This is a genomic window from Sneathiella sp. D3-11 (assembly GCF_055809395.1).
In genome coordinates this window covers 2649094-2706764 of record NZ_CM147911.1, presented here as the reverse complement: position 1 = coordinate 2706764, position 57671 = coordinate 2649094, and the positions used below count along the sequence as shown (strand labels likewise).

Annotated in this window: 53 protein-coding genes, 1 tRNA gene and 1 pseudogene; 20 read left to right on the top strand and 35 right to left on the bottom strand. The window is 51.2% G+C overall.

Annotation, left to right across the window (positions count from 1 at the left end; translation table 11 throughout):
- Window positions 1-159: 159 nt before the first annotated feature.
- The 9 genes from AC0L73_RS13805 to AC0L73_RS13765 all read right to left on the bottom strand — a co-directional run bounded on the left by AC0L73_RS13805 (window position 160) and on the right by AC0L73_RS13765 (window position 11583).
- Window positions 160-795, bottom strand: a complete 636-nt coding sequence (locus AC0L73_RS13805) for a DUF4167 domain-containing protein (protein ID WP_227947630.1) — start codon at window positions 793-795, stop codon at window positions 160-162.
- A gap of 247 nt (window positions 796-1042) precedes the next feature.
- On the bottom strand, window positions 1043-1897 hold the full coding sequence (prmC, locus tag AC0L73_RS13800) for a peptide chain release factor N(5)-glutamine methyltransferase (RefSeq protein WP_473653997.1): 855 nt from the start codon (window positions 1895-1897) through the stop codon (window positions 1043-1045).
- A gap of 4 nt (window positions 1898-1901) precedes the next feature.
- Entirely contained in the window at window positions 1902-2990 is a 1089-nt protein-coding gene (prfA, locus tag AC0L73_RS13795; protein WP_473653996.1) for a peptide chain release factor 1, read from the bottom strand.
- 9 nt (window positions 2991-2999) lie between these two features.
- Window positions 3000-4244, bottom strand: coding sequence for a histidine--tRNA ligase (hisS, locus tag AC0L73_RS13790; protein WP_473653995.1), 1245 nt, complete (start codon window positions 4242-4244; stop codon window positions 3000-3002).
- A gap of 37 nt (window positions 4245-4281) precedes the next feature.
- Window positions 4282-5427, bottom strand: a complete 1146-nt coding sequence (ispG, locus tag AC0L73_RS13785) for a flavodoxin-dependent (E)-4-hydroxy-3-methylbut-2-enyl-diphosphate synthase (protein ID WP_227947634.1) — start codon at window positions 5425-5427, stop codon at window positions 4282-4284.
- A gap of 124 nt (window positions 5428-5551) precedes the next feature.
- Entirely contained in the window at window positions 5552-6970 is a 1419-nt protein-coding gene (locus AC0L73_RS13780; protein ID WP_473653994.1) for a RodZ domain-containing protein, read from the bottom strand.
- An 82-nt stretch (window positions 6971-7052) separates the two neighbouring features.
- On the bottom strand, window positions 7053-9317 hold the full coding sequence (gene ptsP, locus AC0L73_RS13775; protein WP_227947636.1) for a phosphoenolpyruvate--protein phosphotransferase: 2265 nt from the start codon (window positions 9315-9317) through the stop codon (window positions 7053-7055).
- A complete protein-coding gene (locus tag AC0L73_RS13770) occupies window positions 9318-10361 on the bottom strand; it encodes an NAD(P)H-dependent flavin oxidoreductase (RefSeq protein ID WP_227947637.1) in 1044 nt (347 codons plus the stop codon).
- A 1-nt stretch (window position 10362) separates the two neighbouring features.
- Window positions 10363-11583, bottom strand: a complete 1221-nt coding sequence (locus AC0L73_RS13765; protein ID WP_227947638.1) for an aspartate kinase — start codon at window positions 11581-11583, stop codon at window positions 10363-10365.
- Window positions 11584-11762: 179 nt separating this feature from the next.
- On the opposite strand from AC0L73_RS13765, the gene ubiG reads away from it, so the two are divergent.
- From ubiG to mutT, 3 genes are all read left to right on the top strand, one after another.
- The gene (ubiG, locus tag AC0L73_RS13760) at window positions 11763-12521 is read left to right on the top strand and encodes a bifunctional 2-polyprenyl-6-hydroxyphenol methylase/3-demethylubiquinol 3-O-methyltransferase UbiG (RefSeq protein ID WP_227947639.1); all 759 of its coding nucleotides are present in this window, start codon (window positions 11763-11765) and stop codon (window positions 12519-12521) included.
- Window positions 12522-12599: 78 nt separating this feature from the next.
- Entirely contained in the window at window positions 12600-13832 is a 1233-nt protein-coding gene (argJ, locus tag AC0L73_RS13755) for a bifunctional glutamate N-acetyltransferase/amino-acid acetyltransferase ArgJ (RefSeq protein WP_227947640.1), read from the top strand.
- 4 nt (window positions 13833-13836) lie between these two features.
- Complete coding sequence (gene mutT / locus AC0L73_RS13750) at window positions 13837-14247, top strand: 8-oxo-dGTP diphosphatase MutT (protein ID WP_227947641.1); 411 nt, start codon at window positions 13837-13839, stop codon at window positions 14245-14247.
- Window positions 14248-14460: 213 nt separating this feature from the next.
- Here mutT and AC0L73_RS13745 read toward each other — a convergent pair whose 3' ends face one another.
- Both AC0L73_RS13745 and AC0L73_RS13740 read right to left on the bottom strand, forming a co-directional pair.
- Entirely contained in the window at window positions 14461-14871 is a 411-nt protein-coding gene (locus AC0L73_RS13745; RefSeq protein WP_227947642.1) for a hypothetical protein, read from the bottom strand.
- A gap of 117 nt (window positions 14872-14988) precedes the next feature.
- Window positions 14989-15885 carry a methyltransferase domain-containing protein gene (locus tag AC0L73_RS13740; RefSeq protein WP_227947643.1) on the bottom strand — a complete coding sequence of 299 codons (897 nt, stop codon included), beginning with the start codon at window positions 15883-15885 and terminating at the stop codon, window positions 14989-14991.
- A gap of 112 nt (window positions 15886-15997) precedes the next feature.
- On the opposite strand from AC0L73_RS13740, the gene AC0L73_RS13735 reads away from it, so the two are divergent.
- Genes AC0L73_RS13735 through AC0L73_RS13725 form a run of 3 tightly spaced genes read left to right on the top strand, consistent with a single transcriptional unit; the run spans window position 15998 to window position 17941 of the window.
- Window positions 15998-16762: a double zinc ribbon domain-containing protein gene (locus AC0L73_RS13735; RefSeq protein WP_473653993.1), complete on the top strand. Its 765-nt coding sequence runs from the start codon at window positions 15998-16000 to the stop codon at window positions 16760-16762.
- Window positions 16763-16807: 45 nt separating this feature from the next.
- Window positions 16808-17068, top strand: coding sequence for a glutaredoxin 3 (grxC, locus tag AC0L73_RS13730; protein WP_227947645.1), 261 nt, complete (start codon window positions 16808-16810; stop codon window positions 17066-17068).
- 18 nt (window positions 17069-17086) lie between these two features.
- Window positions 17087-17941: a carbon-nitrogen hydrolase family protein gene (locus AC0L73_RS13725; RefSeq protein ID WP_227947646.1), complete on the top strand. Its 855-nt coding sequence runs from the start codon at window positions 17087-17089 to the stop codon at window positions 17939-17941.
- Between the two features lie 2 nt (window positions 17942-17943).
- Here the strand turns inward: AC0L73_RS13725 and AC0L73_RS13720 are convergent, their stop codons facing one another.
- Window positions 17944-18456 carry a class I SAM-dependent methyltransferase gene (locus AC0L73_RS13720; protein WP_227947647.1) on the bottom strand — a complete coding sequence of 171 codons (513 nt, stop codon included), beginning with the start codon at window positions 18454-18456 and terminating at the stop codon, window positions 17944-17946.
- 98 nt (window positions 18457-18554) lie between these two features.
- Between AC0L73_RS13720 and AC0L73_RS13715 the strand changes: the two genes are divergently transcribed.
- Window positions 18555-19004 carry a DUF1178 family protein gene (locus AC0L73_RS13715; RefSeq protein ID WP_227947648.1) on the top strand — a complete coding sequence of 150 codons (450 nt, stop codon included), beginning with the start codon at window positions 18555-18557 and terminating at the stop codon, window positions 19002-19004.
- Window positions 19005-19080: 76 nt separating this feature from the next.
- Here the strand turns inward: AC0L73_RS13715 and AC0L73_RS13710 are convergent, their stop codons facing one another.
- Window positions 19081-20037 carry a peptidylprolyl isomerase gene (locus AC0L73_RS13710; protein WP_227947649.1) on the bottom strand — a complete coding sequence of 319 codons (957 nt, stop codon included), beginning with the start codon at window positions 20035-20037 and terminating at the stop codon, window positions 19081-19083.
- Between the two features lie 325 nt (window positions 20038-20362).
- Between AC0L73_RS13710 and secA the strand changes: the two genes are divergently transcribed.
- From secA to AC0L73_RS13685, 5 genes are all read left to right on the top strand, one after another.
- Window positions 20363-23044 (top strand): preprotein translocase subunit SecA, encoded by a 2682-nt coding sequence (secA, locus tag AC0L73_RS13705; RefSeq protein ID WP_473653992.1) that lies wholly within the window; start codon window positions 20363-20365, stop codon window positions 23042-23044.
- Window positions 22986-23537, top strand: a complete 552-nt coding sequence (locus AC0L73_RS13700) for a tellurite resistance TerB family protein (protein WP_473653991.1) — start codon at window positions 22986-22988, stop codon at window positions 23535-23537. The genes secA and AC0L73_RS13700 overlap by 59 nt, the downstream gene beginning before the upstream one ends.
- A 117-nt stretch (window positions 23538-23654) precedes the next feature.
- Window positions 23655-23993, top strand: a complete 339-nt coding sequence (gene fdxA / locus AC0L73_RS13695; RefSeq protein WP_227947652.1) for a ferredoxin FdxA — start codon at window positions 23655-23657, stop codon at window positions 23991-23993.
- Between the two features lie 273 nt (window positions 23994-24266).
- Window positions 24267-24764: a CarD family transcriptional regulator gene (locus tag AC0L73_RS13690; RefSeq protein WP_227947653.1), complete on the top strand. Its 498-nt coding sequence runs from the start codon at window positions 24267-24269 to the stop codon at window positions 24762-24764.
- Window positions 24765-24983: 219 nt separating this feature from the next.
- The gene (locus tag AC0L73_RS13685; RefSeq protein WP_227947655.1) at window positions 24984-25703 is read left to right on the top strand and encodes a metallophosphoesterase family protein; all 720 of its coding nucleotides are present in this window, start codon (window positions 24984-24986) and stop codon (window positions 25701-25703) included.
- Window positions 25704-25714: 11 nt separating this feature from the next.
- On the opposite strand, the gene AC0L73_RS13680 is transcribed toward AC0L73_RS13685, so the two are convergent.
- Together AC0L73_RS13680 and AC0L73_RS13675 are read right to left on the bottom strand one after the other, a co-directional pair.
- The gene (locus AC0L73_RS13680; protein WP_473653990.1) at window positions 25715-27172 is read right to left on the bottom strand and encodes a M48 family metalloprotease; all 1458 of its coding nucleotides are present in this window, start codon (window positions 27170-27172) and stop codon (window positions 25715-25717) included.
- Between the two features lie 43 nt (window positions 27173-27215).
- Window positions 27216-27995, bottom strand: coding sequence for a thermonuclease family protein (locus AC0L73_RS13675; protein WP_473653989.1), 780 nt, complete (start codon window positions 27993-27995; stop codon window positions 27216-27218).
- Window positions 27996-28175: 180 nt separating this feature from the next.
- Here AC0L73_RS13675 and AC0L73_RS13670 point away from each other — a divergent pair, with 180 nt between their 5' ends.
- The 4 genes from AC0L73_RS13670 (at window position 28176) to AC0L73_RS13655 (ending at window position 31535) form a co-directional block, all read left to right on the top strand.
- On the top strand, window positions 28176-28928 hold the full coding sequence (locus AC0L73_RS13670; protein WP_473653988.1) for a phosphoadenylyl-sulfate reductase: 753 nt from the start codon (window positions 28176-28178) through the stop codon (window positions 28926-28928).
- Between the two features lie 134 nt (window positions 28929-29062).
- Complete coding sequence (locus AC0L73_RS13665) at window positions 29063-29377, top strand: DUF2849 domain-containing protein (RefSeq protein ID WP_227947659.1); 315 nt, start codon at window positions 29063-29065, stop codon at window positions 29375-29377.
- 15 nt (window positions 29378-29392) lie between these two features.
- Entirely contained in the window at window positions 29393-31048 is a 1656-nt protein-coding gene (locus AC0L73_RS13660) for a nitrite/sulfite reductase (protein WP_473653987.1), read from the top strand.
- Window positions 31041-31535, top strand: coding sequence for a DUF934 domain-containing protein (locus AC0L73_RS13655; protein ID WP_227947661.1), 495 nt, complete (start codon window positions 31041-31043; stop codon window positions 31533-31535). The genes AC0L73_RS13660 and AC0L73_RS13655 overlap by 8 nt, the downstream gene beginning before the upstream one ends.
- Window positions 31536-31616: 81 nt before the next feature.
- On the opposite strand, the gene AC0L73_RS13650 is transcribed toward AC0L73_RS13655, so the two are convergent.
- From AC0L73_RS13650 to AC0L73_RS13610, 9 genes are all read right to left on the bottom strand, one after another.
- Window positions 31617-32093: a YHS domain-containing (seleno)protein gene (locus AC0L73_RS13650; protein WP_227947662.1), complete on the bottom strand. Its 477-nt coding sequence runs from the start codon at window positions 32091-32093 to the stop codon at window positions 31617-31619.
- 105 nt (window positions 32094-32198) lie between these two features.
- Window positions 32199-32861 (bottom strand): rhomboid family intramembrane serine protease, encoded by a 663-nt coding sequence (locus tag AC0L73_RS13645; protein WP_473653986.1) that lies wholly within the window; start codon window positions 32859-32861, stop codon window positions 32199-32201.
- Window positions 32862-32881: 20 nt separating this feature from the next.
- Window positions 32882-33517 carry a glutathione S-transferase family protein gene (locus tag AC0L73_RS13640; RefSeq protein WP_227947664.1) on the bottom strand — a complete coding sequence of 212 codons (636 nt, stop codon included), beginning with the start codon at window positions 33515-33517 and terminating at the stop codon, window positions 32882-32884.
- A gap of 49 nt (window positions 33518-33566) precedes the next feature.
- Window positions 33567-34055: a CoA transferase gene (locus AC0L73_RS13635; protein ID WP_473653985.1), complete on the bottom strand. Its 489-nt coding sequence runs from the start codon at window positions 34053-34055 to the stop codon at window positions 33567-33569.
- A complete protein-coding gene (locus AC0L73_RS13630; RefSeq protein ID WP_473653984.1) occupies window positions 34000-34776 on the bottom strand; it encodes a CaiB/BaiF CoA transferase family protein in 777 nt (258 codons plus the stop codon). Before AC0L73_RS13630 ends, AC0L73_RS13635 begins: the two co-directional genes overlap by 56 nt.
- A complete protein-coding gene (locus tag AC0L73_RS13625) occupies window positions 34773-36869 on the bottom strand; it encodes an acetate--CoA ligase family protein (protein ID WP_473653983.1) in 2097 nt (698 codons plus the stop codon). Before AC0L73_RS13625 ends, AC0L73_RS13630 begins: the two co-directional genes overlap by 4 nt.
- A gap of 34 nt (window positions 36870-36903) precedes the next feature.
- Window positions 36904-38715 (bottom strand): acyclic terpene utilization AtuA family protein, encoded by a 1812-nt coding sequence (locus AC0L73_RS13620; protein ID WP_473653982.1) that lies wholly within the window; start codon window positions 38713-38715, stop codon window positions 36904-36906.
- A gap of 5 nt (window positions 38716-38720) precedes the next feature.
- Window positions 38721-39548: an enoyl-CoA hydratase/isomerase family protein gene (locus tag AC0L73_RS13615; RefSeq protein ID WP_227947668.1), complete on the bottom strand. Its 828-nt coding sequence runs from the start codon at window positions 39546-39548 to the stop codon at window positions 38721-38723.
- A gap of 36 nt (window positions 39549-39584) precedes the next feature.
- Window positions 39585-40241: a TetR/AcrR family transcriptional regulator gene (locus tag AC0L73_RS13610; protein WP_227947669.1), complete on the bottom strand. Its 657-nt coding sequence runs from the start codon at window positions 40239-40241 to the stop codon at window positions 39585-39587.
- Between the two features lie 154 nt (window positions 40242-40395).
- Here AC0L73_RS13610 and AC0L73_RS13605 point away from each other — a divergent pair, with 154 nt between their 5' ends.
- Entirely contained in the window at window positions 40396-41541 is a 1146-nt protein-coding gene (locus AC0L73_RS13605; protein ID WP_227947670.1) for an acyl-CoA dehydrogenase family protein, read from the top strand.
- Here the strand turns inward: AC0L73_RS13605 and AC0L73_RS13600 are convergent.
- The 4 genes and pseudogenes from AC0L73_RS13600 to AC0L73_RS13585 form a co-directional block, all read right to left on the bottom strand.
- On the bottom strand, window positions 41538-43571 hold the full coding sequence (locus tag AC0L73_RS13600; protein WP_227947671.1) for an NADPH-dependent 2,4-dienoyl-CoA reductase: 2034 nt from the start codon (window positions 43569-43571) through the stop codon (window positions 41538-41540). The genes AC0L73_RS13605 and AC0L73_RS13600 overlap by 4 nt on opposite strands.
- Window positions 43572-43595: 24 nt before the next feature.
- Window positions 43596-44390 carry a TIGR03084 family metal-binding protein gene (locus tag AC0L73_RS13595; RefSeq protein WP_227947672.1) on the bottom strand — a complete coding sequence of 265 codons (795 nt, stop codon included), beginning with the start codon at window positions 44388-44390 and terminating at the stop codon, window positions 43596-43598.
- A 28-nt stretch (window positions 44391-44418) separates the two neighbouring features.
- Entirely contained in the window at window positions 44419-46410 is a 1992-nt protein-coding gene (locus tag AC0L73_RS13590; RefSeq protein ID WP_473653981.1) for an acetyl/propionyl/methylcrotonyl-CoA carboxylase subunit alpha, read from the bottom strand.
- Window positions 46411-46463: 53 nt separating this feature from the next.
- A pseudogene (locus tag AC0L73_RS13585) lies at window positions 46464-48086 on the bottom strand (acyl-CoA carboxylase subunit beta).
- Window positions 48087-48311: 225 nt separating this feature from the next.
- On the opposite strand from AC0L73_RS13585, the gene AC0L73_RS13580 reads away from it, so the two are divergent.
- Together AC0L73_RS13580 and AC0L73_RS13575 are read left to right on the top strand one after the other, a co-directional pair.
- Window positions 48312-49781, top strand: a complete 1470-nt coding sequence (locus AC0L73_RS13580) for a hydroxymethylglutaryl-CoA synthase family protein (protein WP_473653980.1) — start codon at window positions 48312-48314, stop codon at window positions 49779-49781.
- A 2-nt stretch (window positions 49782-49783) separates the two neighbouring features.
- On the top strand, window positions 49784-50989 hold the full coding sequence (locus tag AC0L73_RS13575) for an acetyl-CoA acetyltransferase (protein ID WP_227947676.1): 1206 nt from the start codon (window positions 49784-49786) through the stop codon (window positions 50987-50989).
- 69 nt (window positions 50990-51058) lie between these two features.
- Here the strand turns inward: AC0L73_RS13575 and AC0L73_RS13570 are convergent, their stop codons facing one another.
- Entirely contained in the window at window positions 51059-52600 is a 1542-nt protein-coding gene (locus AC0L73_RS13570) for an acyl-CoA synthetase (protein ID WP_473653979.1), read from the bottom strand.
- A 278-nt stretch (window positions 52601-52878) separates the two neighbouring features.
- Here AC0L73_RS13570 and AC0L73_RS13565 point away from each other — a divergent pair, with 278 nt between their 5' ends.
- Window positions 52879-53727, top strand: coding sequence for a crotonase/enoyl-CoA hydratase family protein (locus tag AC0L73_RS13565; RefSeq protein ID WP_227947678.1), 849 nt, complete (start codon window positions 52879-52881; stop codon window positions 53725-53727).
- Between the two features lie 40 nt (window positions 53728-53767).
- Here AC0L73_RS13565 and AC0L73_RS13560 read toward each other — a convergent pair.
- The 6 genes from AC0L73_RS13560 to AC0L73_RS13535 form a co-directional block, all read right to left on the bottom strand.
- Window positions 53768-53844: transfer RNA gene (locus tag AC0L73_RS13560), tRNA-Arg, on the bottom strand.
- Window positions 53845-53931: 87 nt separating this feature from the next.
- A complete protein-coding gene (locus tag AC0L73_RS13555; RefSeq protein ID WP_227947679.1) occupies window positions 53932-54111 on the bottom strand; it encodes a DUF3012 domain-containing protein in 180 nt (59 codons plus the stop codon).
- Between the two features lie 70 nt (window positions 54112-54181).
- A complete protein-coding gene (locus AC0L73_RS13550; protein WP_473653978.1) occupies window positions 54182-54430 on the bottom strand; it encodes an OmpA family protein in 249 nt (82 codons plus the stop codon).
- Window positions 54372-55061, bottom strand: coding sequence for a hypothetical protein (locus AC0L73_RS13545; RefSeq protein ID WP_473653977.1), 690 nt, complete (start codon window positions 55059-55061; stop codon window positions 54372-54374). Before AC0L73_RS13545 ends, AC0L73_RS13550 begins: the two co-directional genes overlap by 59 nt.
- Window positions 55062-55287: 226 nt before the next feature.
- Complete coding sequence (gene arsJ / locus AC0L73_RS13540) at window positions 55288-56541, bottom strand: organoarsenical effux MFS transporter ArsJ (RefSeq protein WP_473653976.1); 1254 nt, start codon at window positions 56539-56541, stop codon at window positions 55288-55290.
- Window positions 56538-57569: an ArsJ-associated glyceraldehyde-3-phosphate dehydrogenase gene (locus AC0L73_RS13535; protein WP_227947682.1), complete on the bottom strand. Its 1032-nt coding sequence runs from the start codon at window positions 57567-57569 to the stop codon at window positions 56538-56540. Before AC0L73_RS13535 ends, arsJ begins: the two co-directional genes overlap by 4 nt.
- Window positions 57570-57671 lie beyond the last annotated feature (102 nt).

Genomic DNA, 57671 nt, shown 5'->3' with positions numbered 1-57671 from the left:
TTCATCACTGATATATATGTGGGCGGATTGAGGGTGATTTCAAGAGAATATTTGAGACTACACACTCCGGGATATTGCATCCAAATGCAAAAGGGAGGTCCGATCCAGACCTCCCCTTTTTATTTATCCAGAAGTTATCTCCAGAAGCCAAAACACTCCTTAATCTGTCGTGTTGGCTTCTTTTGGATCTTCTTCACCAACATTCCTGCTGGATGTTCGACGCCGTAAGGTTCGCGTCCGGCTAACCTTGCGTTTCGGTTTTACCTCGCCGTCTTCTTCGCCATCCGAAGCTTCGGAAGATTTGGGCGCGTCGTTTTCACTCGCAAGTTCAATGACGGGCTGTTCAGTTGTGCCCAGATCAACTACAGGATTGCTTTGAGCTTCATCTTGCTCATTGCTCCCAGAAGCCTGCTCTTCATTATTGCGATTTCTTGCCTTACGCGGCGCCGGTGTTGCGTTTTCATTCTCAGGCGCGACAGGCGTATTTTCGGAACTTTCAACTGGTTGTTTTTCCTTCGGCGGAATCGTATTCGCGGCAATTATCCGGAAATAATGTTCTGCATGCTGGAAATAGTTTTCAGCGGCAACACGATCACCCGAAGTCTGGGCGTCGGTTCCGAGGGCCGTGTATTTATCGTAAACCTGATTTGCTGTTCCCCGGATTTTCCCGTCGGGACCATTGCTGTCATAGTTACGGTTACCGCCATTCTGCCGACGATTGTTTCCTGACCCGGGTCGATTCCCGCCAGAATTCGTTCGTCCGCCACGGGGACGTCTATTACTACTTACTCTCATAACTGCAATGATTCCGCCAATCTAAAGTTCAAAATTTCACTTATTGTAAAATTCTTTCAATTCAGGCACCTGCAAAAAACCCCGCTCGCGCGCTACCAAGATGTCCTTAATCCGGAAGCTCAGGCCTGAATTTTAATTAAATATCGATCATTGACCTTAAGATCAGGTCTTGTTTTTCACATATGATCTCTAGAAAGCCTACAATCTGTTCGCGCAATAATCCAACCTTTTTTTCAAAAAAAATGCGCTAATCACGAAGAAAAGCTGATACGCATCGCTCAATAGCCGCAATATCCCTATGAAATTGCGGCAACGACAGACCTGAATTCTGCATCATTTGCCCAACTTGCTGCGCCTGCTCTATACCGACTTCGAACACTAGTTGCCCATTTGGGCGCAACAAAGTCCGTATATTGGAAAGAATATCACGGTAGCTGCCAAGTCCATCCACACCTCCATCCAGCGCGAGATGCGGCTCAAAATCACGTACTTCCGGCTGAAGCCCCGCCATATCGCGCGTCGGGATGTAGGGAGGATTGCTGATCACAAGATCAAATTTTTCCCCAAGATCGATATCCCAACTGCCGCGATGGAATTCTGTGCGAGCCTCCAAACCTAACCGGCTCGCATTTTTTCGGGCGACGGCAAGGGCGGCATCACTATAATCTATTCCAATACCCGTCGCAGATGGTATCTCGCTCAAAATCGTCAGCAACAAACACCCGCTACCCGTCCCAAGATCCAGTACCCGCCGTGGATTAAATTCTTGGTTTTGCGATGAAAGTACGGCCTCAATCAGGGTTTCACTATCCGGCCGCGGATCCAAAACATCTTTGTTTACCAGAAAATCTAGGCTCCAGAATTCCCGATGTCCCGTCAAATGAGAAAGCGGCTCCCGTGCCGCGCGTCGGGTAATAAGACTATTGAATTTCTTGCGTTCTTCATCTGTGAGGACTCGATCCGGTTCCCGGTAGAGGTAAGTCATTTCTTCACCAAGCACATTTGCTAGAAGCAATGCCGCATCTCGTTTCGCATCGCTTACATCAGATTGCCTCAAAATTTCGCCGGCTTCCAAAACCGCCGATCGAAGAGAAGCTGTCATCTGGTCAACTGCCGCCCTCGATCTCGGCGAGGAGTGCGGCCTGATCCTCAGAGATCAGCGCCTCTATCACTTCGCCAAGAGCTTCGCCTGTCAACACTTTATCAAGCTTATAGAGCGTGAGATTAATCCGATGGTCTGTCACGCGCCCTTGCGGAAAATTATAGGTTCTGATGCGTTCTGATCGATCGCCCGACCCGACCTGCCCTTTTCTCTCTGCGGACCGTTCTGCTGCAAGCGCCGCCCGTTGCGCCTCATAAATGCGGGAGCGCAGCACGCTCATCGCTTTTGCCTTGTTCTTATGCTGGGACTTCTCATCCTGCTGCTGCACAACAATACCGGTCGGAATATGGGTTATGCGCACCGCTGAGTCTGTCGTGTTAACGGACTGCCCACCCGGACCGGACGCGCGAAAAATATCAACCCGGATATCGCTATCGGCAATTTGCACGTCGACCTCTTCCGCCTCTGGCAGCACGGCGACGGTAGCGGCCGATGTATGAATCCGCCCGCCAGTTTCTGTCTCCGGCACACGCTGCACCCGATGTACACCGGACTCAAATTTGAGATTGGCGAAAACATTCCGCCCCGTCACTTTGACGACCACTTCCTTAACCCCGCCAAGATCAGATTCTGAAAAGGACATGGTTTCACATTTCCAGCCCTGACCTTCGGCATAGCGCTGGTACATCCGGTATAGATCGCCTGCAAAAAGCGCCGCCTCTTCCCCGCCAGTACCCGCGCGTATTTCCAGGATCGCGTTTTTCTCGTCCGCGTCATCTTTGGGCAGTAGTTGCAACTTGATGGAATGCTCCAGATCGGGAAGACGGGTTTTAAGCTCCTCAATCTCCAGCTCCGCCATCTCCTTCATTTCCGCGTCTGTGTCTTCGCTGTCGAGCATTTCTTCAAGATCACCGAGTTCACTGCGGGTCGACTGATACTGCTGTATAGCCTCGACCAGAGGCTTTATTTCAGAGTATTCCCGGCTCATGCGGACAAAGTCGTCCGGCGCCACCTCACCCATTTCACCGGACATGGCGGCTTCCAGCTCCTCAGAGCGGGCCTGTATCATTTTGAGCTTATCTTCGGGAAGCATATTTTGACCTTAACTGAGAGCGCCAAGCGCTACGGAAATATCCGACAAAGGGACTTCGCTCTGCTCGCCCTGATCTAGATCGCGAAGCGTGCAGACGTTTCGGGCAAGTTCATCCTCCCCGATCAGTACCGCCGCACGGGCATTTAATTTATTGGCCCGCTTCATGCGTTTCCCGACATTGCCCTTAAAGGCCATTTCAATACAAAGCCCGTCCTGCCGCAGTTGATGCGCTAGCTTCGCCGCAACGGACTCCGCAGCTTCTCCGACAGGCACAATGGCAACGGGACGTATAGATGCCGGTACATTCTCGATCAACATGGCAAGACGTTCTATTCCGCCAGCCCATCCAATGCCAGGAGTTGATTTGCCGCCAAGCGTCTCAATCAGCCCGTCATAGCGACCACCCGCAATCACCGCCCCTTGCGCGCCAAGCGCTGTGGTCACGAATTCAAAAGCAGTATGTGTATAATAATCAAGACCGCGGACCAAGCGCCGATTGAGTTCATACTCGATCCCGAGAAGCGATATTCCTTCCAGCACTTCGGCGAAAAACTCACTCGAATAACTATTGAGATAGTCGTTGAACAGGGGCGCCTTTTCGACAAGGACCCGGTCGCCCTTGTCCTTACTATCAAGAATACGAAGCGGATTCCGCTCCAGCCGTTCCAGACTGTCTTTCGACAAGTTCGATTTATGATCGCTGAAATATTCGACAAGCGCCGTACGATATGCCTGACGGCTTTCCTGATCGCCGAGGGTATTAATCTCTAAGCTACAATGTTCCAGGACGCCCAGCGCTTTAAGGATCGAGGCACCAACGGCGATCACTTCTATGTCCGCCTTGGCCTCCGCCGCGCCTATGCATTCCACATCAATCTGGTGGAACTGCCGTTGCCGTCCTTTCTGCGGACGTTCATAGCGAAACATCGGACCCGCTGCGAACACCTTAAATGGGACATTCTGCTGTAATCCATTACTTATAAAAGCGCGGCAAATTCCGGCGGTGTATTCGGGCCGCAACGTCATACTTTCCCCGCTCCGGCTTTCAAAGGAATACATTTCCTTCGAAACAACATCGGAGCTCTCGCCCATCGTCCGTGCAAAAACTTCTGTGAACTCAAAGATCGGCGTGGCCATTTCCGCATAACCAAAGCGCGCCGCCATTTCCCGCGCCGTTTTCCGCACATGTGCATGGCGCGCAAAATCCTCAGGCAACAGGTCATGGGTGCCGCGGACTGGCTGTGGTAATGACACGTCTTTTCTCCGTCTAGTAAATTCTTCTAAGGTGAGGTCAAGCGATGCGCTTGGCAGTGTGGGATTCAGTCATATCACCGCTATCGTTCAAGGCCTCCAACTCGGCGGCTTTTGCTTCGACCAGTTCGACAATATGATCCACCATATCCCCAGTCGCCACTTTATGATCCGTAACGCCGCTCAAGTAAACCATATGATTATCCTTACCGCCGCCTGTCAGACCGATATCAGTCTCCCGTGCCTCTCCCGGGCCATTCACGACACAGCCAATAATCGAGAGGGTAAGCGGTGTGTGAATATGGGCCAGCCGCTCTTCAAGCAATTCAACTGTCTTGATTACAGGAAAGGCCTGCCGCGCGCAGGACGGACAGGAAATAATCGTGACACCCCGTCGGCGCAGTCCCAGGCTTTTCAGTATTTCATAGCCTGCCTTGATTTCCTCAACCGGATCGGCCGAAAGGGACACTCGGATTGTATCGCCAATCCCCGACCAGAGCAGCATGCCAAGACCGATAGAGGATTTCACCGTACCGGATGACAATCCGCCGGCTTCAGTAATACCTAAGTGGAGCGGATAGTCACATACCTCCGCCAGCCCCTGATAGGCCGCAACAGACAGGAAAACATCGGATGCTTTCACGCTGATCTTGAAATTAAAGAAGTCGTTGTCCTCAAGAATGCGAGCGTGGTTCATTGCCGATTCCACCATCGCTTCCGGGCAGGGTTCGCCATATTTCTCCAACAGCTCACGCTCAAGGCTTCCGGCATTCACCCCAATCCGCATGGAGCAGTTATGATCTACAGCCGCCTTCACCACGTCGCGTACGCGATCGGCCGATCCGATATTACCGGGGTTGATCCGGAGACATGCCGCGCCGGCCTCCGCCGCCTCAATGCCGCGTTTATAATGGAAATGGATATCCGCAATAATGGGAACGCTCGTCTCCCGGACAATTTCTTTCAGCGCTGCCGTGCTCGCCTCATCCGGACAGGAAACCCGGACCATGTCCGCGCCGGCCTCTTCCAGCGCATGAATCTGCCCAATAGTCGCCTTGGCGTCGGACGTCAGAGTATTGGTCATTGACTGTACGGTTATCGGCGCATCTCCGCCAACAGGCACATCGCCGACAAAAATCTGGCGCGATTTCCGGCGGATAATCTCTCGGTAAGGTCTGATGCTCATGGGATCATACTTTTTAAATTAGCGGCAAAAATGCCGCAGTCGCGAATTTCGCCTAAAATGGCTGCAAATCGCAGAAATTACAAGTGATACAATTGTCGCCGATTTTTCAATCCGAAAACTGCGGCTATTGCAAACCGGTATTCACGAGCAAGCTCTCCGCAACCAACGGAACTTCGCGTAAAATTGTTCCCGCCCCACCGAGGGCCTTGATCTCTTTGCCGTCAACCCGGATTTCAAGCCCGCCCGCATTTCCCGTAGTAAGGATAAAACCCGGTGCATTCGGCGCCATATAAACATCGCCAGGCTTAAGCACTCTTGAGAGCACCGGCTTTTCATCCGTTGCCTTCACTTCAACCCAGCTTTCCTCTGTCGCGCGGACAACCACGCGGGCGTCCGTATTTTCAACACCAAATGTCCGAGGTAACGGATTTTCGGGCGTATCTGCTGTCTGAAATTGCGCGGCGGCGGCCGTGTCCAACCTGTCCTGTGGATAGTTCGCTGGAGTTTCCGTTGCGGGTTGAGTCGTTTCCGGGGCAGCGGCCTGTTGTTCCACTGGTTCTGCCACGGTCGCCGTTGGTGTGTTGCTGGTTACGGGATCTTGCTGTAGCTCCGCCACCGGCGTTGTTGTCGTTTCATCTTCTGTCTTAGGGGGATCTATCTCCGCCGTTTCTTCCAGCGATGAAGGCGCAATGTTTATATCCGATGCTATGGCAGTCGCCGTATCTTCCACAATCTCCGTCTCCGGGACTGCCAGCGTATTCGATCCTTCAGGATTTTCTATTGCGACGCCCTCTTCCGCCATCGCTTCATTCTCGCTTAACGCTGCGACACTTTCAGTTTCAGAAGTAGTATTTTCCACGTCTTTGTTTTCAGGGGCTGCTATTGACGCAATAGCGGGAGTTTCGGACGAGTTTTCCGGACCTTTCAATGCCCTATCGCGATCGGGCTCATTTGCTGTATTTTGAGACTGTATATCTTCAAGATCTCGAATTTTGCTCGCCAGATGTTCTGGCAACTCTGCCACTCTCTCGAAATCAAGGCTTTCGCTTTCCTGATATAAAAACCAACCAGCCAGCAGGACCAGTGCGACGACAAATGTCCCCAGCATAATACCTGCTCCCGGAATACGCCCGCCGGAAGAAGGCTCTGGAAAGGCAAGGGATTGCACATGTATTCCTGCACCTTCCTCATTCTTATAGAGCTCGACAATCGCCACCGCATCAAGATCGAGTAAATTCGCATAGGATCGCAAAAACCCTGTGACAAATGTCTGTCCAGGAAGGCTATTGAAGTTACCCTCCTCCAGCGCATGAACCTGACTTGCGCGAAGTCGCAGAATATCCGCGACCTGATGCAGGGAAAGCCCTTTTGCTTCACGCGCATCACGCAGTTGAGAACCAACAGAATGCGGGCCATCCTCCGCTTCTGGCTGGTCGTTATTTTCTTCAGGGGTCTTTAACGACAGCCTTGTTTTCTTGGACGCATTTCTGCCGAACAGGTTAGGCTGGGTTACGACATCTCGTCGGTTGCTGTCTTTCACCATAATGGAACGCCAAATTACCGTTTATTAACTCGTCTCAACAGCTTATTCGCCATTATCGGCGAAAATAAGGAAAGTTCAATCTCTATATTATTATTGAATGATCACGGGCAAAGGCGCGCAATTGATCACGTACTGAATGATCCCGGGATTGACAAAGCCCGCGGACAAAATTCTGCAATTTATTGATATCTGCACTCAACGCCATCTCCTTCACCCGCCCCAGAGTTTCAGACGACATGGAAAAATTCCGATACCCCAAGCCGAGCAAAGCCATCGCTTCCAGAGGGCGACCGGCAATATCTCCGCATATGGAAAATGGCTTTCCCGCCTGCTCGCAATGCTCCGCGATATTACGCAAAAGTAACAAAAGGCTAGGGCTCAGTGTGTCATAGCGATCGCTTATCTTCGGATTACCGCGGTCAACCGCAAAAAAGAACTGCATCAGGTCATTTGATCCAACAGAAATGAAATCTACTTCTTTCAACAGGTGCGGCAGTTGCCAAACAATTGAGGGAACCTCAATCATGGTACCAACATTTACCTTCGTCGGCGGCCCGGCTTTGCGTTGCACAGCGCGCTCTAACTCCTTATTGAGGATTGCCTTAGCCTCAACAAACTCAGCCACTTCCGCAATCATCGGAAACATAAGCGACAGCTCGCGTCCAGCCGCAGCCTGAACCAGAGCCCTAAGTTGACTTCTTAGCAAAGCGGGACGATCAAGCCCGATCCGAATAGCGCGCCAGCCAAGCGCCGGGTTTTCTTCAGGCTTGGTTTTAAGATATGGCAGAAGCTTGTCTCCACCGATATCAAGCGTACGAAAAACAACTGGCTTTCCGTCCATCTTGTCCAGGACACGCGAATAAAGCTCCGTCTGTTCGTCGACCTTCGGCATCTGCGAACGAACCATAAATTGCAGCTCGGTTCGAAACAGACCAATTCCATCGGCACCAAGCTCCGGGAAATGATCGATATCGATGAGCAGCCCGGCATTAACATTCAAACTAAGCGGCACCCCATCCTTAGAAATATTCGGTTTGTCACGAAGAGCCGCATATTTTGCCTGCTGTTGTGCACGCTGACGCTGGCTTCGAGAGAAAGCCTGCTGGACATCATCTCCGGGGCGCAGGAATACCTGACCATGCTCCCCATCGACGAGCATCAAATCTCCTTGCTCCACATTTTCTCGCACATCCGCGCACTGGCCAACTACCGGAACACCAAGAGCCCGCGCCACGATCGCAACATGGCTGGATCGAGTCCCTTCTACCAGCACAACAGCTTTCAGGCGGCGGCGATCATAGTCGAGCAATTCGGCCGCCCCCATGTTCCGCGCGACCACGACCGTATCTTTTTCTAGATTTCGCCGATCAATTTGTGAACGCCCGTCCAGATGAAGATAAAGCCGATTGGCAAGATCTTCGAGTTCCGATAACCGCTCGCGAAGGTACGGGTCAATGATTTCCTTCATCCGTGCGCGAGTATCGTCCTGAACGCGCTTGATCGCGGCCTCCGCGGTTAGACCGGTGTTAACTGCCTCCCGCAATTTTTTTAGCCAGCCCTTATCATGGGCAAACATTTTATAGGCTTCAAAAATTTCCTTGGATTCATCCTTGAAGAGAGTATTCGTGGCAACGAGTAACTTATCGACCGAGCTTTGCAGGGCATTAACAGCAGAATCTAACCTGGCAAGCTCTTTTGCACGATTGCTTGAGATAGCATGAACGACCTCGATCCGGGGTTCATGAAGCAGGGCGATGCCGGCGCCAAGCCCTTCCGCCAACACCCGCCCATTAATATGGTGAGGTAAGGTTGCATTTCCGGCAGCATCCGAAAATTCTGTCGCCGCGACCATCTGTTCGGAACTGACCAGCTCCGCTACGACCATGGCAACGGTCTGCAGCGCCTCTACTTCCTCATCAGTGTAGGATCGCCGTGTTCTGTTCTGTACCGCTAGTACGCCGATAACCCGTCCGCCGCGCAGGATAGGCGTACCAAGGAGGGAATGATATTCTTCCTCCCCTGTTTCCGGGCGATACGCAAATTGCGGATGCGACTGCGCATCAGATAGATTGAGAGGTCGTGCACGCGCGGCGATATCACCGACGAGACCTTCGCCAAAGCGCAGGCGAGTGTGATGAACGGAATTTTGTTTGAGGCCTTCAGTCGCGTAAAGTTCGAGCACATCCCCTGCCCGACGCAAGTAGCAGGAGCAAACCTCGGCGATCATATTACTGGCGATCAGTCGGACAATTTCATTTAGACGCTGTTCCGCATCTCCCCTCCCCGCCATAACCTGATGGAGTTTGCGTAGCAGCAATCTCGGCGCACTGATCCCCAGACCGCTCATTTATGAACTGTCCCTTTGATCTCCATGATTTTCGAAAGAGTCACGCGCCTGACTCACGAGTTCTTCCATAATCTCCTCGATTGATTGTTCTTTCTTGACCATGCCGACGCTCTGGCCTGCCATGACAGATCCAAATTCAACATCACCATCAATAACTGCCCGGCGCAAGGCTCCCGCCCAGAAATGCTCGATAGCAAGCTGGGCCGTTTCCAGGTCCATTTCGCCTGACTTATATTTTGCGATCATCTCATGTTGCGTTTCTATGAATTTCTTGCCGCCCTCATTGTTGAGCGCTCGGACAGGAATTACAGGAAACAACGGATCAACCTGCACCGTCGTCACGGCATCGCGAGCATTCGCCCGCATGAAGGCCTTCTTGAATGCCGGATGAGCAATGGATTCATTTGAACAAACAAACCGGGTGCCTAGCTGGCAACCAGCCGCGCCCATCCTAAGATAGGTAGCGATTGCCTCACCGCGGCCAATGCCGCCCGCAACAAAAACAGGAACGTCTGTAATATTCGGCAAAATTTCCTGTGCCAGAACACTTGTCGAAACTGGTCCAATATGACCACCCGCCTCCATCCCCTCAATGACCAGCGCATCAGCGCCAGTGCGGATAAGCTTTTTCCCGAGCGCTAAGGTTGGTGTAAAACAAACGGTTTTCGCGCCACCTTCCTTGATTTTTAGAATGGTTTCTTTTGACGGCACTCCACCAGCGAGAACCACATGGCCCACATTAAGCGCCAAGCAAACATCAACCAGTTTATCAAGGTCCGGATGCATGGTAATCAGATTAACGCCGAAGGGTTTATCGGTTAGCGCCTGCGTTGCCTTGATTTCCGCTTCCAGAAGATCGGGCGTCATGGCCCCACAGGCGATAACGCCAAACCCGCCGGCATTAGAGATTGCGGCCACAAGGTTCCGCTCAGAGACCCAGGACATTGCCCCGCCAAGTATAGCGTATTTCGTTCCAAGAAACTCACAACCGCGCGCCCAGCCAGCGTCCAGCTGTTCCGCGCCATTTATTACAAGATCACCCATATTAATCCGCATCCAGTCCAAAGGCCGTGTGCAAGGTTCTTACGGCTAGCTCTGTATATTCCTCGGCCAAGAGGACACTCACTTTGATTTCAGAAGTCGAGATAACCTGTATATTGATCCCCTTCTCTGCCAGAGCGGCAAACATCGTTTTGGCTACGCCCGCATGGCTGCGCATTCCCATACCGACGATAGAAACCTTGACGACATTCGAGTCCGGGACAATCGCCTTGCAAGAAACTTCGCCTTTAAGCTTCTCCAGCACGCTCATGGCCTGATCGATCTCTTTCTGGCCAACCGTGAAGGTCAGGTCTGTTGCCCGACCATCTTCCGATACGTTCTGGACAATCATATCGACATTGACATTCGCATCCGCCAGCGTCCCGAAGACCAGCGCCGCCACACCCGGTCGATCTGCAACCTGCTGCAGTGTTACCTTGGCTTCGTCACGAGTGTAGGTAACGCCGCTTACAACCTGATGTTCCACAATATCTTCCTCATCTACAACCAATGTTCCAGGTTTATCTTCGAAACTGGACAGCACCTGCAACTTCACCCGATGCTTCATCGCCATCTCGACAGATCGCGTTTGCAGAACCTTTGCGCCGAGGGACGCCAGTTCGAGCATTTCCTCATAAGTAATTTTATCAAGTTTCGCTGCTTTTGTCGCGATCCGCGGATCGGCGGTATAGATACCGTCAACGTCTGTATAAATATCACATCGATCGGCATCCAGTGCAGCGGCCAATGCCACTGCCGACGTATCAGAGCCACCTCGACCAAGGGTGGTAATGCGATTGTCAGTGCCAACACCTTGAAAGCCTGCACAAACGGCCACCTGCTTCTCGGCAAAGCGTTTAATAATTTCGCTACAATCGATACTCTCAATCCGTGCTGCGCCATGAACTGCATTCGTTTTTACAGGAACCTGCCAGCCAAGCCAGGACCGGGCCGAAATTCCGAGATCCTGCAGCGCAAGTGACAAAAGGCCGATGGTAACCTGCTCTCCACTGGAAACAACGACGTCATATTCCCGGGCGTCATGCAGACTGGAAATTTCAGATACGAGCCCGACGAGCCGATTAGTATCACCCGACATAGCTGAGACAACCACTGCTACTTCATGGCCGGCGTCTACTTCTCGCTTTACTTTGCGCGCAACATTCTTGATCCGCTCTACCGTACCAACAGAAGTGCCGCCAAATTTCATTACCAGCCGTGCCATGGCCGCATTACCTCTCCCCCGCCTGTCGCGAGGGCCTAAATATTATCTAGAAGTCACAATTACCCTTTGGTCTTAAAGGAGCGTATACTTATACTTAACAAGGGGTGCGGGGCAAGCACTGCGATGGTTTTTATTGTAAAAGAACAACTTTTATTAAGGCATATAACGACGAGGTAATTATGGATAACACAGTCAAGGCGAAATCAGTAGATCCGGCAGAAATTGCCAATTTCGCCGCGATGGCGGATGAATGGTGGGATGAAAACGGCAAGTTCAAACCACTTCACAAGTTCAATCCGATTCGGATCGGCTACATCCGTGATACTGTAATTGACCATTTCCGCCTGCAAACAGATGATGCCATTGTCAAGCTGAAGCCCTTTCAGGGATTGCGTATCCTTGATATCGGATGTGGAGGCGGCTTACTGTCTGAACCGATGGCGCGCCTCGGCGCGGATGTCGTCGCGGCGGACGCGTCAGAGAAAAATATTCAGATTGCAAAAGTGCATGCGGAAAAATCCGGCCTGCAAATCGATTATCGGCACACAACAGCCGAGGATCTTGCGGACGCAGGGGAGCAGTTTGATGTCATCTTGAATATGGAAGTGATAGAGCATGTCGCCGATATTGAAGGTTTTATTGAGGCCTGCTCCACCATGCTCAAGCCCGGCGGTATCATGTTTATTGCGACATTGAACCGCACGGCCAAGAGCTTTGCCTTCGCAATTGTCGGTGCAGAGTATGTCCTCCGCTGGCTGCCCAAAGGCACGCATAACTGGAAAAAATTCTTGAAACCATCCGAAGTTGCACGGCTTGTTCGCAATAATAATCTATCCGTCCGCGATATTTCCGGTGCAACCTACAATCCTTTTGAAAATCGCTGGCACTTGAGCATGGATCTCAGTGTCAATTACATGATTGCTGCAGCAAAATTGTAATAACCCCTTGTAAATCCTGATTGACCCGCCAATGCTATATGCCTTATTTGGGTGTGCTTTTTAACGAAGAGATTTCTTATGGCATTGAAAAAATCCCCCCTCGCGCCCGGGGCATTTCCTGACTTACCGGAAATTTCTGGTGTTAGATTTGCAAGTGGCAACTCCGGTATGCGCTATAAAGGGCGCGACGATGTCATGCTGGCAGAGTTTGACCCCGAGACAACTGTTGCTGGCGTCTTCACGAAAAATGCCATGCCCGGTGCTCCCGTTGACTGGGGACGGAAAATACTTCCCGCGGGACAGGCACGCGGACTTGTTGTTAATGCTGGAATAGCGAACGTCTTTACCGGTGCTGCAGGCAAAAAGACGGTGGAAGATACCGCCGCCACCGCCGCACAATTGCTGAACGCCTCACCTGAACATATCTACGTTGCCTCCACGGGTGTGATCGGCGACCTTGTTCCGACCGAGAAAATCACAAATCTGCTACCTCGCCTCGCAGAAGACCTTTCAGCGGATGCCGGCGAAGCCGCCGCGAATTGCATTTTAACAACTGATACATTTGCGAAAGGCGCTGTCGCTACCGCAAAAATTGGTGACAGGTTAGTTACGATTAGCGGCTTTGCTAAAGGATCAGGCATGATCGCCCCCGATATGGCGACGATGCTTGCTTTTCTGTTTACAGACGCGGCGGTCCCTGCGCCAATCCTTCAGCAGCTATTGAGCGAAGCGAATGAGAAAAGCTTTAATTGCGTCACGGTCGATTCTGATACGTCAACAAGCGACACTGTTCTGGTTTTCGCTACCGGACGTGCGCAGAACGAAATACCCGCAACCGCGATGGATGGCAGCCTTGGCGACTTTAAACGCGCCTTGCTTGATGTGATGGCAAACCTCGCCCAGCAAGTTGCGAGAGACGGCGAAGGGGCCAGCAAGTTTATTACCGTCAAAGTCACCGGCGCAGAAAGCGATGCATCGGCCAAGACAATTGCGCTGGCCATTGCGAATTCCCCTCTGGTGAAGACGGCTATCGCGGGTGAAGATGCCAACTGGGGCCGGATTATCATGGCTGTGGGAAAATCAGGAGAAAAAGCCAATCGCGACAAAATGAGCCTTGAAATCGGAGGTGTTATCATTGCCGAAAATGGCGCTCGCGCCACGACATATCAAGAAGAAGACGTCATACCTCACATGACAGGCACGGAAATCGAGATAGACGTTGATGTAGCGGTCGGCGACGGAAGTGCCTTCGCTTGGACCTGCGATCTCACCCATGGTTATATCGAGATCAATGCCGATTACCGAAGCTAATCCGATGATGACTTCCAGACCGACAATCCTCGTGGCCGCCGTCGCCCTTGTGGATGATGAGAATCGCGTCCTCATTGCCCAGCGCCCCGAAGGCAAGAGTATGGCCGGGCTTTGGGAATTTCCGGGAGGCAAGGTTGAGCCCGGGGAAACACCAGAGATCGCTCTGATCCGTGAACTACAGGAAGAACTCGCCATCGATGTGACGGAGGCCTGCCTTGCCCCCTTTACTTTCGCCAGCCATCTTTATGAGAAATTCCATCTATTGATGCCGCTTTATGTTTGTCGCCGCTGGCACGGCATACCAAGTCCGGCGGAAGGGCAAACCCTTAAATGGGTGCGCGCCAATCGGCTTAATGAGTATGAGATGCCGCCAGCCGATGTCCCGCTGATCGCGATGCTGCGAGATTTACTTTAAGACAAACGGTCGATTAGAGCAGAGAATCAAAAAGGTCGGCATTTGGACTTTCTCCTCATCCAAAAGCCGACCCGAGCAACCTAACTCTCCCTAAAAAGAGCCAGAACTCCGGGCAGGCACCAACTCACCCGTCGTTCCTTCTAGGTGTACAAAGGAAATTACAAACAAAAATGCTTGCTATGGCAACTGTTTTTATTGCCACTAGTGGTCAGGTTAACCCTTCGCCTTTTGAAGTTGCCGTGCCACTTCTAGAATAAGATCTCGAGTTTCTTCATACATATCAATGGATAGGTCTGTATATTCCTGGGTCGGTTTCACTAGGGTGCGACGGAGATCATTCTCATCTCTTTCAAGCACGACCTGTTCTTTCGTCACCATTTTTTGAAGGGTTTTTTGCAGGCTGGAACGGCCAAGGCCTGTAACCGAAGCCAGTGTTTCCAGATCAATCTCCTTCTGAGTGATACGACGATAACTAAGCGCCAAGCCAACAAGATAACGATTTTTTGATGGCTCGGGATCCCGTCGCGCCCGAATGGTCCGAATTTCAGCCCAGAAATCGCTCAGAACCCTATACTCTTCGGCGTTTAATTTCCGCCCACCCAGAATTTCTTCAATTGTACGCATATAAACACCGCTCGTGATCAGACATTGCATTAAATATGGATAACACTATCCGGTCACTTAGCTGCGAATCACAACCGTTACCAAGTAAAATATTTCTTTTGTCGCATTCCGGAAAAGTTACTTTTCCAAATAATCCCTGAGATTAGCCTTCGCACTACCGCGAGCAATCGGCTTTTGCTGGCTTTCATGGGGTGCCCAGCCAGACATATAGATAATCTGGAATGTCGCAGGAATGCGCCCATCCGCATCCGCATAATTCTCAATATACAGTTCCGCGGTACGGAGCATTATCCGACGCTGTGTAAAATGTTTCTGCCGCGAGATGAGAGCGTTTGTTTCTCCCAAGCCGCGCAACTCATGCATCAACGCAAAAGGATGTTCATACTTCAGCGTTATTAAATCAGTATCCGTGACCGGAAGGGCCAAACCAGCCCGCTGAAGCAGGGACCCGGCATCCTTGATCTCGGTAAAGGGGGAAATACGAGGACTAACACCGCCCGTGATTTCAGATTCCGCCTCGATCAGACAGGCCTTCAACTCCTGTAAACTTTCAATTCCAAACAGCGCCCCAAGAAAAAGCCCGTTTGGTTTCAGCGATCTTGCCGCTTGTGACAGCGCACCGGGCAGGTCATTCGTCCAATGAAGACCAAGGACACTACCCACAAGATCGAATGAGTTTTCCTTGAACGGAAGAAATTCTTCATCGGCCACAATGGCAGCGTTTGTCGCGTTATCCAGCATTGCCTCTGTAAGGTCGGTACGAATAACCCTGTCCGCCTTTTTCATCGCAATTAGCTTTTCACCGAACACACCATCCCGTCCGCCAAGATCTAGCGCGAGACTGAAGGAATGATTGATATCGAGTAGCCGTTCCGCGAGCCGTTCCGCCACTTCGTTGAATAAAAATCGGTGATGCGGCCAATCGAGCTCAGCCGCGCGACGACGATGCTCAGCGACCAGTGTGCGATCAAAAAGGATCTGTTCAGGTGGAAGATGTGGTATTGTTCTTTTCATTTTGCGTTTATGGCACCTTCACTCTGCGGAAACAATCATGGACATAAATTAGCAAGTTTTTCGAACCAACTAATCATATTGATTTGATCATATTTGCCTTATACTCTCGGATATGAGCCTCTCCGCCACTACGCGCCTACTCACGCAGCTACAGAAAACGGCCCTGGACGCAATTTTCCCGCCAGGATGCGTTAGCTGTGCAGAACCGATTGATACACCTAGCAATCTATGTGGTCGCTGCTGGCCGGAGATGACATATATATCCGCACCCTATTGCGATATATGCGGCTTCCCGTTTGAGTATGATGCAGGCGATGGCTTCGTTTGCGCGACTTGCCTTAGACAACCACCTGTGTTTGCAAGAGCCCGCGCCGTCCTTAAATATGATGACGCAAGCCGAGACATGATCCTGGGATACAAGCATTCTGACCAGACAAATCGCGCGCCAACCTTTGCAAACTGGATGTCGCGCGCTGGGGCTGAACTCATCAACGACTGCGACGTCATTTGCCCTGTTCCCTTGCATCATAAAAGACTGATCAAGCGCCGCTTTAACCAATCGGCCCTGCTGGCAGGTGAAATCGGAAAACTTAATGACAAGCCGGTCATTCATGATTTACTCACGAGAAAACGCCCTACAAAATCCCAGGGAGGATTGAGCGCAAAAGCACGCCTGCGGAATGTACGGGGTGTGTTTGAAATTACTCCCGCCCGAAAAAACTCACTGGACGGAACAGTCGTGCTATTGATCGATGATGTTTTAACTACTGGTGCGACTGTCAACGCCTGTAGCAGGAGCCTCATAGAGGGAGGTGCTGCAAAAGTTGATGTTCTGACCTTCAGCCGGGTTGTTCGCGCCTCAAACACGGCTATATAGTACGAACAAGGGCGCGTAAAATTCTCTTAAGTAAAGAAGTAACCCATGAAAAATGTTGAAATATATACAACGATGTTTTGTCCCTTCTGCTCGCGTGCGAAGAAGCTACTCAAAAGCAAAGGCGTGAATTATAAAGAGATAGATGTCACAGTCGCGGGCGATCTTCGCGAAGAAATGACAAAGCGCGCGGGCGGCGCATATACTGTCCCGCAGATATTTGTCGATGGCGATCATATTGGCGATAGCGACTATATCCATATGCTTGATGCAAATGGAAAACTTGATAAAGTTTTGGGGATTAACTGACCCCGAAGGGAGAGAAAGATGTCATCGTTTACGGCAGCATGCGTGCAAATGACGAGCAAGGGCAACGTTCAGGAAAACCTTTATCTTGCGACGGCCCTGATTAGAGAGGCCGCAAGCGCCGGAGCGGACTTTATCGCAACGCCTGAGGTTACCAACATGCTGGAACCTCATAAGTCAGAAGCCCGTGCCAAGGCCCAATTTCAGGAAAATGATATCACCCTCAAGGCTTTTCGTGCCCTCGCGGAAGAAACTGGAAAGTGGATTCTCGCAGGTTCCCTTGTGATCAAAAACCCGGATGATGATCGCCTCGCCAACCGCTCTTTCCTGATACGCCCTGACGGGGACATAGCGGCGCAGTATGACAAGATCCATATGTTCGACGTAGAATTGGATACAGGAGAATCTCACAAAGAAAGTCGTGCTTATGCACCGGGCGATGCGGCACAACTGGCTGAAACGACGTGGGGCATGTTTGGAATGTCAGTCTGCTATGATGTGCGCTTTCCTCATTTGTACCAAAAACTTGCCCTTGCCGGCGCGGGTGTGTTGACAGTGCCGGCGGCCTTTACCGCAACGACGGGAGAAGCACATTGGCATATCCTTCTCCGCGCCCGGGCAATTGAAAACGGTGCGTTTGTGATAGCCCCGGCTCAATGCGGCCAGCATACAGAGAAACGACACACCTATGGCCACTCATTGATTATCGACCCATGGGGCAAGATTCTGGCGGAAGCCGGAGAAGAACCCGGGTTTGTTACGGCTGAGATCAACATGGCAGAGGTCACCAGACGGCGGCAACAAATCCCGAATTTGCGAAATATCCGGGATTTTTCCATGCACGCTCCTGACTCGGTTGCGGACGCAGCAGAATAGCCCTACTCAATCGGCTTTCGGGCGACGATGGATTGACGGCAAGCAGGGGTTGGCACGTCTACGCGCCCCTCGAAAAAATCAATTACATTGAGGTCACGACTAAAAACCTCAGCAAGCTCTCCCGGCGCTAATAGGAAATCTGGATTGCTCGGGCGACCGAATTTTTCATTCCCCCGTGCAAATGTGTCATATAGTAAAATTCCGCCCGGTGATAGCGCCGCTGCGATATCGGCAAACAATGGTCGCCAAAGATAATTGACTACAACAATACCCGCAAAAGAACCGTTAGAAAATGGCCAACTATTGTTTTCCAGATCAGCCTGGACAATCGAGAGGCCTTCCCGCCCCTCATAAGCCGCGACAGACGATGTGTCGATGTCAACGGCAGTCACCTTATAGCCGGTCTCAAGCAGATAAAGGCTATGTCGCCCCCCGCCGCAAGCAAGATCCAGTACTGGCTTTTCCTTTGGTATCAGCTGCGCATATTTCTCGATCCAAGGTGATATAGCCCGCATGAAACTCCCTTTTCAAACCGATAAGGACTTGTGTTTAACTGGAAAACGATTATCTCTTAATACGTACGGGATTTTCGTTTACATAACAAATTTTGCGAATGATAAAATACGATCTTAGATGTGAAAACGCCCATGTTTTCGAGGCATGGTTTAAGAACAGCGCCACTTATGACGAGCAGGCTGGCGTTGGGGATATTGTGTGCGCCGTGTGCGGATCCACCCACATTGAGAAAGCACCGATGGCTCCTGCCGTTCCGCGCAAAGGCACTTCTTCCCTCTCTAAACGCGAAGAAACAGCAAAGGCAGAAGCGAATAAAACCGCTATTGCTATGACGGCGCTTCGGCAGCTTCGGCAGCTTCGCAAAAACGTAGAAGAAAATTTTGATTATGTCGGCCCCCGTTTCGCGGAAGAGGCTCGTAAAATACACTATGGTGAAGTTGAGCAACATGGCATCTACGGAGAGGCCACGCCCGAGGAAAGCAGTGAACTCCGCGAAGAAGGTGTAGAGGTTGCCGAAATACCTTGGCTACCGACGACCGATGCCTGAACTTTTATACAGATCAAAATAAAAAGGCCCGGAAAGTTCCGGACCTTTTGAATGAAACGGGAAACTATAAAGCGGACTATTCAGTCTTGGTTTCTTCCGTTTTGCTTTCTTCCTTATTGCCGTCTTCTTTCGCTTTTTCTTCTTCAGTCGGCGACATCAGAATAATTGAGGCATCCGCCTTCAATTCTTCAAGCAACTTGTCGATAACAGAGCTACTGGCCTTCGAGCGCAATTCCGCCTCTTTCTCCTCAAAGGATGGAGCTTCCGTACTCCGCTTGTCTTCAGATTTGATGACATGATATCCGAACTGTGTTTTCACCGGGGTCTTTGTATACTCCCCGGGGTTTAGGCCAAAAGCGGCATCAGCAAATTCCGGCACCATGCTTCCTTTTGTGAAATAACCTAGGTCGCCGCCATTGGGACCGGACGGACCAGTTGAATATTCCTTCGCAAGCTCCTCGAAATTGCCGCCATCATCGAGCAATTTAATCATGTCATTAGCTTCTTCTTCAGTCTTGAGCAGAATATGCTTGGCATGAAGCTGTTCTTCGGGCGTAAAATCGGCAACGCTCTTGTTGTACTCTTCTTTTAAAAGCTCGTCTGTTACCAGTTCATCAATCTTGCTCGTGATGTAAAACTCCTGCATCAACTGATTGCGAACCGTGTCCATACGATCCTTAAACTCTTTCTGGTCTCCCATTTTTTCTGCTTCGGCAGCTTGGGAAATTACTTCCATGCTAATCATTTGCTGCAGCAATTGATCCTTAATGAATTCCATTGGTGCCTGACGATACTGCGCCGGCAATGAGGCGTAGAGCGCCTGAACATCCGACGACGTGATATTCTTGCCGTTCACCGTTGCCAGAACTTCACTGTCGGTCTCAGCTGATTTTTCGTCAGCTTTCATCTCTGCGGTCTCAGAGGCAATCATTTCAGCACCAGGCAATGAACCTCCTTGCGCGCCAACGTAATAGCCAATAACCAGGCAGAGCACTGCAACAACGGCCAGTGAAAAATAATGCAATGATTTCATAATTTTAAAATCCTAATTTGTATTTACGCACTCGAATGAGCCAAAGCGGCTTTCCTGCGCGCCAAGAGTTCAAGCGAATATAGTAATATTTCACATCAGAACAACCTTTCTTCCGGCGGGAGGATTTTTTTCCTTATTTTTGCCATCAAATACGGTGCTTTTCGCCTCTAGCGCGCCGGATAGATTGACATGGCCGCGCTGGCCCCTTATCTGTCAGCATATCCTTTAAAATAGTTTTTTCCTGATAGAAGAGACTATGTTTACATTATGCCTGCGCAAAATCGCGTATCCAGAAAAGCAACCCACGACTGGAGTTTAGTCAGATATGTTCGGTTCTATTGCCAAGAAGTTGTTCGGATCACCGAATGACAGGGCTCTTAAGGTCGTTCGAACCAAAGTTGACGAGATCAATGCGTTTGAGGAAAAAATCAAGCCATTGAGTGACGCCGAACTTATAGCGAAAACCCAAGAATTTAGGGATAGCATCGAAGCCGGAGCGAAACTGGATGACCTCTTGCCCGAGGCATTCGCCTGTGTTCGGGAAGCCGCTTGGCGCGCCCTTGGTGAGCGGCATTACGATGTCCAACTCCTTGGTGGCATTGTGCTGCATCAGGGCAAGATTACAGAAATGAAAACCGGTGAAGGTAAGACACTTGTGTCCACCTTGCCCGCTTATCTCAATGCCCTGACCGGCAAGGGTGTTCATGTAGTGACGGTGAACGACTACCTCGCCAGCCGCGATTCACAGTGGATGGGGCAAGTCTTTGCCAAGCTCGGCCTCACGGTCGGCTGTATCGTTCATGGTGTTGACGACGCAGAACGCCGCGCGGCCTATGCGGCCGATATCACCTACGGTACGAATAACGAATTCGGGTTTGATTATCTTCGCGATAACATGAAATTTGAAAAATCCGCCATGGTGCAGCGCGGATTTAATTTTGCCATCGTCGATGAGGTGGACAGCATCCTGATCGACGAAGCCCGAACACCACTTATTATTTCAGGCCCCGCAGAAGATTCATCCGATCTCTATCTTGCTATTGACGCCCTTATCCCCAGCTTAAAGGAAGATGACTACGAGATCGACGAAAAGGCAAAAACCGTTGGCTTTTCCGAAGATGGAACGGAAAATATCGAGCAAGTGCTAGAAGCCGCCGGATTACTTAAAGGCAGTAATCTTTATGACGTCGAGAATGTCACGATTGTCCATCACCTGAACCATGCCCTGCGCGCGCATAAACTGTTCGAAAAAGACAAGGACTATATCGTCAAGGATGACAAGGTCATCATCATCGACGAATTCACTGGGCGCATGATGGAGGGCCGCCGTTTTTCCGAGGGTCTTCATCAAGCACTTGAAGCAAGAGAAAAGGTTACCATTCAGCCGGAAAACCAGACCCTCGCGTCAATTACCTTCCAGAATTATTTCCGCCTCTATGACAAACTCGCTGGGATGACTGGTACTGCCGCGACAGAGGCAGATGAGTTTCATGAAATCTACGGCCTTGAGGTCGTTGAAATTCCGACCAACGTTCCTGTCGCCCGTATTGACGCCGATGACGAGGTTTACCGGACGGCAGAAGAAAAGTATGACGCCATCGTCGTCACCATTGAAGAGTGCGCCAAAAGAGGTCAGCCAGTTCTCGTCGGGACGGTCTCCATTGAGAAATCGGAAATGCTTTCCGAACTTCTCAAAAAGAAGAAAATCCCTCATAAGGTCCTGAACGCCCGTTACCATGAACAGGAAGCCGAGATCATCAGTCAAGCCGGACGCGTTGGCGCCGTGACGATTGCAACCAACATGGCGGGCCGTGGTACGGACATCAAACTTGGTGGCAACGAAGAAATGATGATCGCAGCCAGAACCGCAGATCTCACGGATGAGACGGAAATTGCCAAAGTTGCGGTCGAATTGAAGGCGGAAATCGAGGAACAACGCAAGCAGGTCCTCGCCGCGGGCGGGCTTTTCGTTATCGGAACAGAGCGACACGAATCGCGGCGGATTGATAATCAGCTTCGGGGCCGTTCCGGGCGACAGGGTGATCCGGGCACATCACGTTTCTTCCTGTCCCTGCAGGATGATCTGATGCGCATTTTTGGCTCGGAACGCATGGATGGCATGCTGCGCAAGCTGGGGCTTGAAGACGGCGAGGCGATCATTCATCCCTGGATCAACAAGGCACTTGAAAAAGCACAGCAAAAGGTTGAGGCACGCAACTACGAAATCCGTAAGAATCTGTTGAAATTCGATGACGTCATGAATGACCAGCGGAAAGTCATTTATGAACAACGCATTGAATTGATGGATACTCAGGATGTATCCGAGACGGTCAACACGATGCAGGAAGAAGTGATTGACGACCTTGTCGACGCCCATATTCCTCCAAAAGCCTATCCAGAACAATGGGATACCGAAGGTCTTAAGCAGGCCGTTGAGCGAATACTTGCGCTGGACCTGCCCATCGACGAATGGGCTGCTGAAGAAGGGATCGCTGACGAGGAAATCCGAGACCGTCTGAAGGATGCAACAAAGCGCAAAATGGCCGAAAAAGCCGTCCGCTACGGCTCAGAAGTCATGCGCATGGTTGAGAAAAGCATTTTGCTTCAAATCCTTGATCAAGCGTGGAAGGATCACCTTCTGCAACTTGACCAGCTTCGCCATGGCGTATCACTTCGGGCCTATGCCCAGAAAGATCCGCTCAATGAGTATAAGAGCGAAGCCTTCAACATGTTCGAAATGATGCTGAACCAGCTCCGCGAGACCGTGACGACCTATCTATCTCATGTTCAGCTTCAAAATCCCGCCGAGCAGCTGCAGCGCGAGGAACCGGACGAAAGTGAAATGACCACCACTCATATCGATCCGACAACCGGCGAAAACGAGTTTGAGACGGCGGAACTAAACCCGGAGGGAACCAACTCGGAAAACTGGGGCAAAGTGCGCCGAAATGCCCCCTGCCCTTGTGGTTCCGGTAAGAAATTCAAGCAATGCCACGGACGAGTTTGAAGAAAAAGCAGGTAACGCTGTATCAAGGCTGACCATGATTTCGTTTTTAAAGTCACTTCTATCTGAGAACAATGTAACCAAACCTGCGACGCAGGATGAGGCTCATATCGCGACAGCCGCGCTATTAATTGAGGCGGCCTTGTCGGATGACGATTATCAGGACGTGGAGCGAGATGCCATCGTCAACGTGCTGATCCGCCATTACAGTATATCGGATACGGATGCGCGGGAGCTGGTGCATGAAGCCGAACAAGCACAGGCCGCGTCGGAGCAGCTCTTTTATTTTACAAGGACCGTCAAAGACAGCTTTCCTGCTGAAACCCGCGTGCAAATGATCGAGATGCTTTGGGAAATTGCCTATGCGGACGGGGTGGTGAGTAAATTTGAGGCCAATCTAGTCCGCCGGATTGCTGGCCTCATTTACGTCAGTGACCGTGAACGCGGCGATGCCCGCAAAAGGGTGATCGCCCGTCTTGGAATCAAAGAGGATTGATTTTTCGACAACCTACATATTTTGGGGTTGTTTTTCCCCGTTATTAGCGATAATCCGTAATATGACATTAATGATGTCTTATGCGTATTGCTTTGATGAACTGGCTGGAGAATCTAAATGACCTACGTTGTTACCGAAAATTGCATCCGCTGCAAATATATGGACTGCGTGGAAGTCTGTCCGGTAGATTGTTTCTATGAAGGTGACAATATGCTGGTGATACATCCCGACGAATGTATCGATTGCGGTGTATGTGAACCTGAATGTCCTGCTGAAGCCATTCTACCTGATACGGAAGAAACCGCTGAAAAATTCCTCGACCTTAACCGAGAGTATTCGGAAATCTGGCCTAACATTACGCAGAAAGGCGAACCGCCGGCAGATTCAGAGGAATGGGACGGAAAGCCTAATAAGTATCCCGAAGAATTCAGCCCGAAACCCGGCGCTGAGGGATAATGGAGCGGGCCGCCCGCCCTTGGCACTCTTTAAGTCGCCACGATCTATGTAACAATATTAGCTTTTCGCGCAAAATTGTGCTATATTCCTTGCCATACTTCAGGTTTGCTTAGTGAGAATAGCGTATAAATGGCTTGCTTGGCCTATTAGCGCAAAATGTATCATGGCCTGATTTTGATGTTTAGTGTGAGTATTTGCAGCGCTGTAAATGCAGCGGTTTTTTTTGCGTTAATGCAAAAATATGAATTTCCGCGGTTGATGAGAAGGACTTAAATGACAAAAGAAATGGATTTTGCACCACTCGATCATGTGGTTTATCCGACCCACGGCGTTGGACAAGTTATCAGTATCGAAGAGCAGGAAATTTCCGGAATGGCGTTGACGCTTTATGTCGTCGATTTTGCCCATGAGAAGATGACGCTCCGCGTACCGATCAAACAGGCCAAGAACGTCGGAATGCGCCCCTTGTCGACACCGAAGAAGATGAAGAGTGCATTGGATACACTCAAAGGCCGCGCCCGTATCAAACGCACAATGTGGAGCCGCCGCGCTCAGGAGTATGAAGCAAAAATCAACTCCGGCGATCCAGTACAGATTGCAGAAGTTGTTCGGGATTTGCATCGCAATGAGGATCAGCCCGATCAATCATACAGCGAGCGCCAGATTTATGAAGCGGCTCTTGTAAGGCTCTCACGTGAGCTTGCTGTCGTTGAACAGATCGAGGCGGATGCCGCCACGGAGAAGGTTCAGAAGGTACTAAAAGCTGCCTGACTTTCAATGACATAATATTCAAAAAGGGCCCGGAAGAAATTCCGGGCTTTTTTTGTATAAATTTGTCGTAATTTTCTTTGTTGGACTTGCCAAGCTCCCCCATAGGTTTCATTGTAACCAACTATGAAATCCAGAAAATACAAAGAAAAATTTGGATGCTTAACCGCCTCTAAAAGAGTATGGGCCATTGCCTCAATCCATGGGGAAGCAGATGCCCTCATGGCCATACATGATGAAATTTCCCGGCGGTGGCGGCATGGTGACCGAATCGTATATCTTGGAAATTATCTCGGCCGCGGCGCGAAAGTCCGGGAAGTTTTCGACGAACTTTTATCCTTTCGTATAAATCGCCTATGTCTTCCGGGCATGATCCCGGAGGATATTGTATACCTGCGCGGCGCGCAGGAGGAAATCTGGCGCAGCCTGCTGCAACTCCAGCTCGCACCGCAACCCACAGAAGTTCTCGACTGGATGGTCGCGAATGACGTTGGCCATTCACTCGCGGCGTATGATGAAACTCCAGATGAGGTTCGCAAATATGTTCGTGAAGGCATTCTCGCAACGACCAAATGGACAAACCGTCTACGTGAGAAAATGCGATCCTATCCAGGTCATAATGATATTTTTATCGCACTGCGCCGGGCCGCCTATACAGAGGATGGTGAATTACTCTTCGTTCACGCCGGGCTGGATCCGGCACTTCCGGTCATCGAGCAAAATGACAGCTTTTGGTGGGGCAATCGCCGGTTTAATGAAATTAGCTCGCCTTATTTCGGATTTAGACGCGTCATCAGGGGATACGAGAAGGAGCATGGAGGCGTCACTATTAAACCTTATACGGTCACGCTTGATGGAGGTAGCGGCTTCGGCGGCACGCTGGAGGCCGCGTGTTTTTCCCTCGATGGAACAATCGCCGACCAGGTCAGCGTTCCAGCCTGAGAACAAACATGCTAACTTCCGCCTCGCAAATTTTTGTAAGGATGTCCAACCGGCGGCATGCCATTTTCAAATGATGGATTGAGTAGGATAAACAGTGCCTTTTTATCCTTAGTCACATCGGCCATCCCGGCTAGTATGGCGCCTATATCTGTCTTTTCAGAAACTGTTTCAATCTTCATCAGGACCGGCTTTATCGCTGCTGCTTCCGCGGCATCGAGGGGGCGAAAACTGTTGTAACTCCCTGTGAAGCTATTTTGGAGAGCATTATCCGGATTTGTTGTCTGATAAATGAACCGTGCAACGCGGTCACCGCCAAAGTCAATCACGGCGGCGGTCAGGTAAATTTTTTGTCCACTCTGCTCGAGGATAAGACGCGCAACCGCTGCCGGCGCCCCTCTCACTTCGGTCGTAGAGACAGATGGAACCTGCAATTTTGCCAACCACACATTCTTTAGATAATCCGCCATTGATTGCTCTGGGCTACTTAACTTCCCAAGGTCGAAGACCATTTGGTTGCCCGTACCATCAACGGCATAAACAGCGCGCGAGGAGTTAATAAGCTGGAAGCCTTCCGGGGCGGAAAATTTGAACCGCAATTCCGGATGCAGAAATTCTCGCCCCCGAATGATCCCTTCTTTTGGATCATCCCCATAGAGCATACCGTCAATGGCACCGAGATACCGGCTGCGCCCATATTCCCGGTCAAGGTCATCAGAATTTGCAGCCGCCGATGCCGAGGCGCGCCCGATCCGGTCATCTGTTTGAGGGTGGGATGCAAAAAAATCAAAACTGCCACCGGCCGAATTCCCCGTGAGCGCCGCCATATATTCAGTCTGCGCGTCCATCCTTTTCAGAAAATCGGCCATAGCTTCGCGAGGATATCCGGCAAGGCCTAAATATTTCACGCCTAACTGGTCCGCTTCATATTCCTGATCGCGTGAATAGCCCGCGACGTAGAGCCCGCCTAGCTGCTGCCCTAATTCCTGCACAACAGAGCTCCCCGTCAGGACAGCTGCAAGGGCGCCGATTAACCCGATTCCTGTCGCACGCGATTGGCGGGCGGCGCCATGGCGGGCCGTAACATGGCCGATTTCATGCGCAAGAACGCCTGCGACCTCCGCCTCATTATTGGCGAGGGCGAGAAGGCCGCGCGTGATATAGACATAGCCACCGGGAAGAGCAAAGGCATTGACCACCGGAGAGTTCAGAATAGTGAATCGCCATGGCAAATCCCGCATTTCAGAGACAAAGGCAAGGCGCAGTCCAATATCCAACACATAGTCATTCAAGCCTTCCTTCATATATTCGCCGCCGTATTGGGCAACGACTTGCGAATGCTGCTTGGCACCAATCTCCCTATCGTCGCTCGGCTCGAAAATAGAAAAGAGATTATCAAACAAGTCGGCCTTGGCTGGCATGCTGAATGGCAAAGACCCCATGACGAACAACGGTATGAGCGCATGCCTCATATGCTTCCAAATCCCGCATCCAAATTTGATATTCATTCTATCCTTATCCTTCACCCGCCGCGTCGCTAAGTTCGAGCTGCTCGGGGAAATCAAGCTCCAAATAGGGTCCGTTATAAAAACGCACCAGCCCCCTTACAATAACTGATCTATTCTTTAGATCCTCAATCTTCCAGTCCCCTTGTCCAAATTTTTTGCGTGACCGCGACGATATAGCGACCGTAAAGTCATTGCGCCAATCCTCCCCAAAGTTAAGATATGTGGCGCTACCCCCGCGATAAACTTCCCGAACTATGCCTTTTGCAACGATGAACTGGCCATTCCAGTACTGCCGTGCAGGACGATTCGCATTAACGATCTTGAAATGACGCCAAATTCCAAGATTTTCAATTTCTGCAGCCTTCTCCGCTTGCACGAGTCGCTGCCGAAGGGCGGGAGGATAGTCCGGCGCCCCACTCCACACCCCAAAGCCTCGCGCAACAAGCTGTTCCTGCAGCCACGTCCCATCGGTCAGCAATATTTTACCATGAATATCTCCATAGCGATTTCGCGCACTGCCGGATTCCCTAAAGGGCTGAACATCAAGCTTAAAGGAAGGCGGGTTAAATGACCGCTGAAGATAACTCTGTGCATCTCGGTAAAGCTCAGGGTCTTGCGCCTCATCAACAAGGCGCACACCGTAAAGTGCAACATGCATATTATTCACGGTAACTACCCGATCAACTTCAACCCTGTCCGCCACAAGTGTTTGAATCCCCGATCCAGCGGATGCCATAGACATGGTTCCGATGCAAATTACCACCGCCGCGAAAGCTGAAAAGCGCATGATCCCTCCTGACCTCAGTTTGATGAAATAATGGTCCGCGATCAATTATATTAAAGAGTATCAGGCTCCGCTCCTTCATATTTCACATTATTTTATTGTGTAATATTTTTTATACATTTTTAGTTGATATTATATTTTATACCCCATAAATATTATTCTAGATCAATTTTTATGGGAAAAATGATGACCAATACCGCCGTTAAATTTTGCCCCGAATCAGAAGCCGCCCGCCTCCGCGGTCTTTATGGTCACCTTTCCGGCCTCGAATTACTCAACGTGCTTGTACATAACGAACTCAAGGGGGAAGTTATGCTCTCGTCGTCATTTGGCGCTGAATCTGCTGTCCTTCTGGATCTCGTCGCGCAGGTTGATCCGGCAATACCCGTTATCTTTCTCGATACGCGACGGCTTTTTGGAGAAACACTCCGTTATCAGAAAACCCTCACTGATCACCTCGGTTTGGAAGATGTCCGAATTATCCGGCCCGATGATGGCGTTCTGTTGCGGCTCGATCCTGAAGATATGCTGTTCAGTGATGATCCAGATAAATGCTGCCATATTCGAAAAGTCGCTCCTCTTGATAACATAATGAATAAAATGGGTAATTTTGGATACAAGGCCTGGATTACCGGCCGGAAGCAATTCCAGGCGGCAACCCGCACAGCCCTTCCAACGATTGAAGCCGACACCGATTTCGTCAAAATTAACCCTCTCGCAAACTGGACGAATGACGATATCAAGCAAGCCTTTCTTGCAAAGAATTTACCGCCCCATCCACTCGTTGCCGATGGCTTCAAATCTATCGGCTGCATGCCCTGCACAAGCCGTGTCGCCGAAGGTGCCGATCCCCGGTCCGGCCGCTGGGCAGGCCGAGATAAAACGGAATGTGGCATACATCTGTCGAAGCGGACTGATATGACGACAGCTATATAATACATATTTTTACTGTATTATTTATATAACTAACATTTTTATTGATATATTAATATAAATACATAATTATAAGAAACAGATAGAAATTGCCTCACGTCCGGCTGGCTGTTGAGACTTTTCAAAGGAGAACAATAATGGCACTACAGGTTTACACGGCTTCTCTTCTAAAAGAGGGACTTGTTGCATATCTCGCTCTCGAGAATGGCCGTCCGTCTTGGACATCCGATATTCATCAGGCAACAGTTAGCGAAATGGCTACGCTGGACGACCTTAAGCAAGCTGCGGAGCAATCGGAACAGGACAATATTATCGTCGCGCCCTATGCGATTGACGTTCTTAAGACAGAAAATGGCATTGTCGCCACGACAAAGCGCGAACAGATTCGCGCTGAAGGACCGACAATCGAGCTACCGCAGGATACGACACGCGAGAGCCGTCAGGCCGCATAAACTTTAAGGTCCGCCATGTATAAATATTCTGAACAGGATCACCAGCTCCTGCTGGAGCGCGTGTCCCAATTCCGTGGGCAGGTTGACCGCCGCCTTAAAGGCGAGCTGTCGGAAGAAGAATTCAAGCATCAAAGGCTACGGAATGGCCTCTACTTACAACTCCATGCCTATATGCTTCGGGTCGCCATCCCTTATGGTCTGCTGTCATCGGAACAGATGCGCACCCTCGCGCACATAGCCCGAAAGTATGATAAGGGTTACGGTCATTTCAGCACACGGCAAAATATCCAGTATAACTGGCCGAAGTTAGAAGACGTGCCGGATATTCTAGATGACCTTGCAAAGGTCGAGATGCACGCCATTCAGACCAGCGGTAACTGCATTCGCAACACAACATCCGATCCACTTGCCGGCGTCGCCCGCGATGAGATTGAAGATCCTCGCCCCTATTGCGAACTGATACGGCAATGGTCGACCTTCCATCCAGAGTTTAATTTCTTGCCACGTAAATTTAAAATCGCGGTGAGCGGCGCCACCCACGATCGGGCGGCAGTTGCCGTACATGATATTGGCCTTCGTCTGGTAAAAAGCGAAACATCAGAGGAGACCGGGTTTGAAGTCTATGTCGGAGGTGGGCTTGGCCGAACACCGATGCTCGGCAAGATCATTCGAAAATATCTTCCGAAGCAGGACATGCTCACCTATCTAGAGGCGATCTTGCGTGTTTATAATATGCTCGGTCGGCGCGATAATATTTACAAAGCACGCATCAAGATCCTTGTCCATGAAACAGGCGAAGAAAAATTCCGTGAGCTTGTCGAAACTGAGTGGGAGAAAATTAGGGCTGGCGGCCTTTTCCTGAGGGATGAGGATTTTAATTGGGTCAAAGGGTTCTTTAACGATCCGGTATATGAATCTCTGCCCGATAGTGATGCAGACTTTGAGAATCTTATGCTCAGCAATGCGGAGTTCGCCCGCTGGGTCGATAAGAATATCGAGCTACACAAACAATCCGGCTATCGCATTGTTTACCTGTCCCTTAAAACTGCGCATCAACCACCGGGCGATGTGACGGCCGATCAGATGGATGCGATTGCCGACCTTGCGGACAAATACAGCCTCGGCCATATTCGCACGACGCATCGGCAAAATCTGGTTCTTTCGGATGTGCCGCTAAAGGACTTACCGGCCCTTTGGGAAGAGTTGAAGGCGCTTGATCTTGCAACGCCCAACTACAACCATGTGACCGATATCATCTCCTGCCCCGGGCTGGATTACTGCGCGCTTGCAACGGCCCGCTCAATTCCAATTTCGCAGGCAATTACGGCGCGGTTTGATGACTATGACTTCATCAATGATCTTGGCGATGTTAGCATCAATATTTCCGGCTGCATCAACGCCTGTGGGCATCATCATGTTGCCAATATCGGCATCCTCGGCGTCAACAAGAAGGGGACGGAAGTCTATCAGTTGACCCTCGGCGGCAACGCCCGTGAGGATGCGGCCATCGGCAAAATCATTGGCCCCGCGTTTGAGGCAGACGAGATTGTGGACGCCGTTGGTAAGGTTCTTGCGGTCTACCTTGAAAGCCGAGAGGAGCCTGAGGAGACTTTCCTTATGACATACCGGCGGCTCGGCCAGGCCCCTTTTAAGGAGCGGCTCTATGGATAACTATATCAAAGACCGCAAGGTTGACAGCGATGAGTGGATGCCCTTCACCGGTCTCGAGGATGGCGACTCCCTTCCGACCGGGGATATTTATGTCCCGTTGGAAGAATGGTTGAATGCTCGTGAAACATTGCTCACGCGAAACGGCCGGTTAGGCGTCGCGCTTCGCAACACCGATGATCCGGAAATTATCAAGGACGATTTGGAGCGGCTTGATTTGGTTGTTCTCGAATTTCCGAAAATGGCGGATGGAAGGGCGTTTACTCAGGCTCGCCTTCTTCGTGAGCGCTATGGGTACAAGGGGGAAATCCGGGCAACCGGTGATGTTCTTTATGATCAACTGTTCTATATGCAGCGTTGCGGCGTGAACGGTTTTGAGCTACGCGACGATCAGAATGCATCCCATTCACTGAAGGCATTTGATGAGATGACCGTCACCTATCAACCCGCCTCAGATGAGGAACTTCCCCTCTGGCGCCGCCCGAAATAAACGGTTAAGAATAAGAAGGTCGCACAATGCGGCTTCTTTTGAAAGCACCTGGTTCTCGCTCCCCCGCAGCCAGGTGCTTTTTTATTTCAAATCCTTGGCAATGACTGGCCAGTTGGCTTCCGCCAGCTTGATATTGCCGGGAATATCTTCTTCCCAAGTGCTCTGAACACCCTTGGAATAGTTGAGGTAAAGCTTATTGTCTACAATCTTCCATGCCTCAGGTACCGTTGAAGCGGTATAGCCCTGACTGACGGCCCAGGCACAGTATCCACCATATTGGGGAGCGTATTTTTCAGGGTTGGCTTCGAACATTTTCTTATGCTCGTTGCTTACGAAATACCAATCAGCACCTTTCCATTCAACGCTATGGTCCTTGCTACCCTCAACAGGCTTTCCGTCGGTGAAATAGGCAACAACGTCATAGCCTTCAACAGCTGTTCCAAAAATTGTGCTGTAGTAAAGCTTTTCTGCGGAAGCTGTCTGGACAGTTGAGAAAGAGAGAATTGCGACAAACAACGCAATCGCCACAGTTTGCAGTTTGATCAACCGAGTCATCATCTTGATATTTCTCCCTTAAATGAAAGAAAAGGACTTCCTAGCCTCACCAAGATAATTATTTCTCACTCTATCGCCAGCCACTTTCAATAACAATGGCGTGAACAGCTAAGAGGAAGACACTCGCTTTCTTGAGTATATAACGGCAATGACCAGTCCAACGGCAAAACCGGCAAGGTGAGCAACCCAGGCTATTCCCACACCCGGACCGACCAGAAGCGTGCCAAGTGGTGTTGCGCCGATCACTAAATTTATGCCAAGCAGTACGGCAATCAGAGTCACAACGCCCCGTAGACGGTAGCGGGGCAACAGGACAATCATCGTCGCCCCCATCGCGCCGAATACAGCCCCGGAGGCGCCGTAAAGAGTGATATTCACGTTTGGCTCGGCAATCAAATATTCAACAAACGCCCCGAACCAACCCGACAGGAAATACAGGATCAGAAAGCGAATTGCGCCGAACCGGCGCTCTGTCATAGTCCCGAAGGCCAGCAGCATCCCGGCGTTAAGGACCATATGGCTCCAGTCATTGTGAAGAAACATATGGCTGTTGAGCGTAATAAAAATATGTAAGAAGCCACTCAAGGAGGGCTGCTCAAGGAGGACGGAAACAATCGCCGGCCGGAAAGAAAAGTTACTATAGACCCAGTTCAATGTCTCAGGCGTCGTGATCGTAAGTAGCAGATGCACGCCAATAATGGCGGCAACCATATACATCGTCGCAGGTGGCACATTGAAGACCGGCTCCCGGCCCTGATATTCATTTGTCACGCAGATATTGTCCGGTTAAATCAATCAGCAGCCGGACCATAAGAGTAATGCCCGCCTTTTTCAAGCGCGCGCGTATATGCCGGACGGGCCTGAATACGCTCAACAAAGGCGGCAAGCGCCGGATACGCACTCAGGATACCGCGCGCACGAGCCGCCTCGAGAGGAAAGGACATCATGATATCTGCGCCGGTAAGATCGGAACCGACAAAATATTCCCGGCCCGTCATCTCGTTATTCATGAAGAAAAAATGATTTTCCGTCTCGCTATCAATCCTCGGCATCAGCGGTGCCGCCGCATCGCCAAGACGACTTGTATAAAGCCGAAGGAGGAGTGGCAGCATTGCGGAGCCTTCTGCATAATGTAGCCACTCTGAATATGCTTCGTGCTCAGCACTGCCAGGTTCTGGCGCAAATTTCCCTGCACCATATGTCCGGATCAGATAATCAGTTATTGCTCCGGATTCATGAAGCCGAAGCTCCCCATCCACCAGTACGGGAGATTTACCAAGCGGATGGATTTCCTTCAGTTCGTCTGGTGCAAGTCTGGTGGTTGCGTCACGTTCATAGCGCACCACCTCATAATCGACACCAAGCTCTTCCAGAAGCCACAATATCCGTTGAGAGCGGGAGTCGTTGAGATGGTGAACTGTAATCATGATCAGCTATCCTTTTTTAATCAGTAATCAGGTCCGCCCAAGACAGGCTTCAGGCATCTTTTGGAGCTATAATCTTAGCGATATCGTCATCAGCATACCCGAGTTCACGCAAGATTTCCTCCGTATGTTGCCCCACCTCTCCAGGCGGCGATACGGCATTTTGCGGGCTATCTTCATTTGCAATAAAGGGGGCGCCAACTAATCGCAATGCTTTATCAAATCCCCTCACATCTTTTGCTTCGACCACAATACCGCGATGTTCCAATTGCGGATCGGATGTGGCCTCTGCCAAGGTCCGGACCGCTTGCACGACAACGCCAGCCTCACTCATAATCTTGATCCAGTCTGCCGTCGTCTTGGTCTTCATTGACTGGCCGACAATCTCCAGCCCCTCGCGCAGATGCGCCTGCCGCGCCTCATAGGTCGCAAAGCGCGGATCTTCTAGCAAATGTTCCAATCCCGCAGCCTTCAGCATTGCAATATTATGGGCTGGCGTAATCGTGGCAATTAGAACTATTCCGTCCAGTGTCTCGAACACCCCGGCAAGTGGGCTGACGCGTCGGAGATTCGTTGCCTATCAGCGGAGGGACATTGCCGCGCACCATAAAGTCAGCCATTTGCGCCGCAGCCAACATAAGGGCACTATCGTACATCGCAACATCTACATATTGCCCCTTACCTGTCTTTTCACGACGGTAGAGCGCGGATGAGATCGCAAACGCGGCATTCATTCCAGTGAACATATCGATCACCATGATGCCAATACGCATCGGACCTGACTCCTCACTGCCGTTTAGGGTAAACAGGCCGGATGCCGCCTGAATGGCAGAATCATAAGCCTTGTCACCACTCCGCGGACCTTTCTGGCCATATCCGCTGATTGAACAATAAACGATCTCGGGTTTGCGTTGTTTCACACTCTCGTAATCGATCCCCAGTTTCTTTGCTACGCCGGGCCGAAAATTCTCAACGACGACATCGGCATCATCAATCAGGCGATAGACAATTTTCCGCCCCTCTTCCGACTTCAAGTCAATGGCAAGACTGCGCTTGCCAAGATTAACCGTCAGAAATGCAGGTGACAGGCGTTTAGCGACCATCTCCGCATCCGTGAGCGTAGTCCGAAGCTGATCGCCTTTTACCGGAGCCTCAATCTTGATGACATCCGCCCCCAGAAGAGAAAACATCTGCGTACTGATCGGACCTGCCAATACTTGCGTAAAATCTACGACTTTAAGACCTTCGTATGCCTTCATCATGCATCTCCCTTGGGAACGATCAGCGCATCAACTGCAACGGCCCCTTCAGGAAGAACAATAAACGGATTGACATCGATAGTTTCGATTTTGTCAGCATTGTCCGCCGCATAGACGGAGAGTTTGGAGAGGGCCTCCGCCAGCGCCTTCAGATCAGATGGCGGTGCACCCCGCACCCCATCCAGCATGGCGCGCCCTTGAATTTCATCGATCATTCGATATGCTTCATCCACTCCAAAAGGCGCAAGACGGAATGTCACGTCTTTAAGAACCTCAACAAAGACACCGCCAAGCCCGAACATAACGGCAGGACCAAAGACCGGGTCGCAAACGACGCCCATCACCGTCTCAACACCACCGGACACCATTTCCGCGACAATAACGCCGTCAATTTTTGCCTCCGGCTTCGCTTTTTTCGCGCGTTCAATAAGCGTTGCATACCCTTCCGCCACTTCTTGTTCGGAGTTGAGCTTGAGAAGCACTCCGCCAATTTCCGTTTTATGAAGGATATCTGGCGATGCAATTTTCATAACTACAGCGCCGCCGATATTTTTCCATACCTTGACGGCTTCTTCCGCAGATTGAACCAGTTCTTCACGGGTAACGGGCACGCCGATACTGTTCAGAACTTTCTTCGCTTCATGTTCTGCGATTGGTTCCGTTGGGGCGGGCAACGTCCCATCGGGCAATGCAGGCGGAGCATCCGGCCGGCCGCGCTTGTATATCTCCCCGAAATAAGTAAGCGCTGCCATGGCCCTCACAGTAAGGGACGGATCTTCGAAGCAAGGGATGTTGAGATTTTCAAATGGCTCAATAATGTCTTGCGGCCCGATCAGACTCATCATCATCATTTCATCGGGATACTTCTTGCGAATATTGGAGAAAATATCTCGACAGGCATCACGGGTAAATGGCGATGCCGGCACACCCGCAAGATAGACGATGTGGCTGTCGAAATCGGCCTCCTCAATCGTCATCTCAATATTTGCTTCCATCAATTTTGGATCGTTCAAAGCCTGAGCTGTGAAATCGACCGGGTTATTAACCCCGGCAAACGGGATCAACTCTTTCAACTTCTTTTGCGTCGCCTGTGGAAGCGGAGCGACATCCAAGCCATATTTCACCGAAGCATCCGCCATCTGCACGCCAACACCGCCTGAAATTGTCTGCAAATCGATCTTGCGACCTGTTGGATAATTACCAAACTGACAAGCATAGGCAATATCTACAAATTCTTCGGTAGTTTCCGCGCGGTAGACGCCATACTGCTTGAACAGTGCATCATAAACCGCATCTGCACCAGCAAGCGACGCCGTATGGGACGCCGCAGCCGCCGCACCAGCGTCAGTTTTGCCAACTTTCATAAAGATGACCGGTTTTTGCGCATCCCGCGCCATTTCAAGCGCCCGACAGACCCGGTCTGCATCCTTCATGCCTTCCGCATAGGCGAGTACAACCTTGACTTCAGGGTTTTGAGCATAATATTCAATCACTTCGGCAACATCGACATCCGATTCATTGCCTGTAGTCACCCAATAGTTCGACCGAACGCCCCGCAGTTGAGAAACGGCAAAGACATGGGCTCCATAAGCACCGCTCTGGCTGACGATGCCAATCGATCCAGGTGGGTGTAGTAAGGCTCCAGGCGCATTACTGAAGGTGCCGTACCAGCCCGCACTGATATTGAAAACACCCAGGCAATTGGGGCCAATAATCTTCATCCCGCTTTCTTTTGCAATCCCCGTAATCTCGCGTTGAGCGCGGGCACCATCATCGCTTTGCTCGGCAAAACCAGAGGTGAACATGACCGCACTTTTAACACCCTGATCCGCACAATCACGCAAGGTTTGAACCGCAACTTTTGCCGCCACGGCAATGACCGCACAATCAACTCCCGTCGGGACATCCTTTATGCTGGCATATGCGGGCAAATCCTGAATAGTTTCATAGTTCGGGTTTACCGGATAAATATTGCCTTTGAAGCCTGCATTCTTCATGGCATTTATTGGCCTGCCTCCAATCCGGGAGGGTGTGTTCGAGGCTCCGATAATCGCCACAGATTGCGGCCGCAACATTGGCTCAAGTGGATGGGTCATTCTTATTTCCTTTTTTATCCCTCAGTCGAAATTTTTACGATTGATTTTCAATCAGGTCGCTCGGCACTTTGATCGGCAATGCGAGAAGCTGTTGAGCGTATGTCTTCGCCAGATTATCAAGATGAAGAGTGGTGGTTCCACCGCCTCCCAGACAGTTCGTTAGCAGAAAATTCACCGCATTCATACCCGGCAAATCAAACCGCATGACGTCACCCTCAACGACATGCCCGAAGTATTTCTTCACGGTCTTTTCTGTCGCGCTTTGCTTAATCCATGGAAGATAATCAGGTTTGCGGGCAATAACACCGACATTAGCATTGTTCCCTTTATCACCGCTCCGCGCGGCGGCCAATGTTATGAGGGGCACCTCAACCAAAACATCAGAGGTCGAATTAAAAGTGGCTTCCGGTGCAGAGTGGTGTGATTCCGGGAAACTTGAATACTTCCTCGGAACCATACTTTTATATTTAACCGGTTTATCATTTATGAATACTTTGGGCTGGATACGTGCCTTATCGATCTGGAAGGCGAACTGCGCAACTACCGGCGTGATCTTCGGCCGACCTGCTGCCCCTGCCGAGCAGCGCCCCGTCGTCATGGATAGACCAACACCCGTCGTCTCCTTAGAGAAAAGTTCGAGCGCCGCGCGTTCATCATGCTTGACTTCTATCTGGGTAACGATCTCCCGTGCAACGGCGGCATGCTTGTCCGCATTGTCACCCCAGAGGGTTTGGGAGCCAATGACATGCACTGCCGTATCACGATAGTCGCCTAAATTTCGCTCAACAAAAAGACGACGGGTCCGCTTCAGCAAGGCGTTGGCAAAAGCCCGCCCTTTCTCTACTGCATCAAAGCCTGTGATGACAGTCGCGGCCGTCGCGCGATATCCATCCTTATACGTACCCGAAACCTTATAAGTTGATGTTGGCGCACGGCCTTTGACATTCGCTACATCCAGCCAATCTTTCTTCGTTTCCGTTAAGGTTACTCCAGAAAAATCACAAATTACATCCGGCATAATATAGGCCTCGGGATCTCCAATCTCATAGAGGATCTGCTCACCCACTGTCAGGCGGGAGACAAGGCCACCGGTGCCCTCTGGCTTGGTAATCGAGAAATTCCCGTCCTCCCGGCAGACAGCGATGGGATAGCCCATATCATCCCAGCCACCAACAGTATCCCGCCAATCGGTAAAATTACCCCCGGTCGCTTGCGCTCCGCATTCGAGAATATGACCAGCGAGACTACCCGAGGCGAGCCTGTCATAATCATCGACGGTCCAACCAAACTCATGGATTAAGGGCCCCAAGGTAACGGCACTATCAACGCATCGGCCTGTGATCACCACATCCGCTCCTTCATCGAGGGCAGCAGCAATCGGAAAAGCCCCGAGATAGGCATTCGCGCTGATCATCCCGTCCGGCATCGGTACGCCGGAGAACATCTCGGTTATCCCTTCAGAACGAAGGTTTTCAATTTCCTCCGTCAGATTATCACCCTCCACCGTGCCGATTTTAAGATCGACACCAGCTTCCTCTGCGACTTTAGCGAGCGCAGACGCGCATGCCGCCACATTGACGCCGCCAGCATTGGCCACGACCTTGATACCGCGCGTCTTGATCTCATGAAGAAGCGGCTTCATTGCGAGATCGACGAAGTCCCGCGCATAGCCAAGATCCGGCGATTTCTGCTTCGCCCGCACGAGGATAGACATGGTGACTTCCGCCAGATAGTCAAAGACGAGATAATCAAGATTGCCTTTAAGGACGAGTTGGCGCGGTGCCTCCTGCGAGTCACCCCAATACCCCGACGCGCCGCCGATGCGAATGGTTTTTGAATTAGTCATATCATTCACCCTTTCGCACTACTGTCCGGCATCTGCCAGGCGGGTTTTCGTTTTTCGGCGAAGGCTGACTGCCCCTCCTTACCCTCCGCACCTCTGTTCAACTCAGAAAATTTCGCAGCGGAGAAACTCACCATTTCCTCTTCAGGGAGTGAGCCGACCTTTAACATAATCGCCTTGGTCGCCGCGTTCGCCATAGGTCCGCAACGTAGTACTCGCGCGACAACGTCCTCCAACATCGTGTCGATATCCGCATCGGCGGAAAGATACTGCGCAATGCCATATTCAAATGCCTTCGCGCCATCGAACCGCTCGGCGGTGAGGGCAAGCTGCCGCGCGCGAGTCAAGCCGATCCTTTTAACGACATAGGGCGCAATCTGGGCTGGCGCCACGCCAAGCGTTGTTTCCGGCATCCCCATCCGCGCACCCTCTGCAACAATGGTAATATCGGCAAGGCAGGCATAGCCCATCCCTCCACCAAAGGCCGATCCTTCGACGACAGCAATGGTTGTCTGAGGCAGTCTCTCAAATCTCAGGAACGCCAGTCCGGCAGCACGGTTGCGTTCCATAATCGGATCGCTATCGGGGGTGACGACATCCTCGGCCATGTTACGACGTTCTTTAATATCGCCGCCCGCACAGAAATGCCCTCCTGCACCGCGCAGCACCACCACCCTGACCTCGGGTGTTGCCTCCAACCAATCGACAACAGCGGCGAATTCCGCCCCCATCTGACTATTGATGGCATTTCGCTGATCCGGCCGGTTGAACCAAAGGTTCAATCTCCCCGCGACCACATCAAGCTTAAGAAATTCACACTCCGGTAGCTCATGCATTTTCTTTTTCTTTCTTTTTATCGCATCCCCCGCCGATTATGCCTCGGTCAGGTATCTTTTAAACATAGCCTTAAATTGATCAATTTGCAGCGAAACTTTTTCATTTTTTCCTGCAACTATATTTGTCAGCGCCAGACCGCGGAGTGTAATGAGCAGCATCTGCCGCCAGGATTGAATTTCCTCCTGACTTCGGCCTGTATCAGCAAAGACTGCCTGCCAGACAATCGCTCTTTCCTTTTCAAGATCCTCCAACGCCATCGTAATGGCATCCTCAAACGCCGGGTCTTGGCGCCCGCGTACTGCAATTTCAATAAAGGCCGTGTAGTTAAATCCGCTAAACCCCTGCCAATAGTCATCGACTATACGGTCGATCCGCTCTTTAAGTGGCAAAATAGTCAGCTCCGCCGCGTCCAGATGTTGGCTAAGACGGTTTGCAATCTCTTCTATACTGGCGACCAGCAGGGATTTGGGGCTATCAAAATGATACTGAATGGCGCCGCGTGTCAGCCCGGCTTTGCGTGCGACATCTGCCATGGTGAGCTCCCCCGCTCCCTTTTCATGCAGCAGCATAATCGTTGCATCAACAAGGCGCTGACGAGTTTCCGCTCGCCTGTCTTCCTGCCGCCGTCGTTTTCCGTTTCGTTGCGGTGACGTTATATCCAATGTCGCCTCATCCAAACAAGAAAGAGCCATTGGCCGCACGCGGCACAATCACTCACATCCGGGATTACATAATATTCATTTGTAACATTCATGCATGAACGTTAGTGTGAAGGCATCAAAAAAACAATCCCTTTAACGGGCCGACAATTCAAATCTTGCCGGAAAATAAAAATTGGGGAATATCATGCAGTTTACTCAGGAACATCGAGAACTTTCCGAAAGCTTGAAGAAATTTATCGAGGCGGAGATAAATCCGCATGTGGATGAGTGGGAGGAAGCGGAGCAATTCCCCGCCCATGAGCTGTTTAAGAAGATGGGGGATATGGGTTTCCTTGGCATAAGTAAACCTGAAGAATTTGGAGGAAGCGACCTTGACTACTCCTATGAAGCCGTCGCTTCCGAGGCTTTGGGCTATATAGCATGTGGCGGGGTTGCGATGGCAATCGGAGTACAGACCAATATGTCGACGCCGGCCCTCGCCCGACATGGTTCCGATGAATTGCGGAGAGATTTCCTTGCGCCAGCCATTGCCGGTGACATGGTGGGGTGCGTTGGCGTAACCGAAGCCGCCGCCGGATCGGATGTCGCGAGCCTAAAAACAACAGCCCGAAAGGACGGCGATGATTATGTGATCAACGGCTCCAAAATGTATATCACCAATGCAATGCAGGCAGACTGGGTCTGCCTTCTCACCAATACCGGAGATGGCCCCGTCCATAAAAATAAGACGCTGATCATCGTTCCTCTGGATAGCCCCGGGATTACCAAGCATAAACTTCGCAAGATCGGCATGATGTCCTCTGATACGGCTCAGCTCTTTTTTGATGATGTTCGAGTGCCACAGCGCAACCGGATCGGCGAAGAAGGGCGCGGTTTCATTTATCAGATGCAACAATTCCAGGAAGAGCGACTGTTTGCCGCCTCGCGCGGCCCGCGCGTCATGGAAGAGGCAATCAATGAGACGATCGACTATACCCGCGAACGCAAGGCTTTCGGTAAGGCCATCCTCGATAATCAGGTTGTGAACTATCGCCTCGCCGAGCTTCAAACGGAAGTAGAGGCTTTACGCGCCCTTACTTATCATGCGGTAGAGCTCTATGTCGCGGGTGAGGATGTCACCAAGTTAGCCTCCATGGCGAAGCTGAAGGTTGGGCGGCTGCAGCGGGAAGTCATGGACAGCTGCCTGCAATACTGGGGTGGTCAGGGGTATATGTGGGAATCCTCCATCTCTCGCAAGTTCCGTGACTTCCGCCTGACCTCTATCGGCGGCGGCGCCGATGAAGTTATGCTGAAAGTCATCACGAAACTGATGGGCATATCCCCGGATTAAACGGCCGCGGCGAGATAACTTGCCTGGTTAATGGCGCGTTTTGCATCCAGCTCCATAGCTTCGAACGCGCCACCGACCAGTTCCGCGTCAACGCCATTCGCAACCAATTGATCATAAAGCTCACGTAGCGGAAGCTGGCCTGCGCAGATGATCACTGTATCAACATCAAGAATTTCATACTGATCATTGATATGAAGATGAAGGCCTTGATCGTTGATCTTGAGATACTCGACGCCATTGATCATTTTTACGCCGCGCCGCGCCAAGGTGATGCGATGCGTCCAACCGGTCGTCTTGCCAAGCCCACGACCGACCGGTGACGATTTCCGTTGAAGTAAAGTCACCTCCCGGTCCGATTTCGCGACAACCGGCTCCACATCGGTTACACCGCCGCGCGGATGATTCTTAAAATCTATCCCCCATTCTTTCGCAAATATTTCAACATCGAGAGAGGCGGATGTACCTTCATGAGTGATCTTCTCCGCGACATCAAATCCAATGCCGCCAGCACCCATAATGGCAACTTTCTTACCGACAGGTTTTGCGCCTTTGATCACATCTATGTAGCTCACAACTTTTGGATGGTCGATTCCCTCGACGTCTGGAACTCGTGGAGATATACCGGTGGCGATAACCACCTTGTCGTAGCCTTCCGCAGCGAGCATTTCGGCATTTACCCGGGTGTTCAGTTTCAGGTCAATCCCGAGTTTTTCGATCATGCGATTAAAATATCGGATCGTCTCATAAAACTCTTCCTTGCCCGGTATTCGCTTCGCAAGGTTGAACTGCCCGCCGATTTCCGGCGACGCATCATAGAGCGCGACCAAATGCCCGCGTTCCGCCGCTACAGTCGCGTATGCCAAACCTGCTGGCCCCGCCCCAACGACGGCAATCCTTCTTGGCGCTTCAGCGGTCACGTAATTTAGCTCCGTTTCATGGCAGGCGCGCGGATTTACAAGACAGCTCACTTCCATTCCATTGAATGTATGATCGAGGCATGCCTGATTACAAGCGATGCAGGTATTGATTTCGTCCTCCCGCCCTTCAAACGCTTTCAGAACCAAATCTGAATCCGCAAGCATCGGGCGCGCCATTGAGACGATATCCGCATCCCCACGTGCTAGCACATTTTCTGCAACGTCCGGCATATTGATACGGTTGCTGGTTATCAGCGGAATATCGAGTTCTTTCCGGAGACGTCCTGTTACCTGGGTAAAGGCCGCACGGGGCACCATCGTCGCGATCGTTGGAACAGCGGATTCATGCCAGGTGAAATGCGTGCTCATGATATTAACGCCAACTTTCTCGATTTGTTTGGCGAGCTGCACCACTTCCTCCCAGGACATGCCGCCCTGCAACATGTCCATCGCGGCAATTCGGAAAACAAGGATGAAATCCGGCCCGACTGCTTCGCGTACCCGGCGCATGACTTCGACGGGAAACCGCATCCGATTTTCAAAGGACCCACCCCATTCATCCGTCCGGCGATTAGTTTTCTCCACAAGGAAGGTACTGAGGAGATAACCCGCAGAGCCAATGACCTCCACACCGTCATAACCTGCTTTCTGCGCGCAGACCGCGCAGTTCACAATATCCGCGATTTGCTTCTCTACACCTTCCGCGTCCAACTCGCGCGGTGTCTTGCTGGCAATGCGGGAGCGTATTGCAGACGGCGCAACTGGGTTTTCATTTCTGGCGAGAGGTCCCATATGCAATATCTGCATACAGATTTTGGTATCCGGATCAGCTTGATGTACGGCATCAGTTACGAGGCGATGCTCTTCCACCTCGTCGTCATTTGAGAGCTTCGCGCCAGCCCCACCTTCAAGATTTGGGGAAATACCACCGGTGATAATCATGCCAACACCGCCACGCGCCCGTTCCGCGAAATAGACAGCCATGCGTTCAAACCCACCTTCAAGCTCTTCCAGTCCAGTATGCATGGAACCCATAAGCGCACGGTTCTTAATTGTCGTGAAGCCAAGGTCAAGAGGTGAAAAAAGATTTGGATATTTCTGATGTGCCGTCATTTTTTCTAATCTTTCATTTCAAATTCAGGCGTGGCGTGTTCCTGCCGCAGGAGGGTTGCGCGCAGGCCCCGCAAAACACTGCGCGACAGACATCCAGCGCGTCGCAATCTCACCCGATACTTTTAGGTTGGTATCCGCAATATTACGAGTCTGCGTAACAACCTGACAGAATTCGGAAGCATCGCCTTCAACAAGGTCCGCGGTATTTTCCGGGTTCCATTCCCAGATGTCTCCCGACGGGGCCGTCAACCGGACATGCGGCACCGGTTCCGGCACCTCTTCCTTGCGATTAATAAAAGTCCAGCCGAAGGTATTCATTCCCATAACGGCAATACTTTTGATCAGATCCCTGTTCTCCCGTTTTACGCCAAGCAGGTCATAGATTTCCTGCGCATGGGACCAAGTTTCCATTAACCGGGCAGAGATGCTGGACCGCGCACTCATGCTCGGCCCAACCCAAAGCAAACGCTGCTTCGGATCAGCGGCGTAAAACCGATCCGACATCTCCATATAATAGGCCCGCCAGGCATCCCGCAACGCGGTTCCCTTTAGGCCATCCAGCATTTTATCTGTTGCATCAATAAGTGAACCGGATTTATCCCGAAGCTCGGAAAGCTCTCCATAAACTCGCTTGAATGCTTCTTCATCCGTAAGAGTCAAATCAGCGACATAATTGAAGAAATGCAGATGCTGCATGACATCATTAACCGTCCAGTCGCGGAACAGCGTTACCCGGTCGTAATCCGCCTCACCAAGCGGCTCAATGAGACTGTAGAGTGCTTCGCTTTCATCTCTGAAATCATAGGCTTCTTTCAGCATTGTCTGAATTTCCCTTTTTATTTCCGCATTATTCCGGCACTTCAATTTCGAACAGAAGATCGTCGATAGACACTTGGCTTGCCGCCGTGGCAATCACATTCTGCACGACACCGGCAACTTCAGCCTGGATATCATGCTGCATCTTCATCGCCTCCAGCACAGCAAGACGGGTCCCAACATCAACTGTATCACCAGCCTTCACAAAGACTTCCAACAAGGTGCCATGCATGGGCGCTGTCACCTGCCCGCTCCCCGCAGCGGATGCGGTCGCCTCCGGGAACGCTATCTCATTAATAAACCGTAACGTCTTCCCGCCATCGGTGAATTCCAGCACCCCTTCAGAAAGGGCCTCATAATGCACGCGTTTGCGACTTCCATCGACGGTCAGCAGTGCCCTGTTCTCGCTCCGCTCCAAAACCTCAATGACCAGAGCTGCTTCACCCACCATAACATTATAACCGCCTTCGCGCTTTGGCGCGACAGTGACATCGATTTGATCTTCAGCCGCCGGGAACACATAACGGGTCAGCAATTCTCCGCCGCTTGACCAATCCATAAGCTGCTCAGTCACAAAAATCGCCGCCGATTTTGCCCGTTCACGCTCCACCTGATACAAAAGAACGGCGGCCATCGCCATTTCAATCTGATCCGGAATTTTTGCAGCCAACCGCTCGCCATCGAATAAGTCGCCAATAAAAGCGGTCGTCGCCTCTCCTTTTGCAAAGGTCTCCTCATTGAGGATATCGATTAGAAAACCACGGTTGGTTGTCAGGCCAAATATTACCGTATTTTTAAGCGCCTCAATCAGACGGTGGCGGGCAATCTCCCGACTTTCGCCATGGGCGATGACTTTCGCGATCATCGGATCATAAAAAGGGGAGATATCCTGCCCGGAATCAATGCCGGCGTCAGATCGCACGCCGTCTCCGTCCGCCGCCTGCCATGTCGTAATCTTGCCTGTACAGGGAAGGAAGTCCTGCGCGGTATCTTCCGCATAAAGACGCACTTCAATGGCATGGCCATTCAGCTTAACGTCCTGTTGCTCAATCCCAAGCGGCTCACCCTGCGCCACTTGAATTTGTAGCGACACAAGATCGTTTCCCGTCACCATCTCGGTCACCGGATGTTCCACTTGCAACCGGGTATTCATTTCGAGAAAATAGAAATTATTTCCGGCATCGAGCAGAAACTCAACGGTACCGGCACCACGATAGTTGATACTGCGCGCCGCTTCCACCGCAGCTGAGCCCATCTTTTCCCGGAGTTCCGGTGTCATGACTGGGCATGGCGCTTCCTCTACCACTTTTTGATGTCGGCGCTGAACCGAGCAATCCCGCTCACCCAGATGGACAACATTCCCATGATTATCCGCGAAAACTTGAACTTCTACATGTCGCGGTTCAATTATCGCTTTTTCAAGGATAAGCTCCTCCGAACCGAACGCGTTAAGCGCTTCCGAGCGCGCAGAGGCAAGGGCGTCAACAAGGTTCTTCTCTTCATGTACAAGACGCATGCCGCGACCACCTCCGCCCGCCGCGGCCTTCACCATAATCGGAAACCCAATATCTTTGGCTGCGGCAACAAGTGTACCGTCAGACTGGTCATGGTCTTCATATCCGGGAACACAAGGCACATCTGCCGCAATCATCCGCCGCTTGGCCGCTGCCTTGTTCCCCATCAAGTCAATCGCCTCGGCAGAGGGTCCAATGAAGACAATACCCGCATCCTCGCATGCCCTTGCAAAATCTGCATTCTCTGACAGGAATCCGTAACCCGGGTGAATAGCCTCCGCTCCCGTTTCCTTGGCTGCGGCCAATATCTTTGTCATATCCAAATAGGACTGCTGGACAGGCGCAGGCCCAATCAACATTGCCTCATCTGCGATACGGACATGAAGCGCCGCGGCATCCGCCTCTGAGTAAACAGCGATAGTGCGATACCCGAGACTTTTGGCTGTTTTGATTACCCTAACGGCAATTTCGCCCCGATTGGCGATCAATATGCTATTGAAATTTCTCATTTTTCCGGACCCACCTGTTTATATCTTTTTTCTTATTCATTGATTACCGGAGATTAGAGTCGGCCAACGCCGAAGCTGTTCGGTTGCAGGGTGCGATTACGCGCCTCCCAGCATGTTTGCAGCGCGAAGCCGATGACTTTACGGCTATCACGTGGATCGATAACACCTTGGTCAAGAAGTTTGCCTGAGGTATAAAACGCGTCCGCTTGACTATCAAAGTGATCAATCAAACGCGCCTTTTGAGCGGCGAGTGCCTCTTCATCAACAGGTATGCCTTTGCGTTCTGCACCACTTCGCGCCACCTGATCCATGGTGAGTGCCGCTTGTTCACCACCCATCACGCCAGTCTTGGCATTTGGCCAGGCAAACAGGAAATCCGGGTCATAGGCAAGGCCGGCCATCCCATAGTTACCGGCACCGAAGCTTGCCCCGATATAGAGTGTTATTTTCGGCACCCGGACGGTGGAAACGGCCTGGATCATTTTAGATCCATGCTTGATCATACCTTTTTGTTCATACTCCTTGCCAACCATATAGCCGGTAATATTATTCAGGAAGATCAACGGAATATTCGCGCTGGTCACAAAGCTGGAAGAACTGTCCGCCCTTCGCCGCGCCATCCGGATCGATCGGGCCATTATTGCCCACGATGCCGCAGGCCTGTCCGAAGATATTAGCCTGCAAACAAACAAGGGTGGCACCGTAACGTGGTTTAAATTCCTCAAAATCGGAACCATCAACCAGCCGGGCGACAACTTCGCGGACGTCATAAGGTTTTCGATAATCCACCGGAACCACACCAGCAATCTCTTCCGGATCGTAGCGCGGCTCCTTGAAACTTTTTATCTCTGGTGTCGGGCATTTATCGTTCCAGCCGAGGCGGCCAATGATGTCCCGTGCAATCAAAAGGCCATGGGCGTCGTCTTCGGCGAGATATTCAACAAGCCCCGTGGTGGTCGCATGCATTTCCGATCCCGCCAGTTCCTCCTCATCCGAGATTTCACCTGTTGCAGCCCGCACCAGAGCCGCACCGCCGAGAGAGGCGCGCCCCGCCCCTTGATGCCAATAACATAATCGCTCATGCCGGGGAAATATGCCCCACCGGCCGTTGATGGGCCGTGCAGAACGACGAAAGTAGGGATACCTGCCGCACTCAATTTTGCGAGCCTCTGGAATCCCCCGCCCCCATGCGCCCATGATTCAACCTGATACTTCAGAAGATTGGCGCCCGCACTCTCAACGAGATGTACAAAAGGAAGCTTCTTATCAATGGCAATATCCTGACAGCGACGGACTTTCTCCCCGGACTTCTGGGTCATTGCGCCAGCGTTGATGCCGCTATCGCTCGCGAAGATCATACACCGCACACCGTTGATAAATCCGATGCCAGCCAACGAACTTGCCCCCGGAATGCTTTTATCCCGATCATTCGTATCCACCATATAATTGGCGAGGCCGAACAGCTCCAGAAAGGGCATACCCGGATCGAGAAGACGGACCAACCGCTCACGTGGGGTCAATTGACCGCGCTCCTCAAATCTGGCGCGCCGACGCTCAGATAATTGTTTCGCGCGATCTTTTAACGCATGTAAATCATCGACAAGTGCCAGCATCTCCTGCCGATTGGTGGCAAAGCTGTCAGAAGAGGCAACGATTTTGGATGAGAAAACGGCCATTCGGAACTCCCGATTTTTATTTTTTCTTTATTGATAGCATAGGAAAGTTCGCGCCGTTAAGAAAAAAAATGACGTGAGCGACCGTGGCATAATTTAATTTTCTGGCGTTACGCCGACAGTCGTTTTAAACTGTCATTCTGCAGGAAATAAATCGCGGGATATAATGCTACGCGCCCTGCATCATATAAGTGGCACTAAGAAATAATAAAAAAGGAGCCTTTCCAAATGGAAGTAGGAATATTGGCCTACGGGGGATATATCCCGCAAAGCCGATTGCAACGTAGTGAAATCGCAAAAGCTCACAGCTGGTTTAATCCAGGGCTTAACGGCCTTGCCAAGGGCGAAAGAGCAATGGCAAATTGGGACGAAGATAGCGTCACCATGGCCGTCGAAGCTGCGCGGGATTGTCTCGCAGACTCTGACCGCAATGATGTTTCCGCTGTTTATATGGCCTCAACCAGCTTTCCGTTTATGGATCGGCAGAATGCAGGCATCGTTGCTGATGCGCTGAACCTGAACAGCAGCCTGCAGACCCTCGATTTCGCCTCCTCCCAGCGAGCAGGTAGCGCGGGATTGGCGACAGCCCTTCAGGTAGCCAAAGGAGGCAGCGGCCCAATTCTTTTCACTGCTGCGGAAAAACGCCAGACGAAGGCGGCAAGCCCGCTGGAATTCACATCCGGCGACGGGGCGGCCGCTTTTCTGGTCGGTCAGGGCAAAGTCATTGCCCGCCTTCTCGGCAACCATACAGAAGCCGTTGATTTCGTCGATCACTTCCGTGGCGAAGGCGAAGCCTATGACTACAATTGGGAAGAACGCTGGATCCGCGATGAGGGATATCTCAAAATTGTACCAAGTGCCATTTCCGCCCTGTTGTCGGAAACCGGAGTTAAAGCGGAAGATGTTACAACCTTCTGCTTCCCGGTAGCCGCGCGCGGTGTCGCTGGAATGCTTGCGAAGAAACTCGGTATACCCGAGAGTTCCGTTGCAGATAATCTTCAGGCAAACTGCGGTGAGACTGGGACTGCCCATTCCATGGTAATGCTGTCCCATGCGTTGGAAAATAGTAAGCCGGGCGATAAAATCCTTGTCGCAAGCTTCGGTCAGGGCAGCGATGCTCTCCTGTTCGAAGTGACTGAGGAAATCAAATCGCTTTCTCCCCGCAAAGGCGTTTCGGGCTATCTCGCTCGTCGCTATGCGGAAACGAACTACAACAAGTTCCTCGCGTTCCATGATCTGGTTAACTTGGAACGTGGTATCCGCGCAGAGACCGACAAGAAAACCGGCCTGACGACCCTTTATCGCAACAAGGGAATGACCCAAGCCATGATTGGTGGTCAATGTTCCCAATGCGGTACGGCGCAGTTTCCGAAGTCCAATATGTGCGTTAATGAAAATTGCGGCGCCATCGGTACGCAAGAGGATTACCCCTTCGCGGAGAGAATTTCAAAAGTGAACTCCTTTACCGCGGACCGGCTTACCTATTCACCGGATCCGCCCGCCTATTACGGCATGATCCAGTTCGAAGAAGGCGGTCGCCTGATGAGTGACTTTACCGATATCTCGCCTGAAACGGATATCAAGGTAGGAATGCCCATGCGGATGATGTTTAGGGTCAAAGACTATGACAACAAGCGCGGGTTCAGGCGTTATTTCTGGAAAGCGACCCCCGCGGACGCTTCAAATAAAGGAGAATAAAAATGGCTGCAGGGATTAAAGATAAAGTTGCTATTTTGGGTATGGGTTGTTCACGATTTGGCGAACGCTGGAATGACAACGCAGAAGATTTGATGATCGAGGCCTATGTCGAGGCGCTGGCAGACGCGGGGATCGAGAAGAGCTCGATTGACGCCGCCTGGTTTGGCACCGGTATCGAGGAAGAGCATGTGGGCAAATCCGCCGTACCGCTTTCCATGGCGCTAAGGCTTCCCAACATCCCCGTTACCCGTGTTGAAAACTACTGCGCCAGTGGTTCAGAAGCTTTCCGTGGTGCCGTCTATGCTGTTGCCTCCGGCGCGTGCGATATCGCGCTCGCCCTTGGTGTCGAGAAATTGAAGGACACAGGATATGGCGGCCTGCCGCAACGTAACCGCGGATCCGTCAATGACCTCTTCTGGGCGAATGCGTCGGCTCCCGGCTCTTTTGCGCAGTTGGCTTCGGCTTATTCTGCGAAGCATGGCGTCAATAAAGATGACATGAAGCGGGCGATGGCCCATATCTCCGTCAAGAGCCATGACAACGGATCCAAAAATCCAAAGGCGCATCTTCGTAATAAAATCAACGAAGATAAGGTGATGAACGCCCCAATGATTGCAGAGCCCCTCGGCCTCTTCGATTGCTGCGGTGTAAGCGATGGATCGGCCTGTGCCATTGTCACGACCCCAGAAATTGCGAAATCACTGGGAAAATCGGATCTGATAACGGTCAAAGCTATGCAACTCGCGGCCTCTAACGGTCGGGAAGCGCAGCATAACTCCTGGGATGGCAGTCATTTCGTGACCACCCGCGCAGCTGCTAATCGCGCCTATAAGGAAGCGGGGATTACCAAGCCGCGGGATCAGATCAGCCTGTTCGAAGTACATGACTGCTTTTCCATAACGGAATTTGTCACCATGGAAGATCTTTTCATCTCCGAAGAAGGTAATGCCGTCAACGATATCATGGATGGCTTCTATGATGCTGACGGCAAGATCCCTTGCCAAATCGACGGCGGGCTTAAATGCTTCGGCCATCCGATTGGCGCATCGGGCCTGCGCATGATTTACGAGATGTATCTGCAGATGCAGGGCCGCGCAGGAGATCGTCAGAGAAAGGAAGAGCCCGTGGTTGGCATGACACATAACCTCGGCGGCTTCCCGCATCAGAATGTCTGCTCCATCACCATTGTCGGAAAAGAAGGCGCTTAAGCTCTTTCTCCGGACCCCTTCAGGCCGCCTTCTACTCCCGGGCGGCCTGAAGATTATTTGAGTATGATTTCAGATGGGAACGCGAAGGTCGCCGATTTCGTCCTTCAGAACCCGTTTCAGAACCTTCCCGGTCGCATTACGCGGCAGTTCCTCCATAAAGACAACATGCTTCGGGATTTTGTATCGGGCGAGTTTATCCTGACAATAGTGGATTACGTCGTCTGCGGATAGTTGCTTGTCCGGCGCGATAACGATGACGGCACATCCTACTTCATCCCAACGATCATCCGGGACACCAATGACCGCCAGATCAGCGATTTCCGGCATTTTGAACAAGGTACTCTCGATTTCCGCCGGGTACACATTCTCTCCGCCGGAGATATACATATCTTTCCAGCGATCAACGATGAAGTAATGCCCTTCCTCATCCACTCTGCAGGCGTCGCCGGTATGCAGCCATCCATTCGTTATTGTTTCGGCATTAGCGTCGGGTCGGTTCCAATATCCGGGAGTGATGTTCGGCCCCTTCACCCATAGCTCTCCGGTTTCTCCTTGTCGAACGTCCTCGCCATTTTTATCGACAACGCGCGCCTCCGCATTCAAGGCAAGTTTCCCCGCAGAGCCCGGTTTACTGAACGCCATTTCCGCATCTTGCACTGTCACTGTCGGGCTGGTTTCTGTCATTCCATACCCTTGTTGCAAGGCCAGCCCCCGCGCCTTATAGGTTTCAAGGAGTGGCACAGGCGTAGGTGCCCCGCCGACGCCAGAACAGGCAAGGCGTGAAAAATCCGTTGTGTTAAATTCAGGATGTTGGCTCATAAAAAGGTAATTTGCTGGCACGCCAAAGAAATGGGTAAGACCTATCTCCTCATCATCAATGATGCGAAGACATTCCCCCGGATCAAAGGCCCGCATGACCAATGTTGTTCCGCCAAAATAGAGCGCAACGGAGCTGTAGCAGTTAAGTCCGCCTGTATGGAATAAGGGCAAGATTGTTAGTGTCTTGGCATCCGGCGTGAAATAGGTGGGAACGCCTAGGTTCACCGCGTTATAAAAAGCCATGCCATAAGTATTCATCGCGCCCTTCGGCAGGCCGGTCGTGCCAGAGGTATACATGATCGTCCAAACATCGTCATGGGTGACATTTGTGAGTGTTGGTGTCGGGTTCGCGGCCTTGATTGCCGCCTCATAGGGTGTATCGCCTCCGCCTCCGCTCGTTTCCAGAAAATGAAGGACGTCGGTTCTTTCCTTTAGCTCCCCTATTTCTACAGAGAACTGTGAATCATGGATAAGAGCTTTTGGCCCAGCATCGCGGATGATGAAATCGAGTTCATTGACTGTAAGTCGCCAGTTAAGCGGCAGAAATATAGCGCCAATCTTGGCGCAAGCCGCCTGTATTTCCAACATATCAGTCGAATTCATGGCGAGAACCCCGACCCGGTCACCTTTTTCTATCTCACAATTTTTCTGCAAATGAAAAGCAAGGCGCAAGGCCCTGTCATTTGCCTCGGCATAGGTAAAATGGCGATTGGAATGGAGATCTACCCAAACCTCTTTTCCCGGAACCCTCTCCGTGTGATGGGCCAGCCAGTCGTAATGCGTTACGCTCATATTTTCCTCCCCGTCTTGCTTTTTTGTCTGCAGGTTATTGTTGAATTTTCTCCGTCAAGCGGATTATGGGCCGCTCACTATATTTATGCGCGGCCATCATTTCCCGCTTCGCCAATACAATAATATTTTATGGTGTCCCTGTTGTTCCTCTCATCATGCCCGCTTTCAACATTTTGTAAAAGCCCTTTGGCCTCCGAAGAGGTTTGATACCTGCCCTTTCTCGCCGTAAGATGGGCCAAAATAATAAGCATTCAAACTCTGAGAAGGGATAATCCGCCGTGACATATAGCTGCTTCGACGTTCAAATAAAAAATCAGATCGCTCATATCATTCTTAACCGGCCTGAAAAGCGCAACAGCATGATCCCGGCATTCTGGAATGAACTTCCCGAGATTGTTCGGGACATCGATGAAAATGCAAAGGCAAGAGTGATCGTTATTTCCTCGACCGGGCCGCATTTCTCCTCCGGGCTGGATGTCGCCTCTTTCGTGCAGCCAGAAATAACCGATCCAAAAGAAAAACGAGCCTCGGAAATTAGCGCTGGCGCCGCATTTTATGGCGCCGTCAAGAACATGCAGCAGACTTTCACGGCGTTGCAGGACTGCCGCCTACCCGTCCTTGCGGCCATTCAAGGTGGCTGTATCGGTGGTGGGGTTGATCTAATCACAGCCTGCGATATGCGCTATGCCACCGAAGATGCGTTTATCACAATCTTCGAGACAAATATTGGCATGACCGCTGATGTCGGAACTTTCCCCCGAATTACCAAGGTGATCGGCGACGGCCTTGCACGGGAGCTAGCCTATACGGGCCGCCGGATGCCCGCGAATGAGGCAAAATCCGCAGGCCTGTTTAACACCGTCTATAAAGATCAGGAGGCACTTCTCGGCGCCGTCATGGAAATAGCAAAGGAAATCGCCAGCAAGGCACCGCTTGCGATCATGGGCTGCAAGCGCATGATGAATTATTCACGCGATCATTCGATCGAAGACAGCCTTGATTATATCGCTATCTGGAATGCCAGCATGTTGCAGCGGGAGGAAATATTTGAGGCGATGAAGGCTAACGCCGAGAAACGGCCCGCCGAGTTTGTCGAACTGCCACCTATTCAAAAGAATATTGGCTAGCCACCCCGTCGGCACAGGCCCTAAATAGATTAAATGAGAGTGGTGATCCCGACAGGACTCGAACCTGTTACCTCAAGATTAGGAATCTTGCGCTCTATCCTGATGAGCTACGGGACCATATCCCGGGTTTAGCAGAGAGCTTTTTTGCATGCCACAAAAAATTGGAGGGAATTACTCACGCGGTTCCCTCCCCATATCATACGGTCAGTCAGAAGTCAGGACGCAATTCTTTGCGAAATCAGCTGCTTCATTCGCGGACCAGTCGCCCTTGGGCTTTTCTTTCATTGTTTCACACCATTCCTTGCTCCCCACTTCCGGGTCGCAAGCCGCAAGTCCCAGCGCAAAAACGGACAAAAGAATAAAGCCGACAAATTTCCTAATCATATTTTTCCCTCCAGATACAAAAAAAGGACGGGGCGCGTTTCCGCGTCCCGTCCCTTCTTGAGTGTCAAGATTACTTGCTTTCGACGGTAATTACCACACGACGGTTTGCCGCGTTTTTAACACCATCAGCAGTCTGGACTTTTAGGTCCTTCTTACCGTAGGAGCGCATGATAATCCGCTTCGGCTCCATGCCTTCCTCGATACCCATGAAGGCAACGTTTTCGGCACGGCGTTCACCAAGCTTGTCATTGTAGACTACGCTACCGACTGTATCTGTATAGCCAGCGATCGTGATCTTCGGATCCTTGAATTTTTTCATGTATTCCGCAGCTGCTTTGACCTCTTCCATAGAGCCATAGCAGTGGTGTATCGGAATCGAAATCAAAATTCACTTCGAAGGATTGCGGCGCCATCATGGGTTCTTTCTTCTTCATGACGACAACTTTTTCTTCAACAACAACCGCGACCGGTGCCATTGCAGCTTCAATCTCTTCCATCGCTAGCACGAAGGCATCCCGGCAAGCGGCGATATCTTTCGGCTGCCAGTTTTCTTCCTGCTCCTGCACCCAGCAATCAAAGCTTGTCTGGGCTTTTGCTGCCTGCATCGGAAGCTTCTCACGTGCGCCAGCATTCAGAACCTCCATCAAACGTTCCCGCGCGCCGATCAGGACCGGCTCTCTGTCGGAAGGAAGATGCCATTCTTCTGGGTGATAGGGATCAACCTGTTCCCCACGTGTTGCCGCCATTGCCTTTTCTGCAAAGCGGTCAGAATCAATGTAGTCGCCTTCGTTATATTCAGCTTTCGCAAGTTCAATATAACCTGTGTAAAGCGCTTGCTGGTACTCACTCCCGCTCGGGCTTAACCGTTCGGCCTGTTCCAACTTGCCACCACATGCCGCCAGCACGAGCGAAGCTGCGCCAACAATCGCAAATCTAATCGTATTTTTCATAATCTTCCCCTCAACCCTTTCCAAGGTGCACTGGTATAACACCAAGTATGGTTAATACTAGTACGTTGCAGAGCAGCAAACAATAAAATTCACTGTCATAAAGCTGAAATAAGCTATTTGTGCGTTGTTTCAACTCTTATTTTGCAAATACTTAATAAAACCTATGAAATAAAAATGTCCTAAATACGGCAACTAACGACCATATTTATGACTTTAACATTCATACTTATGAAACATTCGTTACGGTTTCTTGACGGCCAATTCCTCGTACTAGGATAGCTGCCGCCGCAATCAGAACGGCTGAACCGATCAGGCATACCTCCACACCGCCGATTTGATATAGCATGCCGGACATGAGCGTACCCAAAAACCGCCCTCCTGCGTTCGCCATATAGTAAAACCCGACATTGAGTGTGGTTTGATCCGTGTCCGAGATCGCGAGAATTAGGTAAGAGTGAAGCGATGAATTTATCGCGAACAGAATACCAAACAACGCCAACTCGCCAACCGTTACAATACCGAGCCAAGTGATATTGTCCGTTAAAGCAATCTGATCAGTCAGAAGATAAATTACAACAGCAAGCAACAGGGGGACAATCGCCAGCGCCCCGCCCCAAAGGCTCGCCGCGATCACCTCCATTGTAACCCCGTCAGGCGATTTTTGAACAAAGCGCGGCGCCACGGCCTGAACAAATCCATAAACAATGACCCACACAGCCATGAAGGTGCCGATTTCGACGAAACTCCATCCCAGAACTTCATCCAAAAACAAGGGGACGCCGACCACAAACCAGACGTCCCGACCGCCGAACAGAAAGAATCGGGCCAGGGAGATCAAGTTTATGTCTCGTGTCTTGGAGAGTATGCGCGAAAAGGGAGGTTTTGAGGTCGGCTGCCCGGCAAACTGCTTCAAGAGAAGGAAAGACGCGACCAAAACTACCGCAAGGCCAGCCGCCATAAAAATCAATGCCCCTTCAAAACCGATAGACGTCAACAATGCACCACCGAGGAAGAAGCCTGCGCCCTTCAAGGCATTTTTTGAACCTGTCAGCGCCGCCACCCACTTAAACAGCCGGGAGGTGCCACCTTCAGGCAACAATATCTTGATGGAGGATTTGGCGCTCATCTTGGTGAGATCTTTGGCGACTCCCGACAGTCCCTGAGACAGGAAGACATAGAGCACCGACATTTCTCTGGACCAACTCGGATCAAGCTGGGAGAGCATAAAAAGTGCCGCAATTTGCAGCCATAGGCCCGCGTATAAAGTAAAGCGCAAGCCAAGCCTTGCCGCAATCCAGCCCCCTACCAGATTAGTAACAACCCCGAAAAATTCATACAGAACGAATAATGCCGCGAGTTCAATGGGCGTGTAACCCAGACTATGAAAATGCAGAAGGACGATCATCCGAAGCGCGCCATCGGTCAGGGTTAACCCCCAATAGGCGCTTGTAACTACGGCATAATCGCGCCACGCAGTCATCGGATTTCCTTCGCGACCTTAGCCGCCAATTCCCGCATTCGCCAGACATAACCGGTTTCATTGTCATACCAGGAGAGGATTTTGACCTGAGTTTCATCAACAACCATCGTCGATGGCGCATCAACAATTGAAGAACGACGATCATTGACGAAATCAGCGGAAACGAGCGGGCGCGTTTCATAGCCGAGAATGCCCTCAAGTTCCGCCTCGCTCGCGGCTTTGAAGAAGCTGTTTACTTCTTCCACCGTTGTTGGGCGGGCGACTTCCAATACGCAGTCCGTGATCGACGCATTCAGCAGCGGAACCCTTACCGCGACGCCATTCAGTTTACCTGCAAGCTCCGGATATATCATGGCAATCGCCGTCGCCGAGCCGGTTGATGTAGGAATAAGAGAGTTCAACGCGGACCTTGCCCGACGTAAATCCTTATGCGGTGCATCAACAATGATCTGCGTATTAGTGACATCATGAATTGTCGTGATCAGGCCGTGCCGAATGCCGATATTTTCCTGTATCACTTTAATCAGCGGTGCCAGACAATTCGTGGTGCAGGACGCGTTGGTCAGAATATGATGCGCAGTCGGATCATAGAGATGATCGTTAACGCCCATCACGATATTTATGTCCGCGTCCTTGACTGGGGCAGCGACGATTACTTTCTTTACACTTCCGGAAAGATAGAGCTGCAACACATCCCGTTTTTTAAACTTGCCGGTGCATTCAATAACGATATCAACATCTCGCTCTGCCCAGGGAATCTCGGCCGGATCAGCATGGTCGGAAAATGTCATCGAGAAATCACCGGCTTTCAGATACGGTTTTTCCCAGAGAACTGGAATGTCGAGATGCCCATGAACACTATCAAACTCGAGCAAATGAGCCGCAGTTTCCGGGCCACCCTTTACTTCATTGATATGGACAACATCAAAAGCCGGGCCGCTTTCCCTCTCCTTAGCATGTTCCAATGCCGCGCGCAGGAACAACCGCCCCATGCGACCAAACCCGTTTATCCCAATCCGGACTGCCATTTATTCCACCACTTATGCATACAGATTTGTCCACGCCGCATTTTACTGCGACTGGTGAACTCGCGTCACCCTAGTTTTCGGATATTACATCTTTATGTCAAA

Coding starts and splice junctions, on each gene's coding strand:
- AC0L73_RS13805 (WP_227947630.1), bottom strand. CDS start 795: ATGAGAGTAAGTAGTAATAGACGTCCCCGTGGCGGACGAACGAATTCT.
- prmC (WP_473653997.1), bottom strand. CDS start 1,897: ATGACAGCTTCTCTTCGATCGGCGGTTTTGGAAGCCGGCGAAATTTTG.
- prfA (WP_473653996.1), bottom strand. CDS start 2,990: ATGCTTCCCGAAGATAAGCTCAAAATGATACAGGCCCGCTCTGAGGAG.
- ispG (WP_227947634.1), bottom strand. CDS start 5,427: ATGAGCATCAGACCTTACCGAGAGATTATCCGCCGGAAATCGCGCCAG.
- AC0L73_RS13780 (WP_473653994.1), bottom strand. CDS start 6,970: ATGGTGAAAGACAGCAACCGACGAGATGTCGTAACCCAGCCTAACCTG.
- ptsP (WP_227947636.1), bottom strand. CDS start 9,317: ATGAGCGGTCTGGGGATCAGTGCGCCGAGATTGCTGCTACGCAAACTC.
- AC0L73_RS13770 (WP_227947637.1), bottom strand. CDS start 10,361: ATGGGTGATCTTGTAATAAATGGCGCGGAACAGCTGGACGCTGGCTGG.
- AC0L73_RS13765 (WP_227947638.1), bottom strand. CDS start 11,583: ATGGCACGGCTGGTAATGAAATTTGGCGGCACTTCTGTTGGTACGGTA.
- ubiG (WP_227947639.1), top strand. CDS start 11,763: ATGGATAACACAGTCAAGGCGAAATCAGTAGATCCGGCAGAAATTGCC.
- argJ (WP_227947640.1), top strand. CDS start 12,600: ATGGCATTGAAAAAATCCCCCCTCGCGCCCGGGGCATTTCCTGACTTA.
- mutT (WP_227947641.1), top strand. CDS start 13,837: ATGATGACTTCCAGACCGACAATCCTCGTGGCCGCCGTCGCCCTTGTG.
- AC0L73_RS13745 (WP_227947642.1), bottom strand. CDS start 14,871: ATGCGTACAATTGAAGAAATTCTGGGTGGGCGGAAATTAAACGCCGAA.
- AC0L73_RS13740 (WP_227947643.1), bottom strand. CDS start 15,885: ATGAAAAGAACAATACCACATCTTCCACCTGAACAGATCCTTTTTGAT.
- AC0L73_RS13735 (WP_473653993.1), top strand. CDS start 15,998: ATGAGCCTCTCCGCCACTACGCGCCTACTCACGCAGCTACAGAAAACG.
- grxC (WP_227947645.1), top strand. CDS start 16,808: ATGAAAAATGTTGAAATATATACAACGATGTTTTGTCCCTTCTGCTCG.
- AC0L73_RS13725 (WP_227947646.1), top strand. CDS start 17,087: ATGTCATCGTTTACGGCAGCATGCGTGCAAATGACGAGCAAGGGCAAC.
- AC0L73_RS13720 (WP_227947647.1), bottom strand. CDS start 18,456: ATGCGGGCTATATCACCTTGGATCGAGAAATATGCGCAGCTGATACCA.
- AC0L73_RS13715 (WP_227947648.1), top strand. CDS start 18,555: ATGATAAAATACGATCTTAGATGTGAAAACGCCCATGTTTTCGAGGCA.
- AC0L73_RS13710 (WP_227947649.1), bottom strand. CDS start 20,037: ATGAAATCATTGCATTATTTTTCACTGGCCGTTGTTGCAGTGCTCTGC.
- secA (WP_473653992.1), top strand. CDS start 20,363: ATGTTCGGTTCTATTGCCAAGAAGTTGTTCGGATCACCGAATGACAGG.
- AC0L73_RS13700 (WP_473653991.1), top strand. CDS start 22,986: ATGCCCCCTGCCCTTGTGGTTCCGGTAAGAAATTCAAGCAATGCCACG.
- fdxA (WP_227947652.1), top strand. CDS start 23,655: ATGACCTACGTTGTTACCGAAAATTGCATCCGCTGCAAATATATGGAC.
- AC0L73_RS13690 (WP_227947653.1), top strand. CDS start 24,267: ATGACAAAAGAAATGGATTTTGCACCACTCGATCATGTGGTTTATCCG.
- AC0L73_RS13685 (WP_227947655.1), top strand. CDS start 24,984: ATGGCCATACATGATGAAATTTCCCGGCGGTGGCGGCATGGTGACCGA.
- AC0L73_RS13680 (WP_473653990.1), bottom strand. CDS start 27,172: ATGAGGCATGCGCTCATACCGTTGTTCGTCATGGGGTCTTTGCCATTC.
- AC0L73_RS13675 (WP_473653989.1), bottom strand. CDS start 27,995: ATGCGCTTTTCAGCTTTCGCGGCGGTGGTAATTTGCATCGGAACCATG.
- AC0L73_RS13670 (WP_473653988.1), top strand. CDS start 28,176: ATGATGACCAATACCGCCGTTAAATTTTGCCCCGAATCAGAAGCCGCC.
- AC0L73_RS13665 (WP_227947659.1), top strand. CDS start 29,063: ATGGCACTACAGGTTTACACGGCTTCTCTTCTAAAAGAGGGACTTGTT.
- AC0L73_RS13660 (WP_473653987.1), top strand. CDS start 29,393: ATGTATAAATATTCTGAACAGGATCACCAGCTCCTGCTGGAGCGCGTG.
- AC0L73_RS13655 (WP_227947661.1), top strand. CDS start 31,041: ATGGATAACTATATCAAAGACCGCAAGGTTGACAGCGATGAGTGGATG.
- AC0L73_RS13650 (WP_227947662.1), bottom strand. CDS start 32,093: ATGATGACTCGGTTGATCAAACTGCAAACTGTGGCGATTGCGTTGTTT.
- AC0L73_RS13640 (WP_227947664.1), bottom strand. CDS start 33,517: ATGATTACAGTTCACCATCTCAACGACTCCCGCTCTCAACGGATATTG.
- AC0L73_RS13630 (WP_473653984.1), bottom strand. CDS start 34,776: ATGATGAAGGCATACGAAGGTCTTAAAGTCGTAGATTTTACGCAAGTA.
- AC0L73_RS13625 (WP_473653983.1), bottom strand. CDS start 36,869: ATGACCCATCCACTTGAGCCAATGTTGCGGCCGCAATCTGTGGCGATT.
- AC0L73_RS13620 (WP_473653982.1), bottom strand. CDS start 38,715: ATGACTAATTCAAAAACCATTCGCATCGGCGGCGCGTCGGGGTATTGG.
- AC0L73_RS13615 (WP_227947668.1), bottom strand. CDS start 39,548: ATGCATGAGCTACCGGAGTGTGAATTTCTTAAGCTTGATGTGGTCGCG.
- AC0L73_RS13610 (WP_227947669.1), bottom strand. CDS start 40,241: ATGGCTCTTTCTTGTTTGGATGAGGCGACATTGGATATAACGTCACCG.
- AC0L73_RS13605 (WP_227947670.1), top strand. CDS start 40,396: ATGCAGTTTACTCAGGAACATCGAGAACTTTCCGAAAGCTTGAAGAAA.
- AC0L73_RS13600 (WP_227947671.1), bottom strand. CDS start 43,571: ATGACGGCACATCAGAAATATCCAAATCTTTTTTCACCTCTTGACCTT.
- AC0L73_RS13595 (WP_227947672.1), bottom strand. CDS start 44,390: ATGCTGAAAGAAGCCTATGATTTCAGAGATGAAAGCGAAGCACTCTAC.
- AC0L73_RS13590 (WP_473653981.1), bottom strand. CDS start 46,410: ATGAGAAATTTCAATAGCATATTGATCGCCAATCGGGGCGAAATTGCC.
- AC0L73_RS13580 (WP_473653980.1), top strand. CDS start 48,312: ATGGAAGTAGGAATATTGGCCTACGGGGGATATATCCCGCAAAGCCGA.
- AC0L73_RS13575 (WP_227947676.1), top strand. CDS start 49,784: ATGGCTGCAGGGATTAAAGATAAAGTTGCTATTTTGGGTATGGGTTGT.
- AC0L73_RS13570 (WP_473653979.1), bottom strand. CDS start 52,600: ATGAGCGTAACGCATTACGACTGGCTGGCCCATCACACGGAGAGGGTT.
- AC0L73_RS13555 (WP_227947679.1), bottom strand. CDS start 54,111: ATGATTAGGAAATTTGTCGGCTTTATTCTTTTGTCCGTTTTTGCGCTG.
- AC0L73_RS13550 (WP_473653978.1), bottom strand. CDS start 54,430: ATGAAAAAATTCAAGGATCCGAAGATCACGATCGCTGGCTATACAGAT.
- AC0L73_RS13545 (WP_473653977.1), bottom strand. CDS start 55,061: ATGAAAAATACGATTAGATTTGCGATTGTTGGCGCAGCTTCGCTCGTG.
- arsJ (WP_473653976.1), bottom strand. CDS start 56,541: ATGACTGCGTGGCGCGATTATGCCGTAGTTACAAGCGCCTATTGGGGG.
- AC0L73_RS13535 (WP_227947682.1), bottom strand. CDS start 57,569: ATGGCAGTCCGGATTGGGATAAACGGGTTTGGTCGCATGGGGCGGTTG.